This is a genomic window from Paenibacillus plantarum (assembly GCF_013141695.1).
Classification (GTDB): domain Bacteria; phylum Bacillota; class Bacilli; order Paenibacillales; family NBRC-103111; genus Paenibacillus_E; species Paenibacillus_E plantarum.
Genome location: NZ_WHNY01000022.1, coordinates 1 through 57,671, shown reverse-complemented (window position 1 = coordinate 57,671; position 57,671 = coordinate 1). Strand labels below are relative to the sequence as shown.

54 protein-coding genes, 1 pseudogene and 1 riboswitch are annotated in these 57,671 nt (G+C 46.5%); of the genes and pseudogenes, 51 read left to right on the top strand and 4 right to left on the bottom strand.

Annotation, left to right across the window (positions count from 1 at the left end; genetic code table 11):
• Positions 1-169: 169 nt before the first annotated feature.
• Positions 170-424 carry an AbrB/MazE/SpoVT family DNA-binding domain-containing protein gene (locus GC096_RS07020; protein ID WP_028557356.1) on the bottom strand — a complete coding sequence of 85 codons (255 nt, stop codon included), beginning with the start codon at positions 422-424 and terminating at the stop codon, positions 170-172.
• A 367-nt stretch (positions 425-791) separates the two neighbouring features.
• Between GC096_RS07020 and GC096_RS07015 the strand changes: the two genes are divergently transcribed.
• Together GC096_RS07015 and GC096_RS07010 are read left to right on the top strand one after the other, a co-directional pair.
• The gene (locus tag GC096_RS07015; RefSeq protein WP_171629533.1) at positions 792-2,069 is read left to right on the top strand and encodes an HD domain-containing protein; all 1,278 of its coding nucleotides are present in this window, start codon (positions 792-794) and stop codon (positions 2,067-2,069) included.
• Between the two features lie 73 nt (positions 2,070-2,142).
• Positions 2,143-2,910 (top strand): TatD family hydrolase, encoded by a 768-nt coding sequence (locus GC096_RS07010; protein WP_171629532.1) that lies wholly within the window; start codon positions 2,143-2,145, stop codon positions 2,908-2,910.
• Here the strand turns inward: GC096_RS07010 and GC096_RS07005 are convergent.
• Together GC096_RS07005 and GC096_RS07000 are read right to left on the bottom strand one after the other, a co-directional pair.
• The gene (locus tag GC096_RS07005; protein ID WP_171629531.1) at positions 2,893-4,143 is read right to left on the bottom strand and encodes an ABC transporter permease; all 1,251 of its coding nucleotides are present in this window, start codon (positions 4,141-4,143) and stop codon (positions 2,893-2,895) included. The genes GC096_RS07010 and GC096_RS07005 overlap by 18 nt on opposite strands.
• Positions 4,140-4,883 carry an ABC transporter ATP-binding protein gene (locus GC096_RS07000; protein ID WP_171629530.1) on the bottom strand — a complete coding sequence of 248 codons (744 nt, stop codon included), beginning with the start codon at positions 4,881-4,883 and terminating at the stop codon, positions 4,140-4,142. Before GC096_RS07000 ends, GC096_RS07005 begins: the two co-directional genes overlap by 4 nt.
• Positions 4,884-5,166: 283 nt before the next feature.
• Positions 5,167-5,360: riboswitch (cyclic di-AMP (ydaO/yuaA leader) on the top strand.
• Positions 5,361-5,640: 280 nt separating this feature from the next.
• On the opposite strand from GC096_RS07000, the gene GC096_RS06995 reads away from it, so the two are divergent.
• The 11 genes and pseudogenes from GC096_RS06995 (at position 5,641) to glmU (ending at position 14,833) form a co-directional block, all read left to right on the top strand.
• A complete protein-coding gene (locus GC096_RS06995; protein ID WP_312886208.1) occupies positions 5,641-6,780 on the top strand; it encodes a resuscitation-promoting factor in 1,140 nt (379 codons plus the stop codon).
• Positions 6,781-6,897: 117 nt separating this feature from the next.
• Positions 6,898-7,434, top strand: a complete 537-nt coding sequence (gene rnmV, locus GC096_RS06990; protein ID WP_171629543.1) for a ribonuclease M5 — start codon at positions 6,898-6,900, stop codon at positions 7,432-7,434.
• Between the two features lie 35 nt (positions 7,435-7,469).
• Positions 7,470-8,378 carry a 16S rRNA (adenine(1518)-N(6)/adenine(1519)-N(6))-dimethyltransferase RsmA gene (gene rsmA, locus GC096_RS06985; protein WP_171629529.1) on the top strand — a complete coding sequence of 303 codons (909 nt, stop codon included), beginning with the start codon at positions 7,470-7,472 and terminating at the stop codon, positions 8,376-8,378.
• A 55-nt stretch (positions 8,379-8,433) separates the two neighbouring features.
• Positions 8,434-9,315, top strand: coding sequence for a sporulation peptidase YabG (gene yabG / locus GC096_RS06980; RefSeq protein WP_171629528.1), 882 nt, complete (start codon positions 8,434-8,436; stop codon positions 9,313-9,315).
• Positions 9,316-9,704: 389 nt separating this feature from the next.
• Entirely contained in the window at positions 9,705-9,980 is a 276-nt protein-coding gene (gene veg / locus GC096_RS06975; protein WP_028557365.1) for a biofilm formation stimulator Veg, read from the top strand.
• Positions 9,981-10,144: 164 nt separating this feature from the next.
• Positions 10,145-10,315: pseudogene (locus GC096_RS06970) on the top strand (small, acid-soluble spore protein, alpha/beta type); the annotation flags it as partial.
• 294 nt (positions 10,316-10,609) lie between these two features.
• Positions 10,610-11,464, top strand: coding sequence for a 4-(cytidine 5'-diphospho)-2-C-methyl-D-erythritol kinase (gene ispE, locus GC096_RS06965; RefSeq protein ID WP_056617998.1), 855 nt, complete (start codon positions 10,610-10,612; stop codon positions 11,462-11,464).
• 195 nt (positions 11,465-11,659) lie between these two features.
• Positions 11,660-12,484, top strand: coding sequence for a pur operon repressor (gene purR, locus GC096_RS06960; protein WP_171629527.1), 825 nt, complete (start codon positions 11,660-11,662; stop codon positions 12,482-12,484).
• Positions 12,485-12,500: 16 nt separating this feature from the next.
• Positions 12,501-12,884, top strand: a complete 384-nt coding sequence (locus GC096_RS06955; RefSeq protein WP_171629526.1) for a RidA family protein — start codon at positions 12,501-12,503, stop codon at positions 12,882-12,884.
• Between the two features lie 118 nt (positions 12,885-13,002).
• Positions 13,003-13,287: a septation regulator SpoVG gene (gene spoVG, locus GC096_RS06950; RefSeq protein WP_028557369.1), complete on the top strand. Its 285-nt coding sequence runs from the start codon at positions 13,003-13,005 to the stop codon at positions 13,285-13,287.
• A 148-nt stretch (positions 13,288-13,435) separates the two neighbouring features.
• Positions 13,436-14,833: a bifunctional UDP-N-acetylglucosamine diphosphorylase/glucosamine-1-phosphate N-acetyltransferase GlmU gene (gene glmU, locus GC096_RS06945; protein ID WP_281366743.1), complete on the top strand. Its 1,398-nt coding sequence runs from the start codon at positions 13,436-13,438 to the stop codon at positions 14,831-14,833.
• A gap of 208 nt (positions 14,834-15,041) precedes the next feature.
• Here glmU and GC096_RS06940 read toward each other — a convergent pair whose 3' ends face one another.
• On the bottom strand, positions 15,042-15,242 hold the full coding sequence (locus tag GC096_RS06940; protein WP_171629525.1) for a hypothetical protein: 201 nt from the start codon (positions 15,240-15,242) through the stop codon (positions 15,042-15,044).
• Positions 15,243-15,460: 218 nt separating this feature from the next.
• Between GC096_RS06940 and pth the strand changes: the two genes are divergently transcribed.
• The 38 genes from pth to lysS all read left to right on the top strand — a co-directional run bounded on the left by pth (position 15,461) and on the right by lysS (position 57,348).
• Positions 15,461-16,021 carry an aminoacyl-tRNA hydrolase gene (pth, locus tag GC096_RS06935; protein ID WP_171629541.1) on the top strand — a complete coding sequence of 187 codons (561 nt, stop codon included), beginning with the start codon at positions 15,461-15,463 and terminating at the stop codon, positions 16,019-16,021.
• A gap of 135 nt (positions 16,022-16,156) precedes the next feature.
• Positions 16,157-16,384 carry an anti-sigma-F factor Fin gene (fin, locus tag GC096_RS06930; protein WP_056617980.1) on the top strand — a complete coding sequence of 76 codons (228 nt, stop codon included), beginning with the start codon at positions 16,157-16,159 and terminating at the stop codon, positions 16,382-16,384.
• A gap of 75 nt (positions 16,385-16,459) precedes the next feature.
• Positions 16,460-19,981, top strand: a complete 3,522-nt coding sequence (gene mfd, locus GC096_RS06925) for a transcription-repair coupling factor (RefSeq protein ID WP_171629524.1) — start codon at positions 16,460-16,462, stop codon at positions 19,979-19,981.
• Positions 19,968-21,059, top strand: a complete 1,092-nt coding sequence (locus GC096_RS06920) for a peptidylprolyl isomerase (RefSeq protein ID WP_171629523.1) — start codon at positions 19,968-19,970, stop codon at positions 21,057-21,059. The genes mfd and GC096_RS06920 overlap by 14 nt, the downstream gene beginning before the upstream one ends.
• A 244-nt stretch (positions 21,060-21,303) precedes the next feature.
• Positions 21,304-21,846, top strand: a complete 543-nt coding sequence (gene spoVT / locus GC096_RS06915; protein WP_171629522.1) for a stage V sporulation protein T — start codon at positions 21,304-21,306, stop codon at positions 21,844-21,846.
• Between the two features lie 131 nt (positions 21,847-21,977).
• Positions 21,978-23,687, top strand: coding sequence for a putative polysaccharide biosynthesis protein (locus GC096_RS06910; protein ID WP_171629521.1), 1,710 nt, complete (start codon positions 21,978-21,980; stop codon positions 23,685-23,687).
• 85 nt (positions 23,688-23,772) lie between these two features.
• Positions 23,773-25,299 carry a bifunctional methyltransferase/pyrophosphohydrolase YabN gene (yabN, locus tag GC096_RS06905; protein WP_171629520.1) on the top strand — a complete coding sequence of 509 codons (1,527 nt, stop codon included), beginning with the start codon at positions 23,773-23,775 and terminating at the stop codon, positions 25,297-25,299.
• Between the two features lie 120 nt (positions 25,300-25,419).
• Positions 25,420-25,692: a non-specific DNA-binding protein Hbs gene (hbs, locus tag GC096_RS06900; protein ID WP_028557378.1), complete on the top strand. Its 273-nt coding sequence runs from the start codon at positions 25,420-25,422 to the stop codon at positions 25,690-25,692.
• Positions 25,692-25,955 (top strand): RNA-binding S4 domain-containing protein, encoded by a 264-nt coding sequence (locus GC096_RS06895; protein WP_171629519.1) that lies wholly within the window; start codon positions 25,692-25,694, stop codon positions 25,953-25,955. The genes hbs and GC096_RS06895 overlap by 1 nt, the downstream gene beginning before the upstream one ends.
• 139 nt (positions 25,956-26,094) lie before the next feature.
• Entirely contained in the window at positions 26,095-26,382 is a 288-nt protein-coding gene (yabP, locus tag GC096_RS06890; RefSeq protein WP_056617955.1) for a sporulation protein YabP, read from the top strand.
• Entirely contained in the window at positions 26,379-26,954 is a 576-nt protein-coding gene (gene yabQ, locus GC096_RS06885) for a spore cortex biosynthesis protein YabQ (protein WP_171629518.1), read from the top strand. Before yabP ends, yabQ begins: the two co-directional genes overlap by 4 nt.
• A 15-nt stretch (positions 26,955-26,969) precedes the next feature.
• Positions 26,970-27,293 carry an FtsB family cell division protein gene (locus GC096_RS06880; RefSeq protein ID WP_171629517.1) on the top strand — a complete coding sequence of 108 codons (324 nt, stop codon included), beginning with the start codon at positions 26,970-26,972 and terminating at the stop codon, positions 27,291-27,293.
• Between the two features lie 109 nt (positions 27,294-27,402).
• Positions 27,403-28,002, top strand: a complete 600-nt coding sequence (locus tag GC096_RS06875) for a S1 domain-containing RNA-binding protein (RefSeq protein WP_171629516.1) — start codon at positions 27,403-27,405, stop codon at positions 28,000-28,002.
• Positions 28,003-28,786: 784 nt separating this feature from the next.
• A complete protein-coding gene (gene spoIIE, locus GC096_RS06870) occupies positions 28,787-31,279 on the top strand; it encodes a stage II sporulation protein E (protein ID WP_171629515.1) in 2,493 nt (830 codons plus the stop codon).
• 68 nt (positions 31,280-31,347) lie between these two features.
• The gene (locus GC096_RS06865; RefSeq protein ID WP_171629514.1) at positions 31,348-32,085 is read left to right on the top strand and encodes a class D sortase; all 738 of its coding nucleotides are present in this window, start codon (positions 31,348-31,350) and stop codon (positions 32,083-32,085) included.
• Positions 32,086-32,242: 157 nt separating this feature from the next.
• Positions 32,243-35,521 carry a collagen binding domain-containing protein gene (locus GC096_RS06860; RefSeq protein ID WP_171629513.1) on the top strand — a complete coding sequence of 1,093 codons (3,279 nt, stop codon included), beginning with the start codon at positions 32,243-32,245 and terminating at the stop codon, positions 35,519-35,521.
• 209 nt (positions 35,522-35,730) lie between these two features.
• Positions 35,731-36,453, top strand: coding sequence for a vWA domain-containing protein (locus tag GC096_RS06855; protein WP_057313332.1), 723 nt, complete (start codon positions 35,731-35,733; stop codon positions 36,451-36,453).
• Entirely contained in the window at positions 36,437-37,342 is a 906-nt protein-coding gene (locus GC096_RS06850) for a protein kinase domain-containing protein (protein ID WP_171629512.1), read from the top strand. Before GC096_RS06855 ends, GC096_RS06850 begins: the two co-directional genes overlap by 17 nt.
• A gap of 33 nt (positions 37,343-37,375) precedes the next feature.
• Entirely contained in the window at positions 37,376-38,803 is a 1,428-nt protein-coding gene (tilS, locus tag GC096_RS06845; protein ID WP_171629511.1) for a tRNA lysidine(34) synthetase TilS, read from the top strand.
• A 61-nt stretch (positions 38,804-38,864) separates the two neighbouring features.
• Positions 38,865-39,404 carry a hypoxanthine phosphoribosyltransferase gene (gene hpt / locus GC096_RS06840; RefSeq protein WP_171629510.1) on the top strand — a complete coding sequence of 180 codons (540 nt, stop codon included), beginning with the start codon at positions 38,865-38,867 and terminating at the stop codon, positions 39,402-39,404.
• 89 nt (positions 39,405-39,493) lie between these two features.
• Positions 39,494-41,455: an ATP-dependent zinc metalloprotease FtsH gene (ftsH, locus tag GC096_RS06835; protein WP_171629509.1), complete on the top strand. Its 1,962-nt coding sequence runs from the start codon at positions 39,494-39,496 to the stop codon at positions 41,453-41,455.
• A gap of 202 nt (positions 41,456-41,657) precedes the next feature.
• The gene (gene nadA / locus GC096_RS06830) at positions 41,658-42,596 is read left to right on the top strand and encodes a quinolinate synthase NadA (RefSeq protein ID WP_056617922.1); all 939 of its coding nucleotides are present in this window, start codon (positions 41,658-41,660) and stop codon (positions 42,594-42,596) included.
• 130 nt (positions 42,597-42,726) lie between these two features.
• Positions 42,727-44,337, top strand: coding sequence for an L-aspartate oxidase (nadB, locus tag GC096_RS06825; RefSeq protein ID WP_171629508.1), 1,611 nt, complete (start codon positions 42,727-42,729; stop codon positions 44,335-44,337).
• A gap of 1 nt (position 44,338) precedes the next feature.
• Positions 44,339-45,208 carry a carboxylating nicotinate-nucleotide diphosphorylase gene (gene nadC / locus GC096_RS06820; protein ID WP_171629507.1) on the top strand — a complete coding sequence of 290 codons (870 nt, stop codon included), beginning with the start codon at positions 44,339-44,341 and terminating at the stop codon, positions 45,206-45,208.
• Positions 45,205-45,969, top strand: coding sequence for a type III pantothenate kinase (locus GC096_RS06815; RefSeq protein ID WP_171629506.1), 765 nt, complete (start codon positions 45,205-45,207; stop codon positions 45,967-45,969). The genes nadC and GC096_RS06815 overlap by 4 nt, the downstream gene beginning before the upstream one ends.
• Before the next feature lie 23 nt (positions 45,970-45,992).
• Complete coding sequence (hslO, locus tag GC096_RS06810) at positions 45,993-46,868, top strand: Hsp33 family molecular chaperone HslO (RefSeq protein ID WP_171629505.1); 876 nt, start codon at positions 45,993-45,995, stop codon at positions 46,866-46,868.
• Positions 46,869-46,933: 65 nt separating this feature from the next.
• Positions 46,934-47,884 (top strand): peptidyl-prolyl cis-trans isomerase, encoded by a 951-nt coding sequence (locus GC096_RS06805; protein ID WP_171629504.1) that lies wholly within the window; start codon positions 46,934-46,936, stop codon positions 47,882-47,884.
• 112 nt (positions 47,885-47,996) lie between these two features.
• Complete coding sequence (cysK, locus tag GC096_RS06800; protein WP_171629503.1) at positions 47,997-48,938, top strand: cysteine synthase A; 942 nt, start codon at positions 47,997-47,999, stop codon at positions 48,936-48,938.
• A gap of 117 nt (positions 48,939-49,055) precedes the next feature.
• Positions 49,056-50,585, top strand: a complete 1,530-nt coding sequence (locus GC096_RS06795; protein ID WP_171629502.1) for an anthranilate synthase component I family protein — start codon at positions 49,056-49,058, stop codon at positions 50,583-50,585.
• Positions 50,586-50,619: 34 nt separating this feature from the next.
• Positions 50,620-51,201 carry an aminodeoxychorismate/anthranilate synthase component II gene (gene pabA / locus GC096_RS06790; protein WP_171629501.1) on the top strand — a complete coding sequence of 194 codons (582 nt, stop codon included), beginning with the start codon at positions 50,620-50,622 and terminating at the stop codon, positions 51,199-51,201.
• 7 nt (positions 51,202-51,208) lie between these two features.
• The gene (gene pabC, locus GC096_RS06785) at positions 51,209-52,072 is read left to right on the top strand and encodes an aminodeoxychorismate lyase (RefSeq protein WP_171629500.1); all 864 of its coding nucleotides are present in this window, start codon (positions 51,209-51,211) and stop codon (positions 52,070-52,072) included.
• Positions 52,073-52,097: 25 nt separating this feature from the next.
• Complete coding sequence (folP, locus tag GC096_RS06780; protein ID WP_171629499.1) at positions 52,098-52,919, top strand: dihydropteroate synthase; 822 nt, start codon at positions 52,098-52,100, stop codon at positions 52,917-52,919.
• 41 nt (positions 52,920-52,960) lie between these two features.
• Positions 52,961-53,329, top strand: a complete 369-nt coding sequence (folB, locus tag GC096_RS06775) for a dihydroneopterin aldolase (RefSeq protein WP_171629498.1) — start codon at positions 52,961-52,963, stop codon at positions 53,327-53,329.
• Positions 53,326-53,838 carry a 2-amino-4-hydroxy-6-hydroxymethyldihydropteridine diphosphokinase gene (gene folK / locus GC096_RS06770; RefSeq protein ID WP_171629497.1) on the top strand — a complete coding sequence of 171 codons (513 nt, stop codon included), beginning with the start codon at positions 53,326-53,328 and terminating at the stop codon, positions 53,836-53,838. Before folB ends, folK begins: the two co-directional genes overlap by 4 nt.
• Positions 53,820-54,032, top strand: a complete 213-nt coding sequence (locus GC096_RS06765) for a helix-turn-helix domain-containing protein (protein ID WP_171629496.1) — start codon at positions 53,820-53,822, stop codon at positions 54,030-54,032. Before folK ends, GC096_RS06765 begins: the two co-directional genes overlap by 19 nt.
• 17 nt (positions 54,033-54,049) lie before the next feature.
• Positions 54,050-55,066 (top strand): tRNA dihydrouridine synthase DusB, encoded by a 1,017-nt coding sequence (gene dusB / locus GC096_RS06760; protein WP_171629495.1) that lies wholly within the window; start codon positions 54,050-54,052, stop codon positions 55,064-55,066.
• A gap of 221 nt (positions 55,067-55,287) precedes the next feature.
• Positions 55,288-55,764 (top strand): transcription elongation factor GreA, encoded by a 477-nt coding sequence (gene greA / locus GC096_RS06755; RefSeq protein ID WP_028557404.1) that lies wholly within the window; start codon positions 55,288-55,290, stop codon positions 55,762-55,764.
• Positions 55,765-55,851: 87 nt separating this feature from the next.
• Complete coding sequence (gene lysS, locus GC096_RS06750; RefSeq protein WP_171629494.1) at positions 55,852-57,348, top strand: lysine--tRNA ligase; 1,497 nt, start codon at positions 55,852-55,854, stop codon at positions 57,346-57,348.
• The last annotated feature ends 323 nt before the right edge of the window (positions 57,349-57,671 follow it).

Below are 57,671 nucleotides of genomic sequence, written 5' to 3'. Positions count from 1 at the left end.
CGAATTTCATGATTTATGTAAGAATAGGTGTCTTCTATCTTCTAAGGTCTATACAAAAAAAGATCTCTAACCCGTGGCCGAAGCCAACAAAGTTAGAGATGAAAGGAGATATGAAAAAGGTTAGAATTACCAATAGGATAAGTGCTACTTCTATTATATACTACTTTTCTTATTTTGTCACAGGTGTTGGCATTTCTGCTAAACAAATATGACAAACAATTTTTCCTTTGAAGTACGATACATTCTCCGCATTGCCACAGAAGATACAAGCTGGCTCATATTTCTTCAACATGATGCGCTCACCGTCTACATATATTTCCAAAGCGTCTTTCTCGCCAATACCCAACGTGCGGCGCAACTCGATTGGAATAACAACGCGTCCAAGTTCGTCCACTTTTCTAACAATTCCGGTAGATTTCATCATATATATAAAACCCCTTTCGATTTTATCAATTTTTTATCAATATCGTCATGTTTCGACATTTGCTTATGACTTATGATACCAACGATTCCCAAAATAGTCAACCATATTTTCGCTGAAAACGAGTAGTTTTATCCCTATTTTAATTATTTGTGTAACGAGGTAAAAAACGAAGATGGCGCTATCTACAAGGGGTTGTAAGGATTATATTACGCGCTTTTCAAATGCCTATTTAATAAGAGATACTGGAAAATAGGCGATTGAGATCTGCATAAATTGGAATTTGAAATTCGACAATAATCGACATTGAAAAAGGTTTCATGTCGAAAATGTCGAAAGTATTAAACTATATTAAGGGGGTTCAAGCTGTATGAATGAAGAAAAGGTATTTAAAGATCCCGTTCACAAATACATTTACGTGCAAGACGATACGATTTGGGATTTGATTAATACCCGTGAGTTTCAACGGCTGCGTCGCATTCGTCAATTAGGCACGTCGTATTTAACTTTTCATGGTGCAGAGCATAGCCGCTTCTCCCACTCGCTAGGTGTCTATGAAATTACGCGGAAAATTATTTCGCAATTCGAACGCAATCACTATGAGGATTGGCCGAAGGAAGAGCGTCTGCTATGTTTATGCGCAGCATTGCTTCATGATTTGGGTCATGGTCCGTTTTCACATTCCATTGAGAAGGCCTTTGGCACAAAGCACGAGGATTGGTCCTGCCGCATCGTGTTAGGGGATACTGAAGTGAACGAAGTGCTGAGTCGCGTCTCGCCTGATTTTCCGAAGAAAGTGGCAGGTGTCATCTGTAAATCCTATAGCGAAGAGATTGTCGTCAGCCTGGTTTCCAGTCAACTGGATGCGGACCGGATGGATTATTTGCTGCGTGATGCCTACTTTACAGGGGTTAACTATGGCACATTCGATCTGGAGCGAATTCTTCGTGTGATTAGGCCTTACAAAGGGCATATTGTTGTCAAAGAGAGCGGTATGCATGCGGTTGAGGATTATCTAATGTCTCGCTATCAGATGTACTGGCAGGTTTATTTTCATCCCGTTACGAGAAGTGCAGAAATTCTTTTGCATAAAGTATTTGCACGAGCTAAACATTTGTATGAGGAAGGCTATACGTTCGGATTCATGGTCGAGCCAATTCTTCATCTCATTCAGAATCAAATCTCCTTAGAAGATTATTTGCTGCTGGATGAGTCTGTCATGCAAACGATGCTGACCTTTTGGGTTCAAGAGAAGGATGGTATGCTGAGGGATATGTGCAAGCGCTTCTTGGATCGTAAATTGTACAAGTACAGTACCTTCGATGGGGATCAGGGGGAGCTTATTCAGCGTATGGAAAAAGTAATGAGCGAAGTTGGTTTCGATCCAACGTATTATATGGAGATCGATTTCCCTTCGAATCAATCCTATGACGTGTACAGAGCTGGTGAAAATGATGATAATTTGCCGATCTTCTTGCTGGATCATAAGGAGACGTTAACTGAAATTACGCATCGCTCCGAAATTGTACAGTCGATTAGTGGCTTCCAGATGGGTAAACATCATGTGTACTATCCAGAGGAGTTTCTTGAGCGGTTGAATGCCGAAGAATATCCGGATGTTTGGGAGATGTTGGGGGAGCAAGAATAAGCAGGAATAAGAGGCTATAGGCAAAATGGCGGAACATCATTATTCATATTTAGTTACATAAGGGAGAACAGTCATGCTAACGGATTCACACACACATTTAAATGCGGAGCAATTCAAAGATGATCAAGATGAAGTCATTCAGCGGGCGTTAGAGGTCGGCGTTACTAGAATTGTGAATGTTGGCTTTAATCGAGAAACGATTCCTAGCTCAATCGAGCTTGCTGAGAAATACGATTTTATATATTCGACGGTTGGCTGGCATCCTGTAGATGCGATAGATATGATGCCTGGCGATTTGGAATGGATTGAGTCCTTATGCCAGCATGAGAAGGTAGTCGCGATTGGGGAGATTGGTCTAGACTATTACTGGGACAAGTCGCCCAAGGATGTTCAGCAACGAGTTTTTCGGGAGCAAATTCGGCTTGCACGTAAGTTGGGGATGCCCATTGTGATTCATAATCGGGACGCACATCAAGACATTTTAACGATTCTCAAAGAAGAGAAGGCAGCGGAGGTCGGTGGCATCATGCATTGTTTCTCGGGCAGTTGGGAGACAGCGAAGCAGTGTCTGGATATGAATTTCCATATTTCCTTTGGAGGCCCCGTTACATTTAAAAATGCGGTGCAGCCGAAAGAGGTACTGGCGCAGGTTCCGCTTGACCGTTTATTGATCGAGACGGATGCGCCATACTTAACGCCACATCCTTTCCGCGGTAAGCGCAACGAAACTGGTTATGTTCGCTTGGTGGCCGAGACTGCCGCGGAAATTCGAGGAATGACGCTGGAAGAGATAGCTGAAATTACAACAAACAATGCGATTCGGTTACTCGGCCTCAAGTAAGGCGTTTTTCTTGAACTTCCGGCGTAGGACAACGCCACATGCAAAAGAAATAAAGGCAAGACTGAGCAAGGGGATGACGATATACAAGATGGGGGTTCCCATCATAAATGGAATCGTTAGGATCACAAGCTCTAGTAAGAGGGTTAGCCAGATGATGAAGGCTAGGGAGCCTGCTCTGGTTTGAGGTTCCAATGGATACATATGGAGCCAAAACGTATAGCGATGTGCACGCTCTAATGAAGTAAGCTGAACCATCGAGATGACAAGCGCAATGAGTAGGATGACGCTGCGTGCAGTCGTGGAATCTGCAACAGCCAGGGCTAAGATGCCAATCACAGTCAGACGTAGCACAATGGCGAACATCTCGGTGCGCAACAAGGTCTTCATATATAAGTAGAGAAACGCCGAATCCTGTCGAAATGGAATCGTTCGGGTAATCCCGCTGATCCAACCTCGGCGGGCTATTCGCGTTGGCAATTGAGGGACATCCACGAACCAGTTGAAGAAAGCGTAGAGTCTTGCTTGCTGTTGTTTCTCTTTGGCAATCAGATAGTCCCATCCGATCACATATTTACCTACGGATCGGAAGGCAATCAGCCAGATGAGTACAAGAAGTATGGCAGCTAGACTTGCCCATAAACTGCTATAGTGAAACTGGATCGTAATTAAGGCAAGCGATGCCACCCATCGAAAACAAACAGATACGAATCGAGTTCGTTCAGCGGCAAATCTGCCTTCCTGCCAACTCGCTAATAGGTTCGCTACTTTTAATAGAAGCAATAGAGCAAAAATGAGAAGAAATGGCTGTGCATCGGCACCTAGACAGTGTTTATATAGGGGTCTAACTGCGACCCAACCGAGAAATAACCAAACACCCTGAAGTGATAAGCTATACAAGTAGCTGCTTCGGAAATAGGTGCCCATTTCATGTTCAATCCGCAATAGAAACATCCGATCGGCACTGCGAGTCAACGTTCGAATGGAGCTTGAAGCGACGAGTGGAACGAGCACGAGCAACAAGATCCATAGGTATGGATAATCTGTCGGAAGACGCTGTAATGTTTTTGCATAATAATAGGAAGAAACGATGACAAGAAACAACAAAAAGCCGATAAAGTTGCTGCGCGCGGCATACTGCCAATATCCCATGGATTCCTTCCAATAATGTTGAAAACGCTGCTTCCATAATGCATGTGTATTAAATGCAGGTGTACTATTCGTTAAGTGACTCATGCCATGTCTCCTTGAACGAGCTTGTAGAAGATGTCGTCTAATGACGCCTGAGGCAGCGCCGTTTGGGCGCGTAATTCGACTAAATCTCCCTGAGCCACCATGTGCCCTTTGTGGAGAACGACATAAGCATCGCAATATTTTTCAATTGTAGACAAAATGTGTGAGGAAATGAGAAAGGATGCACCTTTTTTCTTCATTTGAACCATGAGATCAAGCAAGGAACGTATGGCTAAAGGATCCAGTCCGAGAAATGGTTCATCGATAATATATAAAGAAGGTTCGATCAGGAAGGCATTCATGATCATGACCTTCTGTTTCATCCCTTTGGATAAATGACTTGCGAAGCTATTCAGCTTGTCTTTCATTTGAAACTGCTCTAATAAGGATTGAGAACGAGTTTCATAATCCGCTTTAGAAATTCCGTAAGCCATCGCTGTTAGTTCGAGGTGTTCGCGAATCGTAAGCTCTTCGTATAACTCTGGACTTTCAGGCACATAAGCGTATGTTGCTCGGTAAGGCAGCGGATTTTCGGCTAACGTTAAACCGTTAATGCGAATGGACCCTTTTTGTGGTTGAAGCAGCCCGAGAATATTTTTGATGGTGGTACTTTTCCCTGCACCATTAAGTCCGATTAGCCCCATCATTTCACCTTGACGGATCGAGAAGGTAAGGTTATGAAGAACGGGTCTGTTGGGTAAATAACCACCGAATAAAGCGTTTACTTGCAAGATGGGACCCATCTCAATTGCCTCCCTAAATAGCAAATTTTTGGTATTATTCATTCAAATACTTCCAGAATCATTATAAACAAATTTGCATTTTTAGCCTAGTTTTGACCATTATACACTGAAAAATCGCGTATACGTACGTTAAAGTTAGGCACGTGTAGATATAAGTGGGTTATATATGAAAAATAATCGAAATTTAATCGATTTAGCCCTTTTTAACGGGTGTTAATCCCTTTACAGGTTGAGATTAACAGCGTAATATACTTTTCATAATAACTTAATATCCAATTTGCCAAATTTCCATTCGCTGAGTTCCAAATGTGGAAACGGGGGAACCACTGCAAGCTTAATGAGCATACCAATGCGGTTAAGTAAGCAGAGAGTAACAGGGGTGAATCATAGACGTCAAACAAGCAGTTTGCGTCTACGTAGGGCGACTCTCACGTCCGAATCCGTCAGCTAACCTCGTAAGCGTAAGAGAGGTAACGATTGTCGTGCGTGCTATTTGTATTTCATTATGCAAACTAAGCCAGCGAGAAGAGTCCTCTTCTTGCTGGCTTTTTGTCCACATACAGGGTTTTACACAGATCAGAAGACATAAAATAACCCGGAATTCATAGGATGATGAATAGGTAAAAGGGGGGGACGACCAGATTCGGCGAAGTAATTTGCTGATGATGGCGAGCGTTAAGTTAAACTAAAAACCTTAGTCGCGTCAAATTAATCATGCTGTAACCTGGCGGCGAGGCTTTGAAGGAGGACCGAAGAAGTGGGCAGTATCTCAATTAGCGAGACCCATGTAAAACGATCATCCAGCATGTCCTTCGCATTGCGATGGAAGCATGAAAACTTGCGTTTGATTTTAAGCCTAGCTATAATCTCAATCGCAATGACTTTCATGTTTTTGGTGTTGTTGTACGGAACGGCTACCAAGAGCGTATCCGTGGTTGTTAATGGACAAGAAACTATTGTGCACACGAAGCAATGGGTCCTGCAACGCCTACTGGATGAACAAGCCATAACGATTGGTGAGCACGATGAAATTTCAGCTTCACTCACGACCAAGCTCAAGGGTGGAGACAAAATTGTTATCGAGCATGCTTCACCGATTCAATTGACTGCTGATGGAAAGACCACCACTGTTTACACAACTGCAAGAACGGTAGAAAGTGCATTGCAACGTTTACATATTGCACTTGGGGAGAACGATCGTATTTCTCCCGAACCGACGTCCGCTCTTACCACTGGCGATGAAATCAAGATCGTCCGTGTGAAAAAAGAGACGGAGGAAGTCTCTGAACCGATCGCATTCGAGACAGAGAAAAAGAATGACGCATCTTTACTTAAAGGGAAAGAGCAAGTGGTCCAAGAAGGTAAAGAAGGCGTATTGGTCAAGAAGAAAGAAAAGACTTTCGAGGACGGTGTTTTAGTCGCGGAAGCAGTTGTGGGTGAAGAAGTACAAACAGAAAGCGTTAAGAAAGTAGTATCCGTAGGCACAAAAAATCCTGTGGTTGTTCTCTCCGCCTCTTCACCGAGTGTGGATGAGGTTTCCAAGAATGGTGTGACCTTTGGCTACAAACAAATTCTCAAAAACGTGAAGCTGACTGCTTATTCAGCGGATGTTGCGTCGACAGGCAAAACTGAGGGTTCCTCTGGGTATGGTAAAACCTACACAGGTACTACCGTGACTGAAGGGCGTACAATTGCCGTCGATCCGAAGGTTATTCCGCTTGGTTGGTGGGTGTACATTGAAGGGATTGGTTTCCGTCGTGCTGAGGATATTGGCAGCGGCGTGAAAGGCCAAATGATCGATGTGTACTATGAAGATCACGGCTATGCAAATAAATTCGGCACGAAGCAAGGGTACACTGTGTATGTGGTTGGCCCTACAAAACCGTCCCAAAACTAACGTGTAAACGATAGTTTCGACGGGAACACTACTTAATACACGTAGCTTGGCATCTGCCTGCGCGAAAGAAGAGGAGACCCCTCTTCTTTTTCTGCGTACTGGGGAAGGAAAACGGTGATGATAAAAGAAATGATCGTTGTGGAAGGCAAGGACGATACAGCTGCGATCAAACGGGCTGTGCAGGCTGATACGATTGAAACAGGCGGTTCCGCCATCGGACAAGCTGTACTGAAGCGGATTGCGCTGGCTCAGCAGCGCAGAGGCGTCATTATATTCACGGATCCGGATCACGCAGGGGAACGGATACGCAAAATCGTAGCAGCCAAGGTGCCTGGCTGCAAGCATGCCTTCATTACGCAGGAGCAAGCGGCGTATAAGGGCGACATCGGTGTCGAGAACGCGACGCCGGAGACGATCCGTCAGGCGCTTCAGAGCCTTCGGACAGAGTATAACGCTGCCGTCTCGCAGTTGACGATGGAGGATCTGATCGCTGCCGGTCTCATCGTGCATCCGGATGCGGCTGCACGCCGCTTGGCCGTAGGCAATGCGCTGGGCATTGGTTATTGCAATGGCAAGCAATTTTATAAGCGCTGCGCCATGTTTCAGATTTCTCGTGAGGAATTTGAGGCGGCGCTCGAACATTTGAATCATTAGAATCCCTAGAACCCTATAGATACGAGGTCTATACTATGAATATAACCGGACAAGAGGTTGTTGTAACAGCAGAAGATGTGGCAACACCGAGTAAAACGAAACAAATTATTAAGAGAAATGGTCTGGTGCTGAAAAAAAGCTTAGGCCAGAACTTCTTGATTGATCAAAATATATTGAGCAAAATCGTTATGGCTGCTGAGCTGGGGCCTACGAAGGCTGCGCTCGAGATCGGCCCTGGCATCGGCGCGCTCACACAGCAGCTAGCCAAGCTCGCTGGCCGCGTGCTGGCCGTCGAGATCGATCAGCGTCTGCTGCCCATCTTGGACGAGACGCTGGCTCCTTACCCCCATGCCACTGTCGTTCATGGGGATATCTTGAAGACGAACCTGCCGGAACTGTTCCGGCAGCATTTCGAAGGCATGGAAGGCGTCAGCGTTGTCGCCAACCTGCCTTACTACATCACGACGCCGATCATCATGAAGCTTCTCGAAGAGAAGCTTCCCCTGGAGAATATCGTCGTGATGATCCAAAAAGAAGTGGCCGACCGCATGGCGGCTCGTCCGGGCACCAAAGATTACGGCAGTCTTAGCATTGCCGTGCAGTTCTACTGCGAGCCGGAGCTCGTCACGATCGTGCCTCGCACCGTCTTCGTGCCGCAGCCGAACGTCGATTCCGCCGTCATCCGGCTGCGCGTGCGTCAAGCACCGCCAGTTGAAGTGGCGGACGTGGACTTCTTCTTCGCTGTCGTCCAAGCGTCCTTCGTTCAGCGTCGCAAAACCCTCTATAATAACCTCGCGGCGAGGTTCTTTACCAAAGAGCACAAGCCTGAGCTGGAAGCGTTGCTGCATGGCATTCAGATCGAGCCTTCACGCCGGGGTGAAACACTCAGCATGGAGGAGTTCGCACGCTTGTCTACGGCTCTTCGTGCGCACGGCTGCAAATAACCCGCACCAAATGCCTAGTCTCGCCATAGGATACCCTTAGGAGGGGATTTGTGCGATGAGGCAAGGAGATTTTGTTACCCGTATTTCCTATGGCGGCGACGTCGTGTTTAGAATTGAACGAATTGAGCATCTCAAGGCTATTCTGAGGGGTGTCGATTTTCGGTTACTTGCAGATGCGCCGCTCACGGATCTGACAAAAACGAATCCTAAGGAGACCTTAGATCATCCACGGTCAAGCTCGCCTGAATTTCGTGAGTCGCTGCGTCGCCTGGCGGTGTCCCAAGTGCAATTGCAAGAGAAGAATCAGATAGCTGTTAATCATAAACAAAAGTCACAACCGGCTCATAACAGCTATTTTGAAGTGCCGGGAAGAGTTCTTCACTTGGATGGCGATCCGAGCTATCTGCGAAAAAGTATGCAGCTCTACGGCGAATTGCGCGTACCTGCAGAAGGTTTCTTCATTCCTGAGGCGCAAATGGCGGAAGCACTGCAAAGATTGCTTCCTCAATATAAACCGGACATTGTCGTCATTACGGGGCATGATGGTATTTTGAAAAATCGGCAAAGCGTTAGCCCGAGCAATCTGTCGAGCTATAAGAATTCCCAAAACTTTGTGAATGCGGTGCGAGTGGCCAGACAATTTGAGAGGAATCGGGATTCCTTAATTATTGTGGCGGGTGCTTGTCAGTCGCATTTCGAAGCGTTATTGCGGGCCGGGGCTAACTTCGCAAGTTCTCCTGCGCGCATACTCATCCATGCCTTAGACCCTTTGTGCATCGCTGCTAAGCTGTCCTATACCCCAACAAGAGAAACGATTTCGATGTTGGATATTATGGATTTGACGGTGACAGGCCTAGAGGGGCTAGGCGGGGTCGAGACGCGGGGCAGTTATCGGATGGGTGTTCCTGGTATTCAGCACACAGAAGAGTCTGTATAGCTGAATTAGGCGCCCTTAGAGGACGACAAGTGGCTTACAGTTACTTGATGCGAGTATAACTTTAGCCAAATTGTGCGATTCTAAGCAACACTTTCTGTTATGAACTCCGTATGGAGGGTGACAGAAAGTGTTCTTTTTTTTTATCCGTGGCAGGCCGTTAAGCCTTGGTGGTTGCTCTTCTTCGGGAGTCTTGGGGAAGAAGTTTCTCCTTAACTGGAAAAGTGTGAATAATTTGCGAACATTGGTGACAACCTGAAGGGAGGAGAAATCGGAAAACCTGCAAAAATGCCGTTGACAACGGGATTGGGGTGCTGATATAATATTTGACCTCATTTGACATGATGGGGTGAATGGGTTATAATTGACAAGGAAAGAGGTGGTAGTTGACAATGGCAAAAAATGCGCTATTGGAAATCAAACGCAGTTTGGAGCCCCATGTTGGGCAGAAGATCATGTTGAGAGCGAATGGTGGCCGTCGTAAGACTGTCGAGCGTTCCGGTGTTTTAGAAGAAACCTACCCTTCTGTGTTTATTGTGAAATTAGATCAAGAATCCCATGCCTTCAAACGAGTGTCATACAGCTACGCCGATATCCTAACCGAGTCCGTCGAAGTTACCGTATGCAACGATGATGGTCAGGTTCGCATCACTTACATACAGCATTAGCTTAATAGCGTTCCGATATTGAACAGGCCCTTGTGGTCTGTTTTTGCTTTGTATCTATTTTGTATCTATCCGAAATATCAGGGCATACTATTCGAAATCGTCATCAATCACTGCTTATGATGGTTGCAGCGTTTATTGTGCGCAAATGATAAGGAGGATTTGGTATGAGTCGAAGAAGAAGTGTGATGTCTGAGAGTTTTAAATATGAGTTAGCGAAGGATCTTGGTTTCTACGATGTCGTGCAGCGAGAAGGCTGGTCAGGGATTCGCACGAAGGACGCAGGGAATATGGTGAAGCGGGCGATTCAAATTGCACAGGAGCATCTGGCTAAGCAATATGTTTCAGCTCCGACGAATGCTCACAACTCCTCGTCCAACTATCATCAGCCAACCGCAAGTCAGCCGTCATATAACGGACAGGGCTATACAAACTATTCACCGTCATATAACGGTCATCATCAGCAACAAACGGGCGCTACGAATTATCCGCCGGCTGGCTACCAGCAGTCTTACCAGCAGTCCGGACAAGGAACGCAACGTCCGTATTACAGCTAAAGCAAATGCTTTAGCTTTTTTTTTATGCTTTTGTTATAATATCGGGGTGGCTAACGAGCAAAAGAAGGTGATCGGATGAAGATTTTTGAGAAAGCACCGGCTAAAATTAATTTGTCTCTTGATGTTTTACATAAAAGGCCAGACGGTTACCATGAAGTTGAGATGGTAATGACGATGGTGGATTTGGCTGATCGGATCGAAATGCAGGAGATGGCGCGCGACACGATTATTATATCGAGTCAGGCGGGGTATATTCCGCTCGATGAGAAGAATCTAGCCTTTCAGGCTGCGCGTCTCATTAAAGACCGCTACGACGTCAAACAGGGCGTCTATATTCACTTAGACAAGCGGATACCAGTGGCTGCTGGTTTGGCAGGCGGGAGCAGTGACGCAGCAGCAACCTTACGGGGGCTCAACCGTCTCTGGAATCTGAATATCCCAAATGAGGAGCTTCAAGTGTTAGGCGCAGAGCTTGGCTCGGATGTGCCTTTCTGTGTGACGGGAGGAACTGCTCTTGCTACGGGGCGTGGCGAGAAGCTGGAACATATCTCAGCGCCACCTCAGTGCTGGGTTGTCCTAGCGAAGCCGCCTATTAATGTGTCGACTTCAGAGATCTATGGAAAGCTGAACGCGCGCGAAATCAAGCATCATCCTTCTACGTCAGGTGTATTAAGTGCGATACGGGACAAGCAGTTCGATCGTTTGTGCGATAATCTAGGCAATGTCCTGGAGGAAGTGACGCTGGATCTGTATCCAGAGGTCAGACATCTGAAGGAGTGCATGCAACGCTTAGGGGCAGACGGTGTATTGATGTCGGGCAGTGGGCCAACCGTCTTCGGTCTTGTTTCCAAGGAGGCGAAAGTGCCGCGCATCTATAACGGGTTGCGAGGCTTTTGTAAGGATGTTTACGCTGTGCGCATGCTGACCTAAAGTAGCTTAGTTGAGCCCCGTGACGGGGCTCTTTTTCATCTAAAGGGGCATATTGGAAAGAGAAGGTGACGAATCCTAGGCGATGTTAGATGTGTGTTAAGTTCGTGTTAACATATTTTTCATGGTTCGCTTGAACAAATACGTATAAAAGTGGTATATTTTCATTATAATATTCGGATTTTGGGGGGTAGTGCGATGAAAAAGTTGAAAAGGAGCGCTAGGCTGGTAGAAATGACACAATATTTGTTATTTCGCCCCCACTCGTTAATCCCTTTAACGACTTTTGCCGAGCGTTACAACTCCGCGAAATCTTCGATAAGCGAAGATCTTGCCATCATCAAGGAAGTTTTTGAAGAAGAAGGATTGGGCGAACTGAATACGCTGGCCGGAGCAGCCGGAGGCGTGAAGTTTTCACCGAAGGTGCCCAAAGAAATATCACTGAAGTTTATCCAGAACCTATGTTTGCAACTTCAACAACCAGAACGCATTCTTCCGGGCGGCTATTTGTATATGTCAGATATCATGGGACAACCCCAGTATTTGAACGAAATTGGCAAAACCTTTGCATCCGCTTTCGCAGGTCGCGACGTGGACGTAATTATGACCGTTGAAACCAAAGGAATACCGCTCGCGTATGCGACGGCTACTTATATGAATTTGCCAGTTGTAATTGTACGTAGAGACAGCCGAGTGACGGAAGGTTCTGCTGTTAGCATTAACTATGTGTCGGGCTCCAATAAGCGAATTCAGACCATGTCACTTGCAAGGCGCGCACTGAAGGAAGAATCCAAGGTGCTGATCATCGATGACTTCATGCATGTTGGCGGAACGATTCATGGCATGATGGACCTGCTAGCCGAGTTTAAAGCAACTGTACAAGGTGTTGGCGTATTCATGGAATCCTGCGAGGCCGAGGAGCAGTTGGTGGATAACTACGTGTCACTAGCTCGGCTATATGGCGTAGACTCCAAGACGAAACAAATTACGGTAGAGCCTGGCAACTATTTTGACGCTAAATAAAAGGAGATTCGTACAAATGGAATTCATTTCAACATCAGCAGCACCTGCTGCTATCGGACCTTACTCACAAGCGGTTAAACTGGGTAACCTGTTGTTTACTTCCGGACAAATCCCGCTAGGCTTAGATGGTCAAATCGTAGAAGGCGGCATCAAGGAACAGGCGCATCAAGTTTTTGCAAACTTGCAAGGCGTGCTTGAGGCAGCTGGTTCATCATTCAGCCAAGTTGTAAAGGCGACTGTATTTCTGAAGGACATGAACCAATTTGGCGAGCTTAATGAGATCTATGCAAGCTACTTCGGTGACCACAAACCTGCTAGATCTACCGTTGAAGTTGCAAGATTACCTCGTGATGTTTTTGTCGAAATTGAACTAATTGCTGTGATTCCTGTCGAAATTTAACAGAAACATTAAGAACACATTAAATTATCAAAAATTTCAAAATAATAAGAAGGAATTTGCATGAAGATGTTGAATATATCACCCAAGTCTCAGAGATGGAAAAAGGTGGTGAACACAAGTGCAAATTACAGATGTAAGACTCCGCCGGGTAAACTCCGAGGGGAGGATGAAGGCGATTGCTTCTATTACCATTGATAACGAGTTCGTCGTACACGACATTCGTGTCATCGATGGCAATAACGGAATGTTCGTTGCTATGCCGAGCAAGCGAACACCAGACGGTGAATTCCGCGACATCGCTCATCCGATTTCGTCCACAACTCGTGAGAAAATTCAAGCAGCAGTACTTGCTGAATATGATCGCGCGGCTGTAGAAGAGGAAGTTATTGAAGAAGGCGCATAATTCAGATTATTGAGAGAGCCCTTGGGGCTCTCTTTTCTTTTGACAGGTAATGATGCTATATTGGGGGAAGAACTCATCGTTTTAGAGATAAGATTTAGAGAGATATAAAGAGAAATCATGAATTCATAATAAAGGAGTTGGATATTCGTTGAAGCTCATGGCAATTGTGTTGGCTGCAGGACAAGGGAAACGAATGAAATCAAAGCTATACAAGGTGCTTCATCCGGTTGTTGGTAAACCGATGGTGGGTCACGTTGTAGATACGCTGGAACATATAGAAGTAACGCAAACCGTGGTGGTGGTTGGATTTGGTGCAGAAGCCGTAAAAGGCTACTTAGGCGATCGTGCCCAGTATGCGCTGCAAGAGCAACAGTTAGGAACGGGTCATGCCGTGCTTCAGGCCAAGGATCTACTTGGTGAGGAAGAGGGGATGACGGTTGTCATTTGCGGCGATACGCCTCTAATTACGGCAGCTACGCTGCAAGAGACGATTGAACTACATCAACAATCGGGCGCAGCAGCGACGATTCTCACAGCGCAGTTGGGTGAGCCGACAGGCTATGGACGTATTATTCGCGGAGCAGATGGGCGCGTAGCACGTATCGTTGAGCAGAAGGATTGCTCCCCGGAGGAAGCGGCTGTTCAGGAGATTAACACGGGTACGTACATTTTTGATAATCGTAAAATGTTCCATGCACTGGCGTCAGTTACGAACAAGAACGTACAGAATGAGTACTATTTGACTGATGTTATCGGGATTATGACAAGCGCTGGCGAAGTTGTTCAAGGGTATTGCATGGCAGATCCAGCTGAATCGATTGGTGTGAACGATCGTGTGGCATTGTCCGAAGCGGAGCAACTGTTCAAAGCACGGATTAACCGCGAGCATATGTTGAACGGGGTTACGATTATCGATCCAATCAATACGTATATCGAGAAGGATGTTACGATTGGCGCCGATACGGTTCTGCTACCAGGTACGATATTGCGCGGAAACACCCAGATTGGTGAACTGTGTACGATTGGACCGCAAACTGAAATCATCGATTCCATTATTCGGGACGAAGTAACAATTAAGCAATCCGTTCTTCAAGATGCTTATGTGGATAGTGAAACATCCGTTGGACCATTCGCGTATTTACGACCAGGCGCTAAGCTTGGCAAGCAAGTGAAGGTTGGCGATTTCGTTGAGATCAAAAATGCGACGCTGGGTGAAGGAACGAAGGTTTCTCATTTGAGCTACGTTGGTGATGCAGTGGTTGGCACGAATGTGAACATCGGCTGCGGTGCTATAACGGTGAATTATGATGGGTTTAATAAAAACCTAACGGAAATCGGAAATGATGCGTTTATTGGCAGTAATGTCAATTTGATTGCGCCTGTGAAAATCGGCGATGGGGCTTATGTGGTCGCTGGCACCACGATCACACATAATGTGAACGAAGGTGATCTGTCCATCGCTCGTGTACGCCAGGAGAATAAAGCGGGTTATGCTGATAAAATTAAAGCGCGGATGAAGGCGAAGAAAGAAAATAAAGGTCGTTGATAGACTGTGCGTTGCCATATACGACGGAGTAATTGAACAATAGGAATGGAACCTCTTAAGGCGGGGTACGCTAGCAATGAAGTGCTGCCCACTCAGCTTGGTTTACGTGGAAGAATCCAGGCTGAGCGAGACCGATAGAGGTTCTTTTTCGTAAGCTAGTCCATGGATCCAGCATCCGAATTAAGGTGAGTCTCCTCAATGAAAGCGCTTAATATCCAGGGCGCGAAACAAAAGTATGCTTCTTTCTGCTATAAAAGATACGATTAATCTTAACGAAATGACGGTTGTACATTTCAACGAAGCCTATATCCTTGTGCAGATTTTGATAGTATACTTGGACGGGTACGTCCGCATCGATATGATCTTGAAAATGATCATCTTCTGTAAGCTGTTGTCCATGAAGATACATCGTTCTTTTATCACCTACAGCTTTTATGGGATGGATAACATTAGGTAACAGGTATATTGTAAACAATAACCTTTAGAAGCGGGTTCCGCAAAGGTTTTTTAGTTTATCGCTAGTTGAAAAAGAAAGTATTCATTTTTACTTTCTAGTCAACCTGGACAAACACGCTCGTCCCTCGAAGGACGGCGTATCCGTTTATCTGTGGGGGGATTTTGAAAATTATGAAATGTTTTATCGGACTGGGAAATCCGGGAAAGCAGTATGAGCTAAATCGGCATAATGTTGGATTCATGGCAATTGATCGCTTTGCCGCCAAGTGGGGGATTACCTCTTTTCAGAATAAAGGAAAAGGGCTGCTCGCAGAAGGTAATGTGAACGGGACGAAGGTATATTTATTGAAACCAATGACGTACATGAACCTTTCAGGTGAATCCATGCGCGCCTTCCTTGATTTCTATAAAGCGAAATTGGAAGATGTCGTGATTGTTTATGATGATATGGACACATCCTTCGGTCAGATTCGTCTTCGTTATCAAGGGAGTCCAGGCGGACATAACGGTATTAAGTCCATTATTCAGCATGGGGGCACACAGATCTTTAATCGGATTCGAATTGGTGTGAATCGCCCGGCACCGGGCTATAATATTGCGGATTATGTACTGTCTAACTTTTCCAAAGATGAGATGAAGTCCATTAACGACGTACTGGATGTAACCTGCGATGCCATGGAGTTTAGTTTGGGTGAGTCTTTCGAGAAAACGATGGCTAAGTTTAATAAATAATCACCACAGGTGAACCTGCTGTATATATGATGATATGTAAGGTCCCTATTCGAAAATGACAATGGCAGATTCGGCTAATTATTCCGAAGAATGGTCATACTAGGATGTAATCGAATTGTCGAAGGAGGCATACATATGATCAAGTATATTTGCAGGCATTGTCATACCTTTGTCGGGGAAATTAATCAGCGTGCGATTACCGAGCAGCAGTTAGGCTTCCATTTCTTGACCCCTGATGAGCGTAGAGATATAATATCGTATAATACGAACGGAGATGTTACGGTTAGGGTCGTTTGCGACTACTGTCATGAGGCATTAGAAGCGAACCCAGAATTATCCCTGCTAGCCAGTCCGTTGCAATAATTTATGATGAAGATAAAGAGTTAATAGCCGAGGCAAGTGTGCCGAGGCTTCTTTTTGTGAGGGGAGTGTACTTGTTTGCAAGCTTTAATTCAAGCTTTTTCTGCGGATTCCGACTTTCAAACGATCGTGACAGGCCTCAAGTCCGAAATGAAAGAGCAGCTCATTGCCGGTTTAACTGGCTCTTCCAGACAAGTGATGCTGGCCTCACTTGCGCGTGAGCTGGAGCGTCCGCTTTTCGTTGTTACGCACAATATGTTCGCTGCGCAAAAAATAGCGGAAGACCTCTTGGAGTGTCTATCCCCTGATGAAGTGCTGCTCTATCCATCTCAAGAGCTTCTGACGACAGAAGAAGCGGCTTCAAGCCCAGAGATGCTAGCGCAGCGTATTGACGTTCTCACTAAACTCGCTGGCGGATTTCGCGGTGTAGTTATTGCGCCTTTTGCTGGTGTGCGAAGATTGCTGCCACTCAAACAGGTGTTCGAGGAATCCCGAGTAACGATTAATGTCGGTGATACGGTTCAATTAGACGAGCTGCTGGCTTCTTTATCCAGCCTAGGCTATGAACGGGTTGAACGCGTTGAAACCAAAGGCGAAATGAGTGTGCGAGGCGGCATTCTCGATTTATTTCCGCTAACGTCGGAGAATGCGATTCGGATTGAGCTGTTTGATATCGAAGTCGACTCTATTCGGACTTTCGATGTAAGTGACCAGCGGTCAATTGACAAACTAACAACGGTGACGATCCCCCCATGCCGCGAGATTCAAGCGGATAGAAAGCGGTTACAGTCAGCCGCACAGCACGCATATGAGCTGCTGCAAGCGCAGTTGGCGAAGATGAGCGAACGCTCAGCCAAAGACAAGCTGTTGGAGGTCGTAGGCCGCGATATCGAGCTTATGCGAGAAGGGCAGACGTTCCCAGGCATTTATAAATATATTTCTCTCCTATACACGGAAAGACAGACACTCATGGACTACATGCCCACAGACTCGATTCTCATTATCGACGAGCCTGCCCGCCTCCTGGAAACAGCGAAGCAGCTCGAGCGAGATGAAGCCGAGTGGATGATGCATGCGTTGACTGAGGGGAAGAGCTTGCCGGCTTTTGTGCTGTCCAAATCTTACGAGACCCTGCTGCACCGCAGACCGTTCCCGACGTTGTATGTGTCCCTTTTCCTTCGTCAGGTAGCGGGTATTCAGCCGCAGAATATCGTGAACTTCGTATGCCGTGTCATGCAAAACTTCCATGGGCAGATGAATCTCCTCAAGGCGGAGATGGAGCGGTGGAAGAAGAATGGCAGTAAGGTCATTCTTCTAGCGAATGGCGATGACCGTGCAGAACGTGTACGTCGTGTTCTTGGTGACTACCAGATTGAAGTTCCTGAGATTGTAGATGGCAATCTGCAAACAGGCTTTGAAATGCCTTCCATTCATCTCGTCGTGATTACAGAGGGTGAGATATTCACTCAGAAGCAGCGTAAAGCACGTAAAGTGGAGAAGAAGCTGGAGAACGCAGAACGGATCAAAAGCTATCAAGAGCTGAAGGTCGGCGACTACGTTGTCCACGTCAATCACGGGATCGGGAAATACGTTGGCATCGGCACGTTAGAGGTTGGCGGGATTCATAAGGATTATTTGCATATTATGTACGCCGGCGGCGATAAGCTGTCTGTTCCGATTGATCAAATTGATTTGATTCAGAAATATGTCGGTTCCGAAGAGAAAGAACCGAAAGTATATAAACTTGGCGGCACTGATTGGGCACGGGTGAAAAGCAAAGCACGTGCATCTGTCAAAGATATTGCAGATGAGCTGATTAAGCTGTATGCCGAGCGTCAAGCTGCGACGGGTTACGGATTTAGCAAGGATAGTTCCTATCAGAACGAGTTCGAAGCGATGTTCCCCTACGATGAAACACGGGATCAGCTTCGTGCGATTGAAGAAATTAAAACGGATATGGAAAAAGCACGTCCTATGGATCGATTGTTATGCGGAGACGTGGGCTACGGCAAAACCGAAGTTGCCGTTCGTGCAGCCTTCAAGGCAGCGATTGACGGGAAGCAGGTTGCTGTTCTCGTGCCAACGACGATTTTGGCGCAGCAGCATTATGAAACGTTCCGTGAACGCTTCTCCGGTTATCCGTTCAATGTGAAAGTGTTAAGTCGTTTCCGTTCGAAGAAAGAGCAGACGGAGGTCATGAAAGGGGTCAAGAAAGGCGTCGTTGACGTCGTGATTGGAACTCATCGCCTCTTGTCGCAAGACATTCAGTTTAAGGATCTAGGTTTGCTCATCGTCGATGAGGAGCAGCGTTTCGGTGTGTCCCACAAAGAGAAGCTCAAGCGTTTGAAGACGAACGTGGACGTGCTGACGCTAACGGCGACGCCAATTCCAAGAACATTGCATATGTCCATGTTGGGCGTTCGTGACTTGTCAGTTATTGAGACCCCGCCAGAGAACCGTTTCCCGGTTCAGACCTATGTGGTGGAATACGGGCCGACGCTGGTCAGAGAAGCTATCGAGCGTGAGCTAGCGCGTGAGGGGCAAGTCTATTATCTATACAATCGCGTGCAAGGCATTACACAAATCGCTGATCAAATCTCGATGATGATTCCGGATGCACGTGTAACCGTAGCGCATGGTCAAATGGGTGAGCAGGAGCTCGAGAAAACGATTCTCGATTTCTTGGACGGGGAGTACGATGTTCTCGTCAGCACGAGCATTATCGAAACCGGCGTAGATATCCCGAATGTGAATACACTTATTGTCCATGATGCTGATAAAATGGGTCTTTCCCAGCTCTATCAGCTGCGCGGACGTGTAGGCAGGTCGAATCGCGTCGCTTATGCGTATTTCACGTATCAGCGTGATAAAGTGCTGACAGAAGTAGCCGAGAAACGACTTCAAGCGATTAAAGAGTTTACAGAACTTGGTTCAGGCTTTAAAATTGCGATGAGGGACTTATCCATTCGTGGCGCAGGAAACTTATTAGGTGCTGAACAGCACGGCTTTATTGCTTCTGTCGGCTTTGATTTGTACTCGCAAATGTTAGCTGAAGAAATCGCAAAGCTGAAGCTGGAGATAGATGGAGAAGCAGTCATTCCAGAACCGGAATGGCATACGTCAATCGACATTCAATTGGATGCGTATCTGCCATCTGATTACATCTATGACAGCATGCAAAAAATCGAAATTTACAAAAAAGTGGCCGCCATTCGTACGCTGGAAGAAGCCGCGGATCTGCATGATGAGCTCGTTGATCGCTTCGGCGATCTGCCGCAGGCCGTGTTCAACCTACTGACAGTGGCTCGTTTGAAAGCATACGGTTCGGATTACCGGATTGAAACGATTAGCCAAAAAGGGGAGGATTACCTAATCAAGGTGCATATCGACCAGAATGGCAGGCTGGATGGCCAGAAGCTGCTCGCCTTGTCCAAAGGCTTTGATGGTCGTATCAAATTGAACGCAGATCCGCAGCTACTTATTGTTATCCGATTTAAAGGCATGAAGCCGGAAGCCTCCATCGAATTGTTGGAGAAATTCTTGGTACAATATAAGGATGTTCTGAAAACGAAAGGGGAATTACAGGATGTTGCCAAATGAAACTAGCAGACAACGACGTACTTCGAAAAAATGGATCTTAGGTTTGGTGACAGTAGTCCTTGCATTCTCTGTCCTCAGCGCGTGTGGAGACAAAAAGGAAGGCGCTGCAACAGCTTCGCCTTCCGCATCAGCGGCTGCAACAGGTAATCCAAGCGATATTATTGCTACGTACAAAGAAGGCGGAAAAATTACACGCGGTGAATTCGATTCTTTCATCAACGTAAATAAAATGTTTTCCCCACAATTAGCTCAATATTTGGCTGATCCAGCTTTTCAACAAGATATGTTGAAGCAAATGGTTACTTTCCGTGTTCTTTCCGCTAAAGCGGACGACAAAGTGAAAGCGGATGCTGACAAACAAGTAACAGAGCAAATGAAAGCCATCACTGACTACTTCGGTAAACAAGAAGGCGGAATGGACAAGCAGTTGAAAGACAACGGTATCGAATTGAAAGATATCGAGTCCTTGATGAAATTAAGCTTCTACACAATGGGCAGCATGGAAAGCAAAATTACGGACCAAGCGGTTCAAGATGCTTACAAAGAACAAGCAGCTGCACATGCGTTTGACGTTGCAACCGTTAGCCATATCCTGATCGCGTTGAAGGATTCTGCAACACAAAAAGATCTTCGTACGAAAGAAGAGGCGCTCAAGATAGCGAAAGAAGTAAAGGCGAAGTTGGATGCAGGCGGCGATTTCGCAGCACTTGCGAAAGAATTCTCTGACGATCCAGGTTCCAAGGATGTAGGCGGCACGTACAAAGATGCCAACATCAATGAATGGGTAACAGAGTTCAAAGATGCAGCAAGCACGCTTCCATTGAACAAAATCAGTGATCCTGTAGAATCCACTTTCGGTTATCACGTGATGAAAGTAGAATCCAGAAGCACGAAGCAACTGGATGATACACTTAAAACACAAATCAAATCTCAGCTAGCAGAGAAATCCTTGTCTGAATTTGCTGAAACTGAGTACCCGAAATTGATCGAAACGAATAACCTTCCTAAAGTAGAAGCGGCGCCAGCACCAGCAGCTAGCCCTGCTGCTAGTCCTGCAGCAAGCCCGGCGGCAAAGTAAGAACTTACCAGGATGTCCGATAATGGACATCCTGTTTTTATTTCTCATTTTTGGACATGATAAGCGCAGCAGGGTGCAGAGCTAAATAAAGTAAATTGCTTAGTCGAGGCGTCTGCATAGAAGAATGGGAAGTGAAGAATACTATGGATAGATTTCAAGTTCCCACCAAATCCCGATCTAGCATACAAGGTTTCATGCTCGTGTCGTATCTAATTCGAAAGCGGAAAGTGAGGCATCTAGAGGTATGAAAGCAACTGGAATTGTCCGTCGGATAGATGATTTAGGGAGAGTTGTAATCCCCAAGGAAATACGGCGCACCCTACGCATTCGTGAAGGTGACCCTTTGGAAATTTTCGTGGATCGTGATGGAGAAGTTATTCTGAAGAAGTATTCACCGATTGGTGAGCTTGGTGATTTTGCAAAGGAATATGCGGAGTCCCTGTTTGAAAGCACCAATCATGTTGCCTTGATTTCTGATCGAGATAATATTATCGCTATGGCTGGCGGATCTAAGAAGGATTACTTAGAGAAATCAGTTGGGGCGATCATAGAGTCTTGCATGGAAAATCGTAAGGCTGTGATTGAAAGCAGTTCAGGTCAATTCGAGATTATTAAGGATAACAATGAAACATTCACTTCTTTCGTAGCTGCGCCAATTGTAGCAGGAGGAGATCCCATTGGTTCAGTAATCCTGATTTCGAAGGACGAGAATGTAAAAATGGGCAATATGGAAGTTAAAATGGTTGAGACTGCTGCGGGATTCTTAGCGAAGCAGATGGAGCAATGAACACATAATTCCAAACGAAGGCTTCCTTACGGAGATGATGCATCTGTAAGCGAAGCTTTTTTTGTCTGAACTGGCAGATTTCGCTATAATACGTACATAGGAATCATGTTGGTGTAGAGGAGTAAAACGGAATGAGGGTCACCTTCAAGGAGCAAGATCAGCAGAAAGAAGGGCTCCAGAGGCACGGTGATGGTAAACAGAACAAGCTGTTAAAGGGCGCTGCGCTGCTTGGGGGTGCGGCTGTGCTCTCAAAGCTACTAGGGACGCTGCAGAAGATTCCTTTGCAAAACGTAGCTGGAGATGTAGCTTTTGGTATTTATAATGCGGTTTATCCGCTCTATATTCTGATCTTATTTGCAGCCACTGCTGGATTTCCAGTCGCGGTGTCTAAATTTGTAGCCGAACGCGTCATGGAAGGGGATCATTCAGGCGCGAAACGGATTGTGGTCGTCTCATCTGCCCTATTAATGAGTGCGGGGCTTCTCTTATTTCTCCTGTTGTATTTTGGTGCGGAGACGATTGCTGGTTGGATTGGCATTACGCAGACCGCGACAGCGATCCGCAGTGTATCTTTTGCCCTGCTCTTATCTCCCGTTCTTGCTGTCCTGCGAGGGTATTTCCAAGGGTATCAAAACATGGTGCCTACCGCGGTCTCGCAAGTCATCGAACAGCTCATTCGTGTAATTACAATGGTCGCGCTATTGTTGTATCTGGTGGCGCTTGCCTATGATGAAGCCTGGATCGCGGCGGGGGCCACGTTTGGCTCTGTGACAGGCGCTGGAGCGGGTCTAGTGGTGATGGCTGTGTTTTGGCGGCGGAAGCGACGTAGGGATGCTAGGAAAGCGACAGCAGCCGGCTCAGAAACGGAGCAAGTGATTTCATCTTGGCAATGGGCCAAGCGAATTACGATATATGCTATTCCAGTCTGTTTAGGTGCTATTGTTGTGCCGCTGCTCACGCTCGTGGATACGTTCACGATGCCTCGTTTGTTGGAAGCATCCTTTGGTAGTGAGTTGGAAGCTATGCGTCAGTTCGGCCTTTATAACCGTGGGCTTCCACTTGTCCAGTTGGTCGTGATGGTGGCCTCCTCGATGTCGGCTGTCTTGGTGCCGGCGATTGCGGAAGCTAAGCTAAGCGGGCGAGTGGATCTCATCCGCTTTCGCGCGGAGATGTCCGTCAGGCTCGCATGGGTGATCGGGCTTGGCGCGTCGTTTGGCCTCGCCTTCTTGGCCGTTCCGATCAACCTGATGCTCTATACGAGCACCGAGGCGAGCTGGACGATGGCCGTGTTGGCCTTCACGGCCTTATTTAGTACGCTGAACGCTGTCAGTGCCAGCGTTCTCCAGGGCGCCGGCGCGATCCGCACGCCGGCGAATGCCCTGCTCGTTGCCATCGTGCTGAAAGCACTCGGCAACATCGTGTTGGTGCCCCGCTGGGGCATCGACGGCGCCGCGCTCAGCGCGGTGATCGCCTACGCCGCTGCGGCGGGGCTAAACCTGGTGCAGCTGCGCCGCAGCACCGGGGTGCGCTTCGCGCTGCGGCCGTACGCCGTCAGTCCCACGCTTGCCGTGGGGCTGATGGGCGGCGGCCTCGCAGCGCTGCAAGGGCTAGCCATGCTCGCTACGGCGGCATGGCACGTGCCTGAGCGATGGGGCGCAAGCGCCATCGCTCTCATAGGCGTAGCCGGCGGCGCGGCCGTCTACGCGCTTGCGCTGCTGCGCAGCGGCAGCATCAGCCGCGAGGAGCTGCGGCTGATGCCGGAGCTGGAGCGGAAGCTGGCGCCGCTCCTGGCGAGGCTGAGGCCGCGGAGGTCTTCGCGCGGCCGTTCTAATCCCAAATAGCGGCTGTTTCATCCGCCAACAAACTTCCACAACTTTGCCCTACTCGGCAAATTATAAATAACCATTAATCAGGAGGTGTCATCCCATGTCATCAAGCAACCCGCAAATTACCGTCCTTGGACTCGGGACAGGAGACGAAGATCAATTAACCTTAGGCGTATGGAAGAAGCTTCAACTAGCGGCTAAGTCACAAGCGAAGCTATTCCTGCGGACGAAAGATCATCCGATGGTACAACTGTTAGATGCCAATTCCATGCCGTACGAAACGTTTGATCCGAATTACATGTCGAATGAGACGTTCGAAAGAGTCTATGAGTCCATTGCGGAAGAATTAATCACGGCAGCGAAAAGCCATGCGAGTGAAGTGCTTTACGCGGTTCCAGGTCATCCCATGGTAGCGGAGTATACAGTGCAACTACTGAAACAACGCTGCCCTTCTGAAGGGATCGAACTGCAAATCACAGGTGGAGAGAGCTTCTTAGACCAAGCCTTCTTACGATTTGGCTTCGATCCGATCGACGGCTTCCAGTTGCTGGATGCGACGAGCATCAGCCGTTATGCATTGAATCCACAGCTGCATACGGTGATTGGGCAGGTGTATGATACGTACACAGCCTCTGATTTGAAAATCAGCCTGATGGATGCCTATCCAGACGAGTATAAGGTCATTGTTGGCCACTCCTTGGGCGTGGCAGGTCAGGAGCAGATCATCGAAGTACCGCTTCACGAGCTGGATCATGTCAAAGGTTATGGCAATCTGTCGCTAGTGTGGGTACCACGCAGTGAGCAGGAAGGGCCGTACAATCGGACATTTGGTAAGTTGCACGAGATCGTTCAGACCCTGCGCAGCCCAGAAGGATGCCCGTGGGATCGTGAGCAGACCCATGAGAGTCTGCGTAAGAATCTGATTGAGGAAGCCTACGAAGTGCTGGAAACCATTGATGAAGATGATCCCGATCACATGTGCGAGGAGCTTGGCGATTTGCTTTTACAAGTCATGCTGCATGCGCAAATGGAAGAGGAGATCGGCACGTTCTCCGTGTATGATGTGATCGCTACGTTGAATGAGAAGCTAATCCGCCGTCATCCGCATGTGTTCGGGGAGTCGAAAGCAGACGATGCTGATGAAGCGTTAGTCAATTGGAATGCAATTAAGGTCGAAGAGAAGCGAAAGAAAGGCATCGATGTTACGCAGCAGTCTGTGTTGGATGGCATTCCGCGAGAACTGCCGGGCTTGATGAAGGCAATGAAGCTGCAGAAGAAAGCGGCGACGGTTGGTTTTGATTGGACAGAGCTTGATGACGTGCTTGCTAAGGTGGAAGAGGAACTCGCTGAGTTGCGAGAGGCGATTGCGCTTGGGGCGGAAGATGGGGCTCAGCAGCGTCGTGACGAGTTGGGAGATGTCCTATTCTCTATCGTCAATGTTGCTAGATTCCTCAAAGTAGACCCTGAAGAGGCTCTAGCACAAACGAATCGGAAATTTATGCAAAGATTTTCATATATTGAGGAACAGCTACGTTTAAAGGGCTTATCTTTTGAACAAACTGGGTTATCAGAGATGGAAGTTTACTGGCAAGAAGCAAAAAAAGTTATAAAACTTGATCAACGATAGAAGGATTTTGCCGAAAAAAGCAGAATACTAGACTTGTTGCAAGGTATAATCATGAAATGTAACCACAGTTGGTACATAGAAGAGCTGATCTTCAAACATTTTGGGAGGTAAAGAAAACACATGAACAAAACAGACTTGATCAACAACATCGCTGAAAAAAGCGGACTTACTAAGAAAGACGTAGAAGTTGTCCTTAACGGATTCCTTGGTGAAGTGACAGACGCTCTTTCATCCGGAGATAAAGTACAATTGATCGGTTTCGGTACATTTGAAACTCGTAAGCGTTCTGGCCGTACAGGTCGCAACCCGCAAACGGGTAACCCAATCGAAATCGCAGAATCCAATGTTCCTGCTTTCAAAGCGGGCAACAAGCTTAAAGACGCTGTAAAATAATGCGTATCGATAAATTTCTCAAAGTATCTCGTCTGATCAAACGCCGTACAGTTGCAAAGGATGTGTCTGACCAAGGGCGCGTGTGGATTAACGGTAGGGACGCTAAAGCGAGTACGCATGTGAAAGTTGGAGATGAGTTATCCATTCAGTTCGGTCAAAAGAAAGTGACGATTCGCGTTGAGCTTTTGACAGAGTCGACCCGTAAGGAAGACGCTGCGCAGATGTACACGCTCCTGAAGGAAGAGCCGCTCCAATCCGAATAACGCATAACGATGAAGTAGCCTGGGATTCCTGCAGAGGGGATTTTAGGCTGCTTTTTTTGTAGGCATAAGATGCAAGGCTTGGTTCTAAAAAAGGACATCCTCCCATATCGTAAGATTAGGTGAAGGAGGGGTACAGGCCATGATTGAACCTGTGAAAAACAGCAATAAAAGGCAAGAAATTAAGATGCTGAATCGCAAGCTCTTGGAAATATCAGGAGTTTTGAACGTAGAAAGTTTTGATAGCGAAGAATTCCTCCTAGAAACGGAAATGGGCTACTTGATGATTAAGGGGCAAAATTTGCACATCAAGAACTTGAGCTTGGAGCAAGGATTAGTCGCCATTGAAGGTATTATTCATGAATTAGCCTATGTGGACGGGAATACCCAGGAGAAATCCAAAGGGTTTCTTGGTAAGCTATTTAAGTGACGCTTCACGTTCAATTTCAGACGATTTTCATGATGTTCCTGAGTGGAATTTGCATAGGGGCTCTGTTCGATATTTTTCATGTGCTCTCGGGCAAGCTGCGGTTGCCACGATGGACCATCCCAATTGTAGATAGTATCTATTGGATTGTGGCGATAATCCTGGTGTTCAAGATGCTTATTTACAGTAATGAAGGACAAGTTCGTATTTTTATTTTCCTTGGAATGGGGATCGGAATTTGCTTCTATTTCGCTCTTCTTAGTTCGCTAGTCATTCGACTAACGCTCATTCTCATACGAATTATTGTGGCGATTTACCGCTTCCTTAAGAGGACTGTCGAAATTATCATCATTAAACCGATAATTGGCATATATCGTCTAACGGTGATAATTTTAGGCTTTTTGCTAGCCGTAGCTATATTCCTTTACAGAATTGTGCTACAATTGCTCTATCCTATGTGGAGATTATTCCTCTGGATGACTAAGCCTGTGCATAAGTACTTGGTGATCCCGGACTGGTTGAAGAAACTGAAGGGACGCATCATTGCGCTTTATCGCAGGATATTCTCGAAGTAGGAGGATTTCCTATTCATGCATGCTCAAGCAACCGTTTCAACCAAGCGCATCAGTCGGGAAGGCTCGAAGCGAAGACTGCGTATCCTTTTGATCATTGTCTTATGTTTTCTGAGCTGGGCTGCTGTTAACATCTGGGGGCAGTTCGCCAAGCTGCACGAGAAGAAAAGTGTCGTAGCGAATATGGAACAACAACTCGTCGAAGCGCATAAGATAAATGCTCTCACGACGAAGGAAATCGCACGGCTGCATAACGACGAATATTTGGATCAGATCATTCGCCGAGACTTTCATTACAGTAAAACGGGAGAGACGCCATTAAGTGTCTCGAAGTCGCAATAAGAAAACGTTACGAAGAAGTGGCGAATGCCGTGTTGACCGTGGTTTCTGCATCGGTTATAATCGGCGTAGCCAGTGTTTTCAACATTTTAAGGGAGGAACATTTTACTTTATGGCAATTGAAGTTGGCACCAAGTTAGAGGGAAGAGTGACGGGGATTACTCACTTTGGAGCATTCGTCGAGCTTGCTGAAGGAGTTACCGGTCTTGTTCACATTTCGGAGATCGCGGACAATTATGTGAAGGACGTTAATGACCACTTGAAGCTAGAAGACAAGGTAACGGTCAAAGTAATTAACGTGGACAAGGATGGCAAGATCGGACTGTCGATCAAGCAAACGATTGACAAGCCAGTTGAGGAAAGACCAGCTCGTCCTGAACGTACAGGTGGCAGCAGCTATCAAGGTCGTCCTAGTGGAGATCGTCCAAGCGGCGGTTACCAAGGTGGTCGTCCAAGCAGCGGTGGAGACCGTAGTGGTCCTCCAAGCGGTGGTCCAGGTGGTGGTGGCGGTCGTCCAGGTGGCGGCGGTGGCTTCAATCGTGGTGGTGGCGGTGGTGGTCGCGGCGGCTTTAACAAGCAGCAAGGCGGAGCTAGACCGTTTTCGTTCGAAGATAAAGTATCTCGTTTCCTAAAAGATAGTGAAGAGCGGATTTCGTCCTTGAAGAAGAACACCGAGTCCAAACGCGGTGGCCGAGGCGGAAGAAGAGACTAATAGATGCAGATGATGAACCACATTCGCTCCGGCGAATGTGGTTTTTTCTTTGTCATATATGAATGTATATGTTTTGGGTTTGGGGTAAGCGAAGCTTCCCCCTTATTTCATGTATAGTCACACTTCACTTTATCTGATTTTGGCTTTCCCACCGGACTAGATGAAAAACATACAGTTAATTCTCTCGAATTTCTCCAAATTTCACGATTAAATGGAATATATGTGGTTAAATCATCGTATTTCATCCCTATTCTCTTCAAATCTTGAAATTACATGGATAATTTCCAGCTAAATCACGGAAACACGAATTAGACGTGAAATTAGCTGTACAAAATACAGTTACTCTAGTGTTTGGGTCCACGGCTGCCCGCATCCCTGCACGAGAGAGGAGCGCCAACGTGGCTGCCATACACCAAAAGGGACGTACTTCTCAAGTACAGTCCCTTTTGGTGTATTTCTCCATAAACGCTCCGTCCTTGAAGGACGGCGGAGGCGTTTTTCTTTGTCATGTGCGACAAGTCCGGCAAAAACAATGCAAATCAATCGACATGGAGTTACGGGTATCTCCCTCATATGCAGGTCGAAGTTTCGAGGTATTCAGACTTCTGGAAACGTTTTCAATGCAAGGAACCCAGAGCAGGCAAGGGCTGGGACCTGTTGACAAAGACATCGGGACATGTCGGAAATTTTTTTGAATCTATCAACTCATTCTGACAAACTTTCTGCTAGATTGTCTCTATACTAGAGTAACAAATAAGGGAAGAAATGGATGGTGTTCGAGAATATGCAAAGACGAAGCTTAGGCGCGGTGATGGGTAGCGGATGGTCGGGAATTTGGCAGAAAGCAAAAGTAGGCGTTCACAGTGCAGCTGTGGAGAATCGATGGGTACAAGCTTTTGTTGCTAAGAAGTGGTCGTTACTGCTCATCGTTATGGGCTTCTTGCTCGGTCGAGCGATGATTCTGGAACAGTTATCACCATTTGCTTTGGCGTTTGTCGCAGTGATCTATTTTACAAGAAAGGATATCTTGCATTGGGTGGGTATTGCTGCATTTGCAGGTAGCTTGCTCGCGGTGAATGGGAACACCGGTTATCTGGTGACAGAAATTGTTATCTTCCTAGGGATCCAGAAGGCACTTGAGAAATATGAACGATCTGACGTTTCGTTAGCTCCGATCCTCGTATTCAGCTCAACGTTCCTCGTACAGCTCTTTGCGGAGTTGGTTGTTTCTAACTTGACGTGGTACTCCTTGATGATGATTACCGTTGAAGCGTTGCTAAGTTTGGTGCTGACGCTCATTTTCATTCAAGCGATCCCTGTATTCACACTTACCCGCAAAAACTATCATCTGAAACATGAGGAGATTATTTGTTTAATTATTTTGCTGGCTTCGGTCATGACAGGTACGGTTGGTTGGCTTGTGGGTCCTGTCACGATAGAGCATGTGCTATCTCGTTATTTGATACTCCTGTTTGCGTTGGTAGGAGGAGCGCCGTTCGGGGCATCCGTTGGTGTTGTTACGGGGCTTATCCTAAGTCTTGCGAATAGCAATGCGATTTATCAGATGAGTTTGCTTGCTTTCTCTGGTATGCTTGCAGGTCTCCTTAAAGAGGGGAATCGCTTGATGGTTGCGTTTGGGATGCTGATAGGATCATCTATTCTATCTTTCTATATGGGTTCTAGTGTGGATATGATCAATTCGGCTTGGGAATCTCTTGCGGCCGTTGCCCTGTTCCTGCTTACGCCGCGCAGCGTGATTCTCATGCTTGCTAAGTATGTGCCTGGTACCCAAGAGAATCTGAAGTCGCAGCAGGATTACGCGAAGCGTGTACGGGATGTGACGGCAGGTCGGGTAGAGCAATTCTCGGAGGTATTCCGCCAGTTGGCGCGCAGCTTTAAACAGCTAACGACGGAAGATGAGGTGAGTCGTAAGGAGGAAGATGTCGGACATTTCATGAATGCTGTCACCCAGAAGGCGTGTGAGTCTTGTTGGAAGAAGAGCCAGTGCTGGGATCAGAAATTCTATCAGACTTATACGTATATGACGGATATGATGAGCCAAATCGAGACGAAGGAGAGTATGACGAAGAAACAGATTCCGCCTGAGTGGAAGAAGGTGTGCATTCGTACGGAACAAGTGCTAGATGTAATGAAGCAGCAATATAGTCTATATAAGAATGACAGGCATTGGAAAAAGCAGATCATCGATAGCCGGCACCTTGTTGCCGACCAATTGTCAGGTGTTTCGCAGGTCATGGAAGACTTAGCGAAGGAAATTAAAAGGGAAGGACAGGAGTTGTTCCTCCAAGAAGAGCAAATTCGTAATGCCCTAGAGGAGCTGGGCTTATCTATTCATACCATCGATGTGATTTCCTTAGACGAAGGCAACATCGAAATCGAAATCATCCATCAATATACGAAGGGATTTGATGAATGTCGGAAGATCATCGCGCCGCTTCTGAGCGAAATCATCGGCGAGAATGTCGCCGTGATGCGTGAGGAAATGCACACGCGCGGCGAGGGCTACAGCACGGTCGTATTCGGCTCCGCCAAGGAATACGAGGTGGAAACCGGAGTCGCTGGCGCTGCCAAGGGAGGCGATCTCTTCTCGGGCGACAGCTACTCCACGGTGGAGCTGGGCAATGGCAAGTATGCCGTTGCGCTGAGCGACGGCATGGGGAATGGCGAGCGAGCGCGCGCGGAGAGCGAGACGGCGCTTAGCATCCTGCAGCAGCTGCTGCAGTCGGGGATGGACGAGAAGCTCGCGATCAAGTCGCTGAACTCGGTGTTGATGCTGCGTTCATCGGATGAGATGTACGCCACGGTGGATATGGCATTGATCGATATGTACAATGCCAATACGACATTTATGAAGATCGGCTCTACACCAAGCTTTATTAAGCGCGGCACGGAGGTGATCCAGATCTCGGCAAACAATTTGCCGGTAGGCATCTTGAGCGAGATTGATGTCGATCTGGTCTCCATTCCGCTGCAATCAGGAGATATCCTAGTCATGATGACGGATGGTATCTTTGATGCCCCGGGCCATGCTGTGAACAAGGAGATGTGGATGAAGCGGATGATTCAGGAAATTGATACGACGTTACCGCAGGATTTCGCGGATTGCTTATTGGAGCGTATTTTCCGCCATCATCATGGGGAAATTCAGGATGATATGACGGTTGTTGTAGCACGTATTGAGAAGCGGCAGCCGGAGTGGGCAACGTTCCGTTGGCCGGGTATTACACGTATGGAGCGTCCGAAAACAGTTAGTTAAAGGTTCTAATTAGCCGTGCCGGCTCATTTGCCGGCGCGGTTTTTCAGTCGAGAAAGGCGGTTAGCTGAATGATCAGGAGGATGTTTGCCATATTGCTCATACTTCTGGGTGTATGTCTGTTTCTGTATCCCACGATAAATGATCGATATGAAAGTTATCAACAACATCAGATTTTGAAGCAATGGCAAGACAATATGCAAGGAATGGATCAGTTAATTGGAGAGGAAAATGAGGAGGTACTTGCCGCAGGAGTTTCGAAGGCTTCTCCCGTTGGGGGTGACGTGACTCCCTCAGCAGATGCAAGTGTATTGCCCAACGAGCCATTGGTGTCTGAATCCGCAAAGCCCACAAGCGTGAGCGACACGGTTGTGAAGGTTGCGGCGACAGCAAAGCCTGCCCCTGCGAAACCAAAGAACATGGAGGGGGTTCTAAGTATTGATAAAATTGATTTGAAACTCCCCATTCTCTCTGGTGCGACCATGGATAATATGAAAATCGCAGTTGCCAGTATTGCGAATACAGGAAAAGCTGGCGCAATAGGAAATTATGCGATTGCTGGGCATCGGAATTTAACGTACGGTAAAAATTTTAATCGCTTAGATGAAGTTGTCCCTGGTGATGTAATAGAAGTAGATACAGGGAGTAGCAAATTCGTTTACCGTGTAGAGGAAAAGTTATATGTTCTACCTACGGATGTGTGGGTCTTGCAAAGCAAAGATAGCAACCGGGAAATTACATTAATTACGTGTGATCCCATGGTAGACCCGACGCATCGCCTTATTGTGAAAGGGAAATTAGTTGAATAGTTAGAAGTTCACGTATAGAAAGGATGGAAATGACATATTTTCAAAACATGCTGTATTTTTCGCTGTTCAATATGATACAATTTGTATCATAACTTATTTGAGAGTACTTTTCTTGCCTATGACAAGGCACATACCTGAAATGGAGGTCTAAACAAAGATGGTGAAGAAACAAACGAAGGCTATGCTGATTGCGCTCTTAATGTTTATGCAATGCCTTTATGGGATTACCCTTTCAAGCCAGGTGAATGCAACTGAGATATCGGGCAGCATCCTAGATAGTGTTACATTAGCGGTATACGATAGTAACGGTCAAGTTGTAACGGGTAATGTGTATGACCAGAATGCACAAGCGAAGCTGGACTACACCTGGTCTTTGCCAAATGGTCATGGCTATCATAACGGAGATACATTTACTTTTACGCTGCCGCAGGAGTTTGTGTTATTCAACAATGTAAGCGGTCCCCTTGTCATAGATAACAGTTCAACAGTAGGGAATTTCCATGCCGATAAAGATAGTCATCATGTGGTGATTACATTTAACGAGTTTATTGAGAGTCATGATGATTTGAAGGGAACGTTGAGCTTCCTTACGCAATTCAATAAGAGTCAAATTACAGGGACTACGGAACAAACGATTGTGATTCCAATACGTAGCGGCGATCAAATATTTACCATAAAATTCAAGCCTAACGTAGATTCAACGATTAGTAAATCTGGTGCTCCTCTAGGTTATAATGCGAAGTCGATTGATTGGACAGTGGATGTGAACAAGACGTTGGATACTGTTCAGGATGCCGTTGTTACGGATCCGATTATTCAGGGATTAGCTGTTCCTGTGACGGTTGCTGTTTATCAATTAAATGTGCAACTCAATGGGACGGTCATACAAGGGGTGAAATTGGACAGCAGCAGCTATGCGGTGAGTACCGAGGGTGGGGTTCTTCGTGTTCAGTTTACGGAGAGTCCAATAACGTCTGCATATCGTATTCAATTTTCAACACCAATTACAGATATGTTCAAGACTTCCTTCACGAATACAGCCAGTTTCTCTGGATCTAACAAGGAACCTGTTCAGGCTTCTTCAACAGTTAGTGTATTACGTGGGAACATGCTGATGAAGGAAGCGACGAAGTATGATCCAATAACTCAGACCATGGAATGGGCTATCTTATATAACGGTGGAGAAGAGGGCATCTCTCAATCTGAGGCCATACTAACTGATTTATTTGATAATATTCATCAGTTGGTAGGAGGAACAATCCATGTATATAAGGTGACATTGAACAGCAGCGGTGTACCTACACTCGCCGGCGAAGTGTCAACGGATAAATATACGGTTTCCGTACTTACGGGAGCGGGGAAAACAGGTTTTAAATTGCAATTTCTTGAAGACATCTCTTCTGCGTATAAAATCATTTATAAAACGAAAGCCACAGGTCCCATATACGAGGATGGAATTCTTACTAATAAGGTAAGCACAGGAGAAAATAGCAGCACGACGGTTACCAAGCCCTATACGCAAGTTGGTATTGTTAAGACGAGAGGTGATGTCAACTATCAATCGAAGATAGTGGGATGGCAAATCGTCATTAATGGTGACAGCCAGGAAATGGATCACGTCGTTGTAACAGATACATTTCCTAGTAAGGGATTACGGTTGATACCAGACTCCTTAGTCGTAAAGAAAGGGAATGTTATCCTTACTAGTCCAGCAGACTACACCCTTGATAGCAGTATTGGCGCAGATGTTGGATTCACCCTGACATTTACCGATCCGATTTCTCAGCCTATAAAAATTACTTATGATACTGCGTTCAACCTTGAGTTAGCACTTCCATTGGGCAGTGCAAATGTGTTCACCAATCAGGGGACAATCGACTGGATTAGCCAAGAGCAAGCACATACGAAGACAGTGACAGCGGAGTTCAATCCCTACAACGAAGTGAAGAAAAATGGATTTAAAAGCGGTACGTATAACGCAGTGAATAAACAAATCACTTGGAGTGTAGGGATTAATTACAATGGCAAAAGCATTTCCGAAGCCAAAATTGAAGATATGTTGGAGTCTGGTCAGACCCTGCTTGAAAACTCGTTAGTTATTCATAAAATGCTCATCGCTCCAAGCGGAGGCCATTCGCTAGGTGATTTGGTGGATCCTGCAAGGTACCACTATGAGGTTACGCCTCAGAAAAAACTTATCATTACTTTTCTTGACCCCATTTCAGAGGCTTATACGATCGATTTTATTACAAGCTTAGAGAACCAGTTGATAACCAATAAGGTGTTGAATACAGCGAAGCTATTTGATGGCTCAACCCAAGTATCTAAAGATCTTACAGCCGCGGTTAATATCCCTCATGGTGGGGAATACGTGAGCAAGAACGGGTCACAGAACGGTGATAAGATCAACTGGCAGATTACCGTTAATCAGGGCCAATCGAAGCTAAGCGATGCGGAAATATTCGATACGCCATCTAGCAATCAAGTGTTAGTGTCGGATTCATTTCATTTGTTCAGTATGAAGGCATCTGCCAATGGTGATTTAACCAAGGACATTGAATTAGTAGAGGGAGTTGGCTACACCGTTGATATTCAAACAGATGCGACAGGGAATCAGACGTTTCGTTTAAAATTCAAGAGTCTGATCTCGACGGCCTTTGTGTTGGAATATCAATCTGTCATTGCTGCCCGCGATCAGGAATCGATCACCAATGCTGTCAGTTTCAGCGGAAACAATGTTCAAACGATTACAAAAGAAACCGTCAAAGACATTGTGGTAGGCGTGTCCTCGGGTTCAGGTACAGGAAATGGTGTCCGCGGGTCCTTAGAAGTGAAAAAGGTAGATGCTTCCAACAAAGAGTTACCTCTAAGTGGAGCAATCTATGAGCTTTACCGGAAGTCTGGTGAAACGAAGAATTTAATTCAAACGCAAACGACGAATGAAGCAGGTATTGCCTTTTTCCAAGGCTTGCTGGCAGGAGACTATGTGATTAAGGAAACCACAGCACCAAGTGGGTATACCCTAGATGGAAGTGAGTATCCATTTACACTACAATCGGCAGAGAATAAAAGGGTGACGTATACGAATAGCAAAACGCCAACACCGACACCAACACCACCGCCATCGTCGACATCAACACCACCGCCAACATCGACACCAACACCAACATCGCCGCCGACACCAACACCATCATCAACACCGACACCAAGTACAACACCAAGTCCTTCTATTACGCCGACACCTAAGCCTTCACCACCGGCTGCGACCGTGCCGTCACCTAAACCTTCAGATCCTGGTGTGGTAGCTCCTCCCACTATGGAGCCTGCAACATTGCCGGTCACGGGTGAGTCTAGCCATCTCTATGTCAAGCTTGCTGGGTTAACTTTCGTGCTGTTTGGTATTATGCTAGGAAGGAAAGTTCGGAGGAGACGTTAACTTCATCGCGATTGACTAACGCTACGAATAAGCAGGGGGATGTCCCCCTGCTTATTTGGTTCTTAACATATGCTGCATAGGATAAAATCGAGTAAATACCTTTCGCAATCCCTACCTGCAAGATGATTAGACACTCTCACAAATGGAAAAACTAGGATATGAAACTACTAGAGAGCGAATCTTATCGGTCAGGGAGGCAGAAGATGATGATGAAACAAATTTTATTAATTACAGATGGTTGTTCCAATGTTGGCGTAAGTCCCGTGATAGCAGCGGCACAAGCACAAGCAGAGGGTGTTGCTGTGAATGTCATTGGTGTGATTGATCATGGGGAGTTAGGCGTGCTTGGCTCAGAAGAGATTCGAGAGATTGCAGCAGCAGGCGGTGGCATGAGTCGGATTGTTAATTCCGAACAACTGTCGCATACCGTGCAAATGATGACGCGGAAAACCGTTAATGCAACCATCCAGCATGCTGTGGGCAAGGAACTGCAAAGTATATTGGGGATATCACAATTAGAGCAATTGCCACCAGAGAAGCGAGCTGAAGTCGTACAAGTTATTGATAACATGAGTGAAACCACGTCGCTACGTGTTGCCCTTTTAATAGATGCAAGTGCTAGTATGAAGCCGAAACTTGCCGCGGTACGTGAAGCGATTCATGATCTTTTGCTTAGTTTAAGAGCCCGAAGCGGCGTGAGCGAGCTTGCTGTTTTCCATTTTCCATCTACCAAATCGAGTGATCAGGAACTTGAAATGGATCATGGTTGGACGAATCAGCTTGCAAATGTCGACAAGATGTTCTATAAAATAAACATGAAGGGTACGACACCAACCGGTCCAGCGCTGCTGCAAACGTTGCAGTTCGTGACAGAAAAGCCTTTCTCACCAAAGACGACTGAGGAAGGGATGCTGAGTGACTACGTGGTATGATGAGGCCTTTCGCCCAGGGTCTGTAATTAAAGGGAAGTGGAATGGCCATGTGTATGTGGTCGAACGCTTACTAGGAGCAGGCTCCAATGGCATTGTTGCTCTTGTGCGAAGGGGAAACGCTAGATTTGCGCTTAAAGCAGGATATGAAACGGTTGACCATCAGTCAGAGATCAATTCCTTACTTGCTATTTCAATGAAAGAGAATTCTTTTAAGAACTTTTTGATTGATTCAGATGATATGGTGGTTCAAGGCAAAGGAATCTCCTTCTACGTCATGCGATATATTGAAGGTGTGACTCTTTCTGAATTTATACGTAAGCGCAGTCCGGACTGGATATATGTGATCGGCACGAACCTATTGCGGAAGCTCACTGAAATCCACAGGAGTGGGTATGTATTCGGAGACTTGAAGGTCGAGAATATGATTGTATCTAACTATGGCGATGTGGACCTCATTGATTTTGGGGGCGTATCACCCAAGGGACGAGCGATTAAACAATTAACAGAAGTCTACGATCGTGGGTTTTGGAATATGGGGGAGCGGGTTGCGGAGGAAAGTTACGATCTATTTTCATTTGCTATTTTACTATTAAAAACACTAGATCACCGCAAACGCTTCGCTGGCTTTATCAAAACACTCCCTCAAAACCGAGAGTTAGATCAATTAACGTCAATAATGCGGGAAAATCCAGTTGCTGCTCAGTTGGCGCCTTTTCTGAATAAAGCTTTGCGCGGCGAGTTTAATACGTCGGAAGAAGCAATTGTGGAATGGAAAAAGCTGATTGCAGGTAAGAAGGTCGCGCAGTCGACGCTGAAAATGCCATGGCTTAAAATATGTTTTGCTGCATCTATTTTTATTTGTGGAGCAACGATATATATGTATTGGTAGCGCAGGGGAAGAAAAGGCCGAAAGGAATGCGAGATGGATACGGATCTTGTTACCAAAGTGGAAAGACGAATTGAGGAAGAAAAGCTTGCAGATGCAGGAGATGTGATCGTCGTCGCGGTTTCAGGGGGACCTGATTCAGTGGCGCTGTTGCATGTCCTTTTTCGTCTTGCAAATACCCACCAGTGGACGATCGTGGTTGCCCATGTGAATCATCAATTCAGGGGCGTGGAATCGGATGCGGAAGCAGATTTCGTTGCGGAGCTTGCGGCGGGGTTGGCCCTTCCTTGTGAAATTGGTGTTATCGATGTTCCTGCTTATATAGAGGAGGCTTCCTTAAATGGTCAAGCGGCAGCGCGCGAGAAAAGATATGAATTTCTCCATCAAGTGGCTGAGCAGTACGGTGCACAACGGATCGCTTTGGCCCATCATGCCGATGACCAAGCTGAAACGATGTTGATGCGAATCTTGCGTGGGACAGGCCCATCGGGGCTAGTTGGCATGCCGGAACGAAGGCGCGAAAAAAAAGTGGAACTGATTCGTCCTTTTTTACGTATATACAAATCAGATATTGTGAATTATTGCGCTCAGCATGAAATTACCTATTGTAAGGACAGCAGCAATGAGCTCCGGAAGTATTTCCGCAATCGGATTCGGCTAGATCTTATGCCAATGCTGAAACAGTATAATGAACAACTTCCAGAGTCACTCAATCGATTGACGGATGTGATGCACGCTGAGAATGATTATTTGGATGAAGAAACGGATAAGGTTTTTCGCCGAATCGTGACATTTCAGTCGAACGTCTGCCGCTTGAATCGGAGTGATTTCGCCGAGCTTCACGTTGCTTTACAAAGGCGTTTGATTAAATTAATATTAAACTGTCTTTGTTTGGAAAGGGAACGGCTGGTATTTACACGAATCGAGCGCGTGCGCGAGTTAATGATTAAAGATCAGATGTCGAATCAAGTCCTCCAAGTGGATGAACAGATTTATATTGTGAGAGAATATGGATCTATTCAATTTCAGACCTTTGCACCAGATCCTAAGCCTTATGCTTATGAGATCCGGTTAGCATCGAATGAGCTGGACCTGCCGGACATGAACGCCAAATTGATCTACTCATGGATGCCTTTAAGCGCGTATGAGACAGCAGCTTCATCACCAGACCATAATGGCGACGTTTTTTTGGATGCAGACCAGGTAGAATTGCCGCTTTGTTTGAGAAGCCGAAGATCGGGAGACCGATTGGAACCTCTTGGTTTAAACGGGTCCAAAAAGGTAAAGGATATGTTCATTGATGCCAAAATGCCACTAACTCGGCGTGAGGTCATCCCACTACTGGTCGACGCATCCGGACGAATTCTCTGGATTGCTGGATTTCGTAGGTCCAAACACGCTTTGGTCGGACCAGACACAGAACGTGTGCTTCATATGAAGCTAGTGCTGCAGGAACATACGTAAATTTCGTTCTTCTAGAATGTAAATTTATAAGGATTCATAATATAATCTAGGGGGTTCATCCTTGTACAGCGACATTCAAGAAGTACTTTACAGTGAAGAACAAATTCAAGGCAAGATCAAAGAATTAGGGGAATTGCTTTCCGCTGATTACGAAGGTAAGAATCCATTGGTTATTTGTGTGCTGAAGGGCGCTTTTATTTTTATGGCGGATCTTGTAAAGCAAATTAGAGTGCCTTTGGAAATTGATTTTATGGCGGTATCCAGCTACGGTCAATCCACGAAGTCCTCAGGAGTTGTTAAGATTATCAAAGATCTTGATGTACCTGTGGAAGGACGTCATATCTTGATCGTGGAAGATATTATCGATAGTGGCTTAACGCTAAGTTATCTGATAGATGTGCTAGAACGACGCAATGCTAAGACAATCTCGGTTGTTGCGCTGTTTAATAAACCGGCACGCAGAACGGTAGAGCTTGAACCTGATTATGCGGGTTATGAGCTACCGGATGAGTTCGTTGTCGGATATGGTCTGGATTATGCAGAGAAGTATCGTAACCTTCCATTTATCGGCATATTGAAACCAGAGATCTATTCGAGCTAGTGTCATGTTCCGCAGGCGCACTAAAGTTGTAGCGCTTTACCGGAGTGTGGTAAAATAATAATTGTGTGCCGTTTGAGAGGAGGCTCGTTATGAATCGAATTATCCGGAATACCGGCTTTTATTTGCTTATATTTTTGGTTACCGTGGGGATCGTTCATTTCATCAGTACCCAGAATGAACAGAAGGAGTTAATCACTTACGATAAATTCCGACAAGCAGTTGTAAACAAAAATGTAGAGTCCGTAGTGTTAAAGTTCGATGGGTATACCTATTCGATTAAGGGTAAGTATATTAACCCGCCTAATGGCGCGGATAAGAAGAGCTTTGAAACACATGCTCCTTATGAACCGTTAGTTGTACAAATGATTGAAGCGAACGGCGTACCTTCGGAAGAGTACGGGCCGATGGAACGCGATAGCGTTTGGATTAGCTTTCTTACGTCCATTATTCCATTCGTCATTATCTTCATTTTGTTCTTCTTCTTATTGAATCAAGCGCAAGGCGGCGGCGGTAAAGTGATGAACTTCGGCAAGAGCCGTGCGCGCCTGTATAACGAGGAGAAGAAACGTGTCACCTTTGAAGATGTGGCAGGTGCGGATGAAGAGAAGCAAGAATTAATCGAGGTTGTTGAGTTCCTTAAGGATCCTCGTAAATTCGCAGCAGTTGGCGCTAGAATTCCTAAGGGTGTTCTATTGAATGGTCCTCCAGGAACAGGTAAAACGCTACTTGCTCGTGCTGTTGCCGGTGAAGCAGGCGTTCCTTTCTTCAGTATCTCCGGTTCTGACTTCGTTGAGATGTTCGTCGGTGTCGGCGCATCCCGTGTTCGTGACTTGTTCGAGAATGCGAAGAAGAATTCACCTTGTATTATTTTTATCGATGAAATCGATGCGGTTGGTCGCCAACGTGGCGCTGGTTTAGGCGGCGGACATGATGAGCGTGAGCAAACACTCAACCAATTGCTAGTTGAAATGGACGGATTTGGCGCGAACGAAGGTATTATCATCGTAGCAGCAACGAACCGCCCTGATATTCTAGACCCTGCCTTATTGCGTCCAGGCCGTTTCGACCGCCAAATCACGGTAGATCGTCCTGATATCAAAGGTCGTGAAGCTGTATTGAAAGTTCATGCGCGTAACAAACCGCTTGCTAAAGATGTGAAGCTAGATTCACTTTCACGTTATACAACTGGTTTTACGGGTGCTGACCTTGAGAACTTGTTGAATGAAGCAGCTCTGATTGCAGCTCGTCGTAACCGTAAGGATATTTCGATGGCGGAAGTTGAAGAAGCATTTGACCGTATTATCGTAGGTACACAGAAGAAAAGCCGTATCATCTCCGACTCTGAGAAACGTATCGTAGCGTACCACGAAGCGGGTCATGCGATTATCGGTTATCATGCGGAGAATGCGGACATGGTTCACAAGGTTACGATCGTACCTCGCGGACGCGCTGGCGGATATGTGATGATGCTGCCTAAAGAAGGCGAAGATCGCATGATGCAAACGAAGAACGAGCTACTGGATAAAGTTACTGGACTCTTGGGTGGTCGTGTTTCTGAAGAATTGTTCATCGGAGAAATTGGCACAGGGGCATACAGCGACTTCCAGAAAGCAACGGGAATCGTTCGTCGCATGATTATGGAATACGGGATGAGCGATAAGCTTGGACCGATGCAGTTCGGCAGCTCCCAAGGTCAAGTATTCTTGGGCCGCGATATCGGACACGAGCAGAATTATAGTGATGCGATTGCTTACGAGATCGATCAGGAAATGCAAAGCTTTATTCGTACGTGCTACGAACGTGCACGCACGATTCTTACAGAGCATGCGGATCAGATCCACCTCGTTGCCAAAACATTGCTAGAGAAAGAAACGTTGGATAAAGACGAAATCATCGAACTCTTGGAAAAAGGCAAACTTAATGCTAGCACCGATGAGGAAGATGTTAAAGTTACTATTCAAGGTCAAAGCCAAGCTAGCGAAAGCAATAAGCTGGAGTTTGACAAAGACAAAGAAGTTAAAGAGATTAAGCCTGATCAAACAGAAGAGTAAGTTGCAATGCGAACTCGGAAATCCGTTGTACACGTTCAGTGTGCTCGGAATTCCGAGTTTTTTCAATGTATTTGCGCATTGACAGGCGATGTGAGAATGTGTAAATTAGTTGTAAATCTCTAATTTTATTGCTTTTAGATCATACTACTTTTAGATAGACGATTGAGACGACTCTTACGTCCCAGATAGGGGAGGAAGCACCATGGAAGCCTTAGCATTAGAGCGCAAAGCGGAACAAAACCGCGAGCTCAAAGAACGACTGCTGCAATTGAAGAAAGAACGGAATGCCATTATTCTTGCTCATTATTACCAGCGTGACGAAGTTCAAGAGGTAGCGGATTTTCGAGGAGATTCCTTTTTGCTTGCTCAGAAGGCGGCACAAACCGATGCGGATGTCATCGTATTCTGTGGTGTTCATTTCATGGGGGAAAGCGCGAAAATTCTTGCGCCTAACAAAACCGTAATTATTCCAGACGAACGGGCTGGTTGCCCGATGGCAGATATGGTGAATGTTGAAGGTCTACGTGCCCTTAAACGCCAGCATCCGAATGCCAAAGTCGTTGCTTATATTAATACTTCGGCTGATGTGAAGTCCGAAACTGATATTTGTTGTACTTCTGCGAATGCGATCAATGTCATCAATTCCGTCGATTCAGATGAGATCATCTGGGTACCGGATAAAAATTTGGGTGACTATGTATCAAAATTCACAAGCAAAAAAGTGATCATCTGGGAAGGCTATTGCAACACGCATGATATGCTGACTGTTAAAGATGTAGAAGAAATGAGAGCGCAATATCCGAATGCACAATTCGTTGTTCATCCTGAGTGTCGTCCAGAAGTAGTGAAGCTTGGGGACTTCGTAGGCAGCACGACGGCGATTATTAAATACTGCAAAGAGTCCGACTGCCAAGAGTTTATCGTAGGGACGGAAGATGGAACCGGTTATCAGTTGCGTCTAGATAGCCCGAATAAGAAGTTTCATTTTGCTACGAAGTACTTAGTTTGCCCTAATATGAAAGTGAACAATTTGAAGAAAATCGTGAAGTGTCTTGAGACGATGCAACCAGAGATTTATGTACCGGAAGACGTAGCTGATAAAGCAAGATTGTCCTTAGAGCGCATGTTACAAGTTAAGTAGCATGCGCTGCTCTCTTGTACGGTGAATAGGTGCCCTCGTAAAGCAAGGCTAGTATCGATCCAATAGGCGAATTGTGGACGAACTAACGTTGCTTTTCGAGGTATTAATGGTGGAGAACAGGTGAAACGTCATGATTCCTAGATATCTCGTAGATGTTGATTTAGATTCTATTCCTCATATACATACGGATGTAATTGTTATTGGCGCAGGTATAGCAGGGTTATTCGCGGCGCTCCGTGCCAGCGAGACTAAGAAAGTGCTCATGATAACGAAGAAATCTCTCTTGGATAGCAACACACGCTATGCGCAAGGCGGGATTGCTGCTGTAATCTCAGATGAAGATTCACCGGAATACCACCGTCAGGACACTGTGATTGCTGGTGCCGGACTCTGTTCAACAGAAGCTGTTGATGTTCTTGTGCATGAAGGGCCAGAAGGCGTTCAAGATTTGATTCGAATGGGAACCCAGTTCGATCTAGAGAACGGGGAATTTGCTTTGACGAAGGAAGGAGCGCATAGTCAGCGTCGAATTTTGCACTCCAATGGCGATGCAACTGGCGCGGAAATTGTCAGAGCTCTTTCGGAGCGTACGAAGCAAGATCCGAATATTGAAATCTGGGACGACCACTTTGTGATCGACCTGATTACCCAAGACGGCGAATGTTACGGTGCGCTCGTACAGAAACCAAACGGACAGCGTGTGTTTGTGCGTGGCAATGCCACGATCCTTTGCTCCGGTGGCGCGGGACAGCTTTTCCGTTACACAACGAATCCGGACATCGCTACAGGTGATGGGATTGCGATTGCCCACCGTGCGGGCGCACAGATTCAGGATGTGGAGTTCATTCAATTCCACCCAACGGCGCTATGCTACCCAGGCGCACCGCGGTTTCTGATCTCCGAAGCGGTGCGGGGAGAAGGCGCCTATTTGCGCAACATCAAGGGAGAGCGCTTCATGGAGCGCTACCATCCACAATTGGAGCTAGCGCCAAGGGATGTTGTTGCACGTGCCATTGTTGATGAGATGGAGAACTGTAAATCAACTTTTGTCTACATTGACATTACACACGAATCCGAAGAATTGATTAAACATCGTTTTCCAACGATATATGAATATTGCCTGAATTATGGACTTGATATGAGTACCGATTGGATCCCGGTTGCCCCAGCAGCGCATTATATGATGGGTGGCGTAAAAACGGATCTATACGGAGAAACCAAAGTTCGTCGCCTATTCGCATGTGGTGAAGTTTCGTCTACAGGCGTACATGGTGCAAACCGTTTAGCGAGCAACTCGTTATCGGAAGCCATTGTATTCGGACGTCGAATTATTGAACGTATCCAAGAGTTGCCTGCCTTACAAGGGGATATCCAGATTCGTTCGGCTTCCGAAGCCCCTCGGACGGAGATCGCGAATCAAGCCGTTGTAGAGAAAAAGTTAAAGCTTCAGAAAGTCATGCTCCGCTACGCAGGTCTCAAACGGTCTGCCAAAGGTTTGCAGAAGGGTTATGAGGAATTGGCGAGACAATTGTCGATATTTGATTCGTTGATGACCAAACGCGAAGAATATGAGTTTGCTAATTTGCTTAACGTAGCCCTTTTAACAACAACAGCAGCATTAACCCGTGAGGAAAGTCGGGGCGGTCATTATCGAGAAGATTTCCCAGATCGGGATGACTTGGTATGGAGGAAGCATATCGTTTTCCAACGCGGGGAAGATAGGATTGAGGAGTGGATCTAGTATGTTAGAAATAAATATGGAATTAGTTCGGAAGCAAATTCGCCTTTGGCTTGAAGAAGATATCGGCACTGGCGATGTCACGACTCTGACAACAATCCCTTTGGAACAAGTATCCAAAGGGATTATCCACGTCAAAGAAGATGGAATCGTTTGTGGGCTTCGCATCGCACAGGAGGTTTTTGCTGTGATCGATGCTTCACTTCGTTTTGAAACAAAAGTGGTCGAAGGATCGTCTGTTAATAAAGGGACCATACTAGCTGAAGTGGAAGGCAATACACGAAGCATCTTATTGGGCGAGCGGTTAAGTCTGAATTTGATGCAACGATTGTCGGGGATCGCCACGAAGACACATGAATTTGTGGTTGCTTTAGAAGGTTTGCCTACCAGACTGGTTGACACACGCAAAACAACGCCTGGACACAGATTGCTTGAGAAATATGCAGTACGCGTTGGTGGTGGTTATAATCATCGTTTCGGACTCTATGATGCGGTTATGATCAAAGATAATCATATCAAAGGCTCTGGTGGTATTACCCAAGCTATTCAAGCAGCCCGTCAGAATATTCCCCACACGATGAAGATCGAGGTGGAAGTTGAGAATTTCGAGCAGCTTCATGAAGCGCTTCAAGCCCATGCGGATATCATCATGTTGGACAATATGGCTCCAGTTCAAATGAAAGAAGCAGTTTCGATAATTAAAAGCAAAGCGCCGCATATTGTAGTAGAAGGGTCTGGTTCGGTCACCCCGCAAACGATTAAAGCAATGGCAGAAACGGGTGTAGACGTGATTTCTGTTGGACGACTGACGTACTCGGTAGCAGCGCTCGATATTTCATTAGATCTGAATGAGCGGAAGGAGACGGCACTATGATTCTCGTTATCGATGTCGGGAATACCAACATTGTGCTCGGCCTCTACCAAGAACGTACGCTCTTGCATCATTGGCGGGTAAGCACGAATCGGTCGGCTACTGTTGATGAGTACGGCATGCAGTTGCACAGTTTGTTCCAACACTCGGGTATTTCCTTTGCGCAAGTAGAGGGTGTCATTATTTCATCTGTCGTGCCCCCGTTGATGAATGCGATGGAAAACCTCTGCTTACACTACTTGAAAAGGGCGCCGTTTATCGTAGGACCAGGGATCAAAACAGGATTGAATGTACGTGTAGACAATCCGAAGGAAGTTGGCGCTGATCGCATCGTGAATGCGGTAGCGGCGTTGGAGCTATATGGAGCTCCGTGTATTATCGTCGATTTCGGGACAGCTACAACGTACGATTACATTGATTCCTCAGGGCAACTAGTGGGATGCGCCATTGCGCCAGGCATTGGAATCTCCACTGAAGCGTTATATCAGAAAGCGGCGAAGTTGCCCCGCATTGAGCTGGTTAAGCCCAAAAGTGTTGTGGGTCGGAATACCGTTGCTGCGATGCAGGCGGGAATTATTTATGGGTATGTTGGCCAGGTTGATGGGATCGTCGAACGTGTCATTCAAGAGTTTAATGTAAATCCAACAGTTATCGCGACGGGTGGTTTGGCAGAGCTTATTTCCAGTGAGTCTCGGACGATTCAAGTCGTCAACCCATTGCTTACCTTACAAGGTTTGCAAATGATTTATGAGAAAAACGTTTAAGTTGTTTAAGGAAGGACACAGACATGACTGATTATTTAATTCGAGGAACAGCGTTAGATGGACGCGTGCGTGCGTTCGCTGTTCAGACGACTCTTCTAACGGAAGAGCTAAGTCAAAGGCATCAAACGACACCAACAGCGACAGCTGCCCTAGGAAGAACAGCCGCGGCGGCGCTTCTTATAGCTGCAATGCTCAAGGGAGAGGAACATCTCATTGTGCAAGTCAAAGGAGATGGACCGATCGGGCAAATCGTAGTTGATGCGAATGCGAAGGGTGAAGTGCGTGGATACGTAGATAACCCTTTGGTAGACCCGCCACTCAAAGAGAACGGCAAATTAGATGTTGCTGCTGCCGTGGGCACAGACGGTTTTTTATACATAACGAAAGATCTAGGCATGAAAGAGCCTTATAAAGGAAGCGTTCCTTTAATTTCAGGCGAATTGGCAGAGGATTTCACGTATTATTTTGCTAAGTCAGAACAAACACCTTCGGCTGTCGCGCTTGGCGTTTTGGTGAATACGGACCATACGATCCTTGCTTCTGGGGGATTTGTGATTCAGTTGCTTCCAGGTTTAACGAATAGTGAAATTGACGAGATCGAAGCGATGTTGGGCCAAATCCCGACATTCACGAACATGTTAGGCGGAGGATTGAATTTAGAAGAAATTTTACAAACCGTACTCCCTTCTTTCCGTAAGCTTGACGAGATGGACGTCATGTTCCGCTGCAAATGCAGTCGGGAGAAAGTGGAGTCTACACTGATTTCGCTGGGCAAAAAAGAACTTCAAGAAATGCTGGAAGAAGAGGGAGTTGCCGAAGTCGTTTGTCATTTCTGTAATGAAGCTTACCGGTATGAAGGGGAAGATTTACAACGGATGATTGATATGCAAGCATGGTAATCTGCTTGATTTAGCTAGTGAATACAGGTGCAAGCAGCAATATGGAAGTAAAAGAGGGAAATAGGATGCGCAATGTAAAGCGATTGTGGGGAGTCATCATCGCGATGGCGATATGTATTCTCGTGCTCGCGTCCTTGCTGATCAGTCATGCCATCAACCAATCAGAGCCAAGACAATCACCGGAGCCAGAACAGCAGGGTGAGAAGAAGCATACACGAGTTATCGCCAAAATTGGAAATCGTGAAATTACCATGGATGAGCTCGAATTAGCGCTAGCACGCCACTATGGCCCAGAGCAGCTAAGTCAAATGCTGGATCGTGAAGTAATTCGCCTAGAGGGAAATGAGTCGGGGATTCAGGTAGAGAGTGCGGAAATCAATCGTGAGCTGAAAAGGATGCAGCAAGGGTACGAAAGTGAACAGCAATTTTATGACTCCATGCAAAGTCAATTGGGGATGTCTGAGCAGGAAATCCAAGAGGATGTATCGAATAAGTTGTTACTTGAGAAGCTAGCAACGGCATCCATTCACATCACTGATACTCAGGTTGATACATACATAAAGACCCATGCAGATGAGTTTGAACAAGAAACAGAATACAACATTCAGCAGATCATTGTATCCACGAAGGAACAAGCGACCAAAGTCATTGCGGAACTAGCCAAAGGCGGGAATTTGGGGATTCTTGCCAGAGATCGATCCATTGATGATGCCACCAATAATACGGGTGGTGATTTGGGTTGGATTGAAGGGGATGATCCTTTTGTGGAGGCTCCGATCCTAGAGGCAGCGAAACTGTTGAAGGTTGGCGAAGTTAGCAAGCCCATCCCTGTTTTACAAGGATTTGCCGTCGTATTACTTAAGAGTAGGCGGGACAAAAAGAATCCGGATCTGGTGTTCATTCGGGAGAGTGTACGCAGGGAGCTCGCGTTGCAACAAGCACCTCCGTTGAAAGAGTTTGTCGCGCAGCTACGAGGTAAATGGAAGGTAAGTGTGTTGGATCCAACACTCCGATAAGGGATTGTGAGAAATGGGTTGACAACCTGTAAGTGCATTGTTAAGATTAATATAATTAATACCGACTAATTAACTCGGAAATCATGCAAACTTAATCTGGAGGGGAAATATTATGGCAAGATTAGTACAGAGCATTACGGATTTGATTGGAGATACACCACTAGTTCGTTTGAACCGTGTTGTTCCAGAAGGCAGTGCAGAGGTTTATGTGAAACTAGAGTACCAAAATCCAGGTGCTAGCGTAAAAGACCGTATTGCCATCTCCATGATCGAAGTTGCCGAGCAAGAAGGCAAATTGAAACCAGGTGACACAATTGTAGAACCAACGAGTGGTAACACAGGAATCGGGATTGCCATGGTGGCAGCAGCTAAAGGATATAAAGCTATCCTAGTTATGCCAGAAACAATGTCATTGGAGAGACGTAACCTGCTTCGCGCTTACGGTGCACAGCTCGTTCTAACTCCTGGAGCAGAAGGCATGAAGGGTGCAATTAAACGTGCGGAAGAACTTCAAGCAGAGAATCCTACCTACTTCATTCCACAACAATTTAAGAACCAAGCGAATGTGAAGGTTCACCGTGAAACGACAGGACCTGAAATCGTGGAAGCGATCAACGCACATGATGGGAAACTGGATGCTTTCATTTCCGGTATCGGTACAGGTGGTACAATCACAGGTGCAGGTGGCGTTTTGAAAGAAAACTTCCCGAACATCAAAATTTACGCAATTGAACCTGCGGCATCCCCAGTTCTTTCCGGCGGTAAGCCAGGTCCTCATAAAATTCAAGGTATCGGCGCAGGTTTTGTTCCAGATATTTTGAACACGAATGTGTACGATGAAATTATTGCTGTTGAGAACGAAGATGCGTTCGAAACTTCACGCCGTGTTGCCAAAGAAGAAGGTATTCTTGGCGGAATTTCCTCCGGTGCAGCGATTTTCGCAGCATTGAAGGTTGCTAAAGAGTTAGGCGCAGGCAAACGTGTTGTTGCTGTCGTTCCAAGTAACGGTGAGCGTTACCTTTCCACGCCTTTGTACCAATTCGAAGAGCAATAAGATTGGGTCACATGCAAAGAGATCGAGCCTTCAGCTATTACAGCTGGGGCTTTTTTTCTGTATAGGGTTGGAGTATACTAATGGACAACGAATTAACGGATTTTAAGGAGCACAAGTATGATTTTAACTACAGTGGAACAATGGCAGGAGTGGTCTTCTAGCTACAACATGCTGCCGTATGTAATCAAATTAGGCTTAGCCGATGATCGGATTGCCTCGTGGGAAGACGCATGGAAAGAAGCTTCACCCGATTCTTTCGTGCTTGAAAGTGGAAAAGGCGGACGTTATACGCACTTTGGGCTGCATCCCTTTTCGACTGTGCGGGGCACAGGTTTGGAAGCAGAAATCAAAGGTCACACGACCTCGGCGATATCACATCTGCAGGGGAAGCCGCTCGACATTGTCAAGCAGTGGATGTCATCTTATCGTAGTCCGAAAGTCGAAGGTGCGCCCAAATTTGTCGGTGGGTGCGTAGGCTATTGGAGCTACGATGTGATTCGCACCATTGAGAAACTGCCAGAGCAAGCTCAGGATGATCTGCCGATCCCTGATTACTGCTTCGCCATGTATGATCAGGTGTGGACGTTGGATCACACGGAGAAGAGCCTGTACATCGCTGTGCACATGCCATGCACAACAACCACAGACCTCAGCGAGCTCTACGCGCAGGCGCACGCTCGCGCCGAAGCCATGCTCGTCCGCTGGCACGCGATCCGCGCCGGCAACTGGTCCGGCACACCGCTGAGCGGTGCCGACCAACCGACGATGGCGCGCGAGCAGCTGCACATCGACGTCGAAAGCATCGCAGGCATCCAGCCTGCCTTCGACAAAGCCGAGTTCATGGCTGCGGTGGAGCGCATCCAAACCTACATCTCCCAAGGTGACGTGTTCCAAGTCAACTTGTCGGTCAGACAGAGCCGGCAGCTGCGCACGACGCCGGAGGAGATTTACGAGGCGCTGCGCGTCGTAAATCCTTCGCCTTACATGGGCTTGCTGCGATTCGCAGGCTTCGCCCTTGTCTCCGGCTCGCCGGAGCTGCTCGTGCAGCTTGAGGACGGCGTCCTGCGGACGCGTCCGATCGCTGGCACGCGCCCGCGCGGCAAGGACGAACAGGATGACCTGCGCCTAGCCGGCGAGCTCATCCACAACGACAAAGAGCGTGCCGAGCACGTCATGCTGGTCGATCTCGAGCGCAACGACATGGGCCGTATCTCGCGATATGGTTCCGTCCATGTGAAAGACTTCATGGTCATTGAATACTATTCCCATGTGATGCACATCGTCTCCGAAGTTGTCAGCGAATTGGCAGAGGGGAAGGACGCCTATGATGTCATTGCGGCAACCTTTCCGGGTGGTACCATTACAGGCGCACCGAAGATTCGCTGCATGGAAATCATTGAAGAGCTAGAGCCAGTACGTCGTGGTCCTTACACAGGTTCAATGGGATGGATTGACTATAATGGCAATATGGAATTTAATATTATTATACGCACGTTAGTAGCGGTTGACGGGATGGGGCATATTCAAGCAGGAGCGGGGATCGTTATAGATTCCATTCCAGAGCGCGAATACATCGAATCCTTGAACAAAGCCAAAGCGATGTGGAAAGCAATTGAGTATAGCGAGCGGAGCATGAGCCGAGCTTAAGCCCGAGTGGGCTGAGACGAAAGGGGAGCTTAGAATGATTTTAGTGATTGATAATTATGATTCGTTTACGTACAACCTTGTTCAGTATTTGGGAGAGATTGGCGAGGAAGTCATCGTTCGTCGTAATGACGAAATTGATTTGGCAGGGGTCGAGGCGTTGGTGCCGGACCATATCTTAATATCTCCAGGTCCTTGCACGCCGAATGAAGCTGGAATTAGCTTATCACTGATTGACCATTTTAAAGGGATCATCCCGATTTTCGGCGTTTGCCTCGGACATCAATCCATTGGCCAAGCTTTTGGCGGCGATGTGATTCGCGCAGAGCGCTTGATGCACGGTAAAACATCGGAGATTTTCCACGACGGGAAAACCTTATTCGAAGGACTTCCGTCACCTTTCATCGCGACACGTTATCATTCTTTGATTGTCAAAAGAGAAACCTTACCCGATTGCCTAGAAATCAGCGCACAAACAGCTGAAGGTGAAATCATGGCTTTGCGTCATAAAGAGTATCCGATCGAAGGGGTGCAATTCCACCCAGAATCGATCATCACCCAGCATGGACATCAAATGCTGCGTAATTTTCTTCGCCGCACAGCGAAGTCAGGGGTTTAACTAACGTATGATCATCTCCATCAATGGTATCTTAACCGAAGAAACACAAGCCGTGGTCTCTGTATACGATCACGGTTTTCTTTACGGGATCGGTTTGTTCGAGACATTTCGAACCTACAACCGCAAACCGTTCCTGCTAGCTGAACATATTCGTCGTTTAACGGACGGGTGTCAGGAGCTTGGCATCGTTTACGAGCCTAACCTAGAGAAGCTGACAAGCCTCATCGAAGAGTTGCTCCAAGCTAATCATCTCGAAGAAGCATATATTCGCTATACCGTCTCAGCCGGCGTTGAGGCATTAGGTCTTCCTTCCGGCGACTATGCGAAGCCATCAGAAATCATCTACATCAAGCCATTACCTCCTAGGGATGAAAAAACCTACCTTCATGGCAAAGCGCTGCAACTACTCAAGCTGCCACGTAATACACCAGAGGGTATGTATCGGTTTAAGTCCTTTCATTATATGAACAACATTTTGGCTCGAAGAGAGCTAGGGCAATATGCATGGGCTACAGGGGCGGAGGGGCTTATGCTTTCGGAAGATGGCTATGTGGCGGAAGGGATTGTCAGCAATCTCATTTTCGTCAAAAATGACACCCTCTACACCCCATCGCTCGATACGGGTATCTTGCCGGGCATTACAAGAGCGCATGTGCTCGATCTTGCACAGCAGCTTCAACTTCCTACACAGGATGGTTTGTACCGGTGGGAAGATCTCGTAGAAGCAGAAGAAGTGTTTCTCGTGAATTCGATTCAAGAAATCGTTCCTGTCACCACTTTGTATACACCGAGTGGACAAGCCTACACGGTAGGCACTGGATTTCCGGGTCCTATAACTCGCCAACTTATTCAACGCTACGCAATGTCATAGTAACGAACAGGAAGTGAATCCTTAAATGAATGTGTTATCCTGTAGAGGACACGAACTGCCCATCGGTGATCGAACGATCATTATGGGCATATTAAACGTAACGCCGGATTCCTTTTCGGATGGCGGCAGCTATACACAAGTCGAAGATGCGATTCGCAAAGCCCGCCAAATGGTGGCAGAAGGCGTAGATATCATCGATATTGGGGGAGAATCCACGCGACCAGGAGCTGCGATTGTCACAGTAGATGAGGAACTTCAACGTGTAATCCCTGTCGTTGAGGCGATTCGCCGTGAAATTAGCATCCCTATTTCGATTGATACCTACAAAGCGGAAGTAGCCAGACAAGCGCTTGAGTCAGGAGCCCATATCATTAATGATGTTTGGGGTGGTCAAGCGGATGCCGACATGGCAGCTGTGGTCGCGCAATATGATTGTCCATTTATCATCACTCATAATCGGATAAGCTCGGAATATGTCGAATTTCTCCCAGAAGTGATCGCAGATCTACGTCAATATACAGATCAGGCGATTCAAGCGGGCATTAAACCAGAGCATATCATTCTTGATCCCGGCATTGGATTTGCGAAGTCCTACGAGCAAAATCTCTATCTAATGAACAACCTGCGTCCGATCGCGGATATGGGATATCCAGTTCTTTTAGGCACATCGCGCAAAAGCGTCATCGGACTCACCCTAGGGCTGCCTCCCGAGGAGCGACTCGAAGGAACGGCAGCAACTGTTGTACTTGGCATCGCGCAAGGGTGTGGAATCGTTAGAGTCCACGATATTCAAGCCATCAAACGGTTAGCGGTTATGACGGATGCCATGTTGCGCAGCAAACTTTAAGTTATATATATATCGTTATTCGAACCCTGGAGGCCTCCCCTATGGACAAAATCATACTTACCCGCATGCAATTTTTTGGTAATCATGGTGTGTTTCCTGAAGAAAACACGTTGGGCCAACGCTTCTACGTCGATGTAGAGTTGATGCTCCCTTTAGATAAAGCTGGAAATACCGATGACTTGACGGAAACGGTCCATTATGGCGAAGCTTTTTTCCTGATCAAAGAGATCGTGGAAGGGCGTACGTACAAATTAATCGAGGCATTAGCAGAAAATATTGCATCCGAGCTCCTGCATACTTATACTAGTATCAATGAAGTGACGGTTCGCGTCATTAAGCCGCATCCGCCCTTCGCCGTTATTTTTGACGGTGTTACCATAGAGATTAACCGAAAGCGGGCATTGGAATGACAGCCGAAGATCGAGAACGCACGATTGCTTACGTCGCATTAGGCTCCAATATTGATAAGCGTGAACATTATTTGCAGGGTGCTATCGCAGCGCTGAATGAGGAATCGGGGATAACGGTGACGGGGCAGTCCAGCATCTATGAAACCGAGCCTGTGGGCTATGTGGATCAATCTGCTTTTCTAAATATGGTTATTCAAATTCATACGGACTTATCGCCTGAAGCGTTATTAGTTACCTTGCTAGCCATTGAGAACCGTTTGGGTCGGACACGTGACTTACGTTGGGGACCCCGAACAATTGATTTGGATCTGCTCTTGTATGGTGACCACCAGCTTACGACCCCCGACTTGATCATTCCGCATCCGCGGATGCATGAGCGGGCTTTTGTATTAGTGCCCCTCTCTGAGGTTCTCTACGCGCGGCAGGACGCTCTATTTGAATCTATCTCTGCACACTTGGAGAAACTGGAAGGAAAGGAAGGCGTCATCCTATGGAAAAAAGCTCAATAGCACAGCGCATACGCGCTTTTCGTAAATTAAAAGGCTATACGCAGAGTGAGTTGGCCGATTTGTTAGGCGTATCCATTGCCATTCTAGGGGCGATTGAACGTGGAACACGCAAGCCAGACAATAAAATGATTCAAAATATCTCGCAAGTTCTTAATATTGAACCCGAGGAATTAGTCGCAGTAGTTGTGAAATGAGAGGAGTGGAATCTTCGGTGCTGAAAATAGGAAATGTCGAAGCTCCCAATAGAGTTGTATTAGCCCCAATGGCGGGCGTATGTAATCCAGCGTTTCGATTAATCGCCAAAGAGTTTGGTACAGGCTTAGTCTGTGCGGAAATGGTTAGTGATAAAGCGATCGTTCACGGTAATGCACGTTCGATGGAAATGTTGTATGTCGATGATCGTGAAAAGCCATTGAGTCTTCAGATTTTTGGAGGCGACACGGAGACGTTAGTTCAAGCGGCTAGAATTGTTGACCAACATACGAATGCCGATATTATTGATATCAACATGGGGTGCCCTGTTCCCAAAATCACGAAATGTGATGCGGGCGCTAGATGGTTGCTCCAACCGGATAAGATCGAAGCCATGATCGCGACGGTCGTTGCTGCTGTAAGTAAACCTGTTACGGTGAAGATGCGTATTGGCTGGGATTCGGAACATATTTATGCTGTCGAAAATGCGAAAGCTGTCGAAAGAGGCGGCGGCAGCGCCGTTAGTGTTCATGGGCGTACGCGTGAGCAGTTGTACACGGGCAAAGCTGATTGGGATATCATCCGTGAGGTGAAGCAAGCTCTTTCGATTCCGGTTATCGGTAACGGTGATGTCGTCACACCGGAGGATGCCAAGCGCATGCTGGATCAAACGGGTGTAGATGGTGTAATGATTGGACGTGGTGCACTAGGCAACCCTTGGATGTTGTATCGTACCGTGCAATACCTGGCTAATGGTGAACTACCGCCGGAACCGTCGGCAGAAGAGAAAATCCGCATCGCGATTCTGCATATGGATCGATTAATTGCCCTCAAAGGTGAGCATGTTGCCGTGAGGGAAATGCGCAAACACATGGCTTGGTACCTCAAAGGTATGACAGGAGCAGCTCGTGTGAAAGATATCATCATGGAGACAGAGAAGCGGGATGAAATGGTTCGTACATTGGACGCATATGTTGAACATCTTGCAACGAGTTCCGTGTCTGGGATAGCCGAAGAATCAGCTGTGCTGCATTAAAAAGAAGCAGTGATGGTTGACATTGACATTTTGAAACCGTTGCAATATAATCAGTCAATATTAATGTGTTCCTGCATATATTGAAAGACTAACGAGTAAGCAACTTATTATGAAACGTGAATTCATACTACTTGAATCAGCTCTATAAAGACCCAACTCCTAGCAGGAAGCATCGATTCAACGATATGAAAATCTTTCACATGACGGGAGATCAGTTGGCAATGGCTGAAAAAGAGGTCATTCTTACACCAGTAGGGCTACGGAAATTAGAGGATGAGCTTGAGCATCTGAAATCCGTGAAACGCCGTGAAGTTGCGGAAAGAATTAAGGTCGCCATCGGTTATGGCGATATTAGTGAGAACTCCGAGTACGAAGATGCGAAGAATGAGCAAGCTTTTATTGAAGGAAGAATCATTACTCTAGAAAAAATGCTGCGCAACGCGCGGATTATTAATAACGATGAGGTCGATATTAACACGGTTAGTGTAGGATCGATTGTCACACTGAAAGACTTGGAATTCGGCGACTTGGTAGAATACAACATTGTAGGTTCGGCTGAATCCGATCCGTTGCAGAATAAGATTTCGAATGAAAGCCCTGTGGGTAGAGCTATTCTAGGCAAGCAAAAGGGCACCAACGTTGATGTTGTAGTTCCTGCTGGCGTCATTCAGTATCAAATTATTGATATTAAAAAGTAGCGTGCAGCCGCAAGCCTTTTGGAAAGCTTCCGTCAGGAAGCTTTTTTCCGTTCACAGCCCTAAACTAATTCGTAGGAGATGAAAAGCATGAGTCAGGAACTTGAATTAAATGAATTGCTCGTTATTAGGCGCAACAAATTGGACGAGCTTCGCGGTCTTGGCGTCGATCCTTTCGGCGGCAAGTTTGTAAGAACGCATACAGCAGGGGATATTCTTTCGGCTTATCAAGAGATGAGCAAAGAGGATATAGATGAAGCGAACGTTGAGGTTCGTATTGCAGGGCGTATTATGCAGAAGAGAAGTATGGGTAAAGCTAGCTTCGCACATCTGCAAGACATCACAGGGAAAATTCAAATCTACGTGCGTGAAGATGCACTGGAAGCGAATATTTATAAAGCTTTTGATATTCTCGATTTAGGCGATATGGTAGGGGTGGAAGGTGTTGTTTTCAAAACGAAAACAGGCGAAACCTCTATTAAAGTGAAATCACTTGAGGTGTTGACGAAATCTTTGCTTCCATTGCCGGATAAATTCCATGGCCTAAGTGATGTTGAGCTTCGCTATCGTCAGCGTTATGTGGACTTGATTATGAATCAAGATGTCCAGAAGACGTTTATTCTTCGTTCCAAAATCATTCAATCCATGCGCCGTTATTTAGATTCCTTGGGCTATTTGGAAGTGGAGACACCAACACTGCATTCTATCGCGGGTGGCGCTTCTGCACGTCCTTTTAACACGCACCACAATGCGTTGGATATGCAGCTTCATATGCGTATTGCTATCGAGCTTCATTTGAAGCGTCTTATTGTTGGCGGACTGGAGAAAGTGTACGAAATCGGCCGCGTATACCGCAATGAGGGGATCTCTACGCGTCATAACCCAGAGTTCACGATGATTGAGTTATACGAGGCTTATGCCGACTACAAAGATATCATGAAGCTGACAGAAGAGCTTGTTGCTCATATCGCGCAAGAGGTGCTTGGTCAGACGACGATTCCTTATGGAGACCATGAGGTTGATTTAGCTGTAGGTTGGAGACGTGTCTCCATGGTCGATGCGATCAAAGAAGTTACAGGTGTAGACTTCAGCGTTCATATGACGAACGAGCAAGCGCATGGTTTGGCCAAAGAGCACAAGGTTTCTGTTGAGCCGCATATGACATTTGGTCACATTGTGAACCAATTCTTCGAGACGTTTGTAGAAGAGACGTTGATTCAGCCTACGTTCATCTATGGGCATCCATTAGAGATTTCTCCACTTGCCAAAAAGAACCCCGAGGATCCGCGCTTTACGGATCGCTTTGAGCTCTTTATTGTGGCTCGTGAGCATGCGAATGCATTTACAGAGCTTAATGATCCAATCGATCAAAGAGAACGTTTTGAGGCGCAGCTGCGCGAAAAAGATTTGGGCAATGATGAAGCGCATGAAATGGATGAAGATTTCATCCGTGCACTTGAGTATGGTATGCCGCCAACGGGTGGCTTAGGTATAGGTATTGACCGTTTGGTTATGCTATTGACGAATGCACCATCGATCCGTGATGTCTTATTATTCCCGTTGATGCGTGAACGCCAAGGCGAGTAATTTGTTCAATTAGAGGCGCCATTCGGTGCCTCTAATTTTTTTGAAATTAGGACTTGCAAAGTGTATGCGGTCTGTGGTATCTTATAAAAGTTGCCGCTGAGGACAACACGAGAAACACAAGAAACACAACAAAAAACAACTCGAAATTAAGAGTTGCAAATAAAAACTCAGTGTGGTATATTGGTCTTCCGGCTTTCGAAAGAGAGCGGGTTGGACAAGAGTGATTGATCTTTGAAAACTGAACAACGAGTGAGTAAGCACAGTCGAGTAATCGACTATAAAAGAGATTGCAAAATCTCGCTAGCTTCAAATGAGCAAGTCAT

Coding starts and splice junctions, on each gene's coding strand:
- ispE (WP_056617998.1), top strand. CDS start 10,610: ATGAAGATTTTTGAGAAAGCACCGGCTAAAATTAATTTGTCTCTTGAT.
- GC096_RS06895 (WP_171629519.1), top strand. CDS start 25,692: ATGCGTATCGATAAATTTCTCAAAGTATCTCGTCTGATCAAACGCCGT.
- pabC (WP_171629500.1), top strand. CDS start 51,209: ATGATCATCTCCATCAATGGTATCTTAACCGAAGAAACACAAGCCGTG.
- yabP (WP_056617955.1), top strand. CDS start 26,095: ATGATTGAACCTGTGAAAAACAGCAATAAAAGGCAAGAAATTAAGATG.
- yabN (WP_171629520.1), top strand. CDS start 23,773: ATGTCATCAAGCAACCCGCAAATTACCGTCCTTGGACTCGGGACAGGA.
- GC096_RS06865 (WP_171629514.1), top strand. CDS start 31,348: ATGATCAGGAGGATGTTTGCCATATTGCTCATACTTCTGGGTGTATGT.
- GC096_RS07020 (WP_028557356.1), bottom strand. CDS start 424: ATGATGAAATCTACCGGAATTGTTAGAAAAGTGGACGAACTTGGACGC.
- GC096_RS06910 (WP_171629521.1), top strand. CDS start 21,978: ATGAGGGTCACCTTCAAGGAGCAAGATCAGCAGAAAGAAGGGCTCCAG.
- folB (WP_171629498.1), top strand. CDS start 52,961: ATGGACAAAATCATACTTACCCGCATGCAATTTTTTGGTAATCATGGT.
- ftsH (WP_171629509.1), top strand. CDS start 39,494: ATGAATCGAATTATCCGGAATACCGGCTTTTATTTGCTTATATTTTTG.
- nadC (WP_171629507.1), top strand. CDS start 44,339: ATGTTAGAAATAAATATGGAATTAGTTCGGAAGCAAATTCGCCTTTGG.
- hslO (WP_171629505.1), top strand. CDS start 45,993: ATGACTGATTATTTAATTCGAGGAACAGCGTTAGATGGACGCGTGCGT.
- folP (WP_171629499.1), top strand. CDS start 52,098: ATGAATGTGTTATCCTGTAGAGGACACGAACTGCCCATCGGTGATCGA.
- yabG (WP_171629528.1), top strand. CDS start 8,434: ATGAGGCAAGGAGATTTTGTTACCCGTATTTCCTATGGCGGCGACGTC.
- GC096_RS06955 (WP_171629526.1), top strand. CDS start 12,501: ATGGAATTCATTTCAACATCAGCAGCACCTGCTGCTATCGGACCTTAC.
- GC096_RS07015 (WP_171629533.1), top strand. CDS start 792: ATGAATGAAGAAAAGGTATTTAAAGATCCCGTTCACAAATACATTTAC.
- GC096_RS07010 (WP_171629532.1), top strand. CDS start 2,143: ATGCTAACGGATTCACACACACATTTAAATGCGGAGCAATTCAAAGAT.
- fin (WP_056617980.1), top strand. CDS start 16,157: ATGATCAAGTATATTTGCAGGCATTGTCATACCTTTGTCGGGGAAATT.
- cysK (WP_171629503.1), top strand. CDS start 47,997: ATGGCAAGATTAGTACAGAGCATTACGGATTTGATTGGAGATACACCA.
- pabA (WP_171629501.1), top strand. CDS start 50,620: ATGATTTTAGTGATTGATAATTATGATTCGTTTACGTACAACCTTGTT.
- spoVT (WP_171629522.1), top strand. CDS start 21,304: ATGAAAGCAACTGGAATTGTCCGTCGGATAGATGATTTAGGGAGAGTT.
- rnmV (WP_171629543.1), top strand. CDS start 6,898: ATGATAAAAGAAATGATCGTTGTGGAAGGCAAGGACGATACAGCTGCG.
- GC096_RS06920 (WP_171629523.1), top strand. CDS start 19,968: ATGTTGCCAAATGAAACTAGCAGACAACGACGTACTTCGAAAAAATGG.
- spoIIE (WP_171629515.1), top strand. CDS start 28,787: ATGCAAAGACGAAGCTTAGGCGCGGTGATGGGTAGCGGATGGTCGGGA.
- GC096_RS06875 (WP_171629516.1), top strand. CDS start 27,403: ATGGCAATTGAAGTTGGCACCAAGTTAGAGGGAAGAGTGACGGGGATT.
- pth (WP_171629541.1), top strand. CDS start 15,461: ATGAAATGTTTTATCGGACTGGGAAATCCGGGAAAGCAGTATGAGCTA.
- GC096_RS06880 (WP_171629517.1), top strand. CDS start 26,970: ATGCATGCTCAAGCAACCGTTTCAACCAAGCGCATCAGTCGGGAAGGC.
- nadA (WP_056617922.1), top strand. CDS start 41,658: ATGGAAGCCTTAGCATTAGAGCGCAAAGCGGAACAAAACCGCGAGCTC.
- GC096_RS06855 (WP_057313332.1), top strand. CDS start 35,731: ATGAAACAAATTTTATTAATTACAGATGGTTGTTCCAATGTTGGCGTA.
- hbs (WP_028557378.1), top strand. CDS start 25,420: ATGAACAAAACAGACTTGATCAACAACATCGCTGAAAAAAGCGGACTT.
- GC096_RS06940 (WP_171629525.1), bottom strand. CDS start 15,242: ATGTATCTTCATGGACAACAGCTTACAGAAGATGATCATTTTCAAGAT.
- GC096_RS06860 (WP_171629513.1), top strand. CDS start 32,243: ATGGTGAAGAAACAAACGAAGGCTATGCTGATTGCGCTCTTAATGTTT.
- folK (WP_171629497.1), top strand. CDS start 53,326: ATGACAGCCGAAGATCGAGAACGCACGATTGCTTACGTCGCATTAGGC.
- GC096_RS06765 (WP_171629496.1), top strand. CDS start 53,820: ATGGAAAAAAGCTCAATAGCACAGCGCATACGCGCTTTTCGTAAATTA.
- tilS (WP_171629511.1), top strand. CDS start 37,376: ATGGATACGGATCTTGTTACCAAAGTGGAAAGACGAATTGAGGAAGAA.
- purR (WP_171629527.1), top strand. CDS start 11,660: ATGAAAAAGTTGAAAAGGAGCGCTAGGCTGGTAGAAATGACACAATAT.
- GC096_RS07005 (WP_171629531.1), bottom strand. CDS start 4,143: ATGAGTCACTTAACGAATAGTACACCTGCATTTAATACACATGCATTA.
- GC096_RS07000 (WP_171629530.1), bottom strand. CDS start 4,883: ATGGGTCCCATCTTGCAAGTAAACGCTTTATTCGGTGGTTATTTACCC.
- nadB (WP_171629508.1), top strand. CDS start 42,727: ATGATTCCTAGATATCTCGTAGATGTTGATTTAGATTCTATTCCTCAT.
- GC096_RS06795 (WP_171629502.1), top strand. CDS start 49,056: ATGATTTTAACTACAGTGGAACAATGGCAGGAGTGGTCTTCTAGCTAC.
- veg (WP_028557365.1), top strand. CDS start 9,705: ATGGCAAAAAATGCGCTATTGGAAATCAAACGCAGTTTGGAGCCCCAT.
- GC096_RS06805 (WP_171629504.1), top strand. CDS start 46,934: ATGCGCAATGTAAAGCGATTGTGGGGAGTCATCATCGCGATGGCGATA.
- lysS (WP_171629494.1), top strand. CDS start 55,852: ATGAGTCAGGAACTTGAATTAAATGAATTGCTCGTTATTAGGCGCAAC.
- GC096_RS06815 (WP_171629506.1), top strand. CDS start 45,205: ATGATTCTCGTTATCGATGTCGGGAATACCAACATTGTGCTCGGCCTC.
- greA (WP_028557404.1), top strand. CDS start 55,288: ATGGCTGAAAAAGAGGTCATTCTTACACCAGTAGGGCTACGGAAATTA.
- rsmA (WP_171629529.1), top strand. CDS start 7,470: ATGAATATAACCGGACAAGAGGTTGTTGTAACAGCAGAAGATGTGGCA.